Source organism: bacterium (assembly GCA_026708015.1).
In the GTDB taxonomy this organism is placed as follows: Bacteria; Actinomycetota; Acidimicrobiia; order Acidimicrobiales; family Bin134; genus Poriferisocius.
Map to the genome: position 1 here is coordinate 115,344 of JAPOVT010000048.1, position 57,671 is coordinate 173,014.

Annotated in this window: 49 protein-coding genes (2 of these 49 cut by a window edge); 28 read left to right on the forward strand and 21 right to left on the reverse strand. The window is 65.8% G+C overall.

The features are described from left to right. Positions 1–1,033 carry the beginning of a site-specific DNA-methyltransferase gene (locus OXG30_11220; protein ID MCY4135464.1) on the reverse strand. 1,637 nt of this gene lie to the left of the window's left edge, so only the first 1,033 of its 2,670 coding nucleotides appear in the window; its start codon is at positions 1,031–1,033; the stop codon falls past the left edge of the window. Between the two features lie 1,443 nt (positions 1,034–2,476). After that, positions 2,477–4,048 (reverse strand): DEAD/DEAH box helicase family protein, encoded by a 1,572-nt coding sequence (locus tag OXG30_11225; GenBank protein ID MCY4135465.1) that lies wholly within the window; start codon positions 4,046–4,048, stop codon positions 2,477–2,479. Between the two features lie 135 nt (positions 4,049–4,183). Here OXG30_11225 and OXG30_11230 point away from each other — a divergent pair, with 135 nt between their 5' ends. Beyond that, positions 4,184–5,545: an LCP family protein gene (locus tag OXG30_11230; protein ID MCY4135466.1), complete on the forward strand. Its 1,362-nt coding sequence runs from the start codon at positions 4,184–4,186 to the stop codon at positions 5,543–5,545. Here the strand turns inward: OXG30_11230 and OXG30_11235 are convergent. Further along, positions 5,503–6,480 (reverse strand): GDP-L-fucose synthase, encoded by a 978-nt coding sequence (locus tag OXG30_11235; protein MCY4135467.1) that lies wholly within the window; start codon positions 6,478–6,480, stop codon positions 5,503–5,505. The two genes, OXG30_11230 and OXG30_11235, sit on opposite strands and share 43 nt — an antisense overlap. Before the next feature lie 124 nt (positions 6,481–6,604). On the opposite strand from OXG30_11235, the gene OXG30_11240 reads away from it, so the two are divergent. The 5 genes from OXG30_11240 to OXG30_11260 all read left to right on the forward strand — a co-directional run bounded on the left by OXG30_11240 (position 6,605) and on the right by OXG30_11260 (position 11,958). Continuing rightward, positions 6,605–7,693 carry a glycosyltransferase family 1 protein gene (locus tag OXG30_11240; GenBank protein MCY4135468.1) on the forward strand — a complete coding sequence of 363 codons (1,089 nt, stop codon included), beginning with the start codon at positions 6,605–6,607 and terminating at the stop codon, positions 7,691–7,693. Further along, entirely contained in the window at positions 7,693–8,835 is a 1,143-nt protein-coding gene (locus OXG30_11245; GenBank protein ID MCY4135469.1) for a glycosyltransferase family 1 protein, read from the forward strand. Before OXG30_11240 ends, OXG30_11245 begins: the two co-directional genes overlap by 1 nt. Positions 8,836–8,872: 37 nt before the next feature. Next, positions 8,873–10,129, forward strand: coding sequence for a glycosyltransferase family 4 protein (locus OXG30_11250; protein MCY4135470.1), 1,257 nt, complete (start codon positions 8,873–8,875; stop codon positions 10,127–10,129). A 62-nt stretch (positions 10,130–10,191) separates the two neighbouring features. After that, positions 10,192–10,956 (forward strand): hypothetical protein, encoded by a 765-nt coding sequence (locus tag OXG30_11255; GenBank protein MCY4135471.1) that lies wholly within the window; start codon positions 10,192–10,194, stop codon positions 10,954–10,956. Positions 10,957–10,974: 18 nt separating this feature from the next. After that, positions 10,975–11,958, forward strand: coding sequence for an NDP-sugar synthase (locus OXG30_11260; protein MCY4135472.1), 984 nt, complete (start codon positions 10,975–10,977; stop codon positions 11,956–11,958). On the opposite strand, the gene cofE is transcribed toward OXG30_11260, so the two are convergent. The 4 genes from cofE to OXG30_11280 all read right to left on the reverse strand — a co-directional run bounded on the left by cofE (position 11,955) and on the right by OXG30_11280 (position 15,639). Then, entirely contained in the window at positions 11,955–12,650 is a 696-nt protein-coding gene (gene cofE / locus OXG30_11265) for a coenzyme F420-0:L-glutamate ligase (protein ID MCY4135473.1), read from the reverse strand. The two genes, OXG30_11260 and cofE, sit on opposite strands and share 4 nt — an antisense overlap. Then, positions 12,647–13,597, reverse strand: a complete 951-nt coding sequence (cofD, locus tag OXG30_11270; protein ID MCY4135474.1) for a 2-phospho-L-lactate transferase — start codon at positions 13,595–13,597, stop codon at positions 12,647–12,649. Before cofD ends, cofE begins: the two co-directional genes overlap by 4 nt. A 72-nt stretch (positions 13,598–13,669) precedes the next feature. After that, the gene (gene gmd / locus OXG30_11275) at positions 13,670–14,653 is read right to left on the reverse strand and encodes a GDP-mannose 4,6-dehydratase (GenBank protein MCY4135475.1); all 984 of its coding nucleotides are present in this window, start codon (positions 14,651–14,653) and stop codon (positions 13,670–13,672) included. Between the two features lie 59 nt (positions 14,654–14,712). Then, the gene (locus tag OXG30_11280) at positions 14,713–15,639 is read right to left on the reverse strand and encodes a GDP-mannose 4,6-dehydratase (protein ID MCY4135476.1); all 927 of its coding nucleotides are present in this window, start codon (positions 15,637–15,639) and stop codon (positions 14,713–14,715) included. A gap of 108 nt (positions 15,640–15,747) precedes the next feature. Between OXG30_11280 and OXG30_11285 the strand changes: the two genes are divergently transcribed. The 4 genes from OXG30_11285 to OXG30_11300 are packed head-to-tail and all read left to right on the forward strand — an operon-like array spanning position 15,748 to position 22,198. Then, the gene (locus OXG30_11285) at positions 15,748–16,101 is read left to right on the forward strand and encodes a hypothetical protein (GenBank protein ID MCY4135477.1); all 354 of its coding nucleotides are present in this window, start codon (positions 15,748–15,750) and stop codon (positions 16,099–16,101) included. Then, positions 16,101–18,968 carry a glycosyltransferase family 2 protein gene (locus OXG30_11290; GenBank protein ID MCY4135478.1) on the forward strand — a complete coding sequence of 956 codons (2,868 nt, stop codon included), beginning with the start codon at positions 16,101–16,103 and terminating at the stop codon, positions 18,966–18,968. The genes OXG30_11285 and OXG30_11290 overlap by 1 nt, the downstream gene beginning before the upstream one ends. Then, on the forward strand, positions 18,965–20,503 hold the full coding sequence (locus tag OXG30_11295; protein ID MCY4135479.1) for a DUF5719 family protein: 1,539 nt from the start codon (positions 18,965–18,967) through the stop codon (positions 20,501–20,503). Before OXG30_11290 ends, OXG30_11295 begins: the two co-directional genes overlap by 4 nt. Before the next feature lie 33 nt (positions 20,504–20,536). After that, entirely contained in the window at positions 20,537–22,198 is a 1,662-nt protein-coding gene (locus OXG30_11300; protein ID MCY4135480.1) for an AMP-binding protein, read from the forward strand. Between the two features lie 16 nt (positions 22,199–22,214). Here the strand turns inward: OXG30_11300 and OXG30_11305 are convergent, their stop codons facing one another. From OXG30_11305 to OXG30_11315, 3 genes are read right to left on the reverse strand one after another with little or no spacing between them, the layout of a single operon-like run. Then, positions 22,215–22,946, reverse strand: a complete 732-nt coding sequence (locus OXG30_11305) for a hypothetical protein (GenBank protein MCY4135481.1) — start codon at positions 22,944–22,946, stop codon at positions 22,215–22,217. Between the two features lie 52 nt (positions 22,947–22,998). After that, positions 22,999–24,204 (reverse strand): CoA transferase, encoded by a 1,206-nt coding sequence (locus OXG30_11310; GenBank protein MCY4135482.1) that lies wholly within the window; start codon positions 24,202–24,204, stop codon positions 22,999–23,001. Further along, positions 24,201–25,208: a D-2-hydroxyacid dehydrogenase gene (locus tag OXG30_11315; GenBank protein ID MCY4135483.1), complete on the reverse strand. Its 1,008-nt coding sequence runs from the start codon at positions 25,206–25,208 to the stop codon at positions 24,201–24,203. Before OXG30_11315 ends, OXG30_11310 begins: the two co-directional genes overlap by 4 nt. 343 nt (positions 25,209–25,551) lie before the next feature. Here OXG30_11315 and ccmA point away from each other — a divergent pair, with 343 nt between their 5' ends. The 9 genes from ccmA to OXG30_11360 are packed head-to-tail and all read left to right on the forward strand — an operon-like array spanning position 25,552 to position 32,702. Then, entirely contained in the window at positions 25,552–26,259 is a 708-nt protein-coding gene (ccmA, locus tag OXG30_11320) for a heme ABC exporter ATP-binding protein CcmA (protein MCY4135484.1), read from the forward strand. Further along, entirely contained in the window at positions 26,249–26,917 is a 669-nt protein-coding gene (locus tag OXG30_11325; GenBank protein MCY4135485.1) for a heme exporter protein CcmB, read from the forward strand. Before ccmA ends, OXG30_11325 begins: the two co-directional genes overlap by 11 nt. Continuing rightward, complete coding sequence (ccsA, locus tag OXG30_11330) at positions 26,914–27,726, forward strand: cytochrome c biogenesis protein CcsA (protein MCY4135486.1); 813 nt, start codon at positions 26,914–26,916, stop codon at positions 27,724–27,726. The genes OXG30_11325 and ccsA (OXG30_11330) overlap by 4 nt, the downstream gene beginning before the upstream one ends. Continuing rightward, complete coding sequence (locus OXG30_11335) at positions 27,723–27,869, forward strand: hypothetical protein (GenBank protein ID MCY4135487.1); 147 nt, start codon at positions 27,723–27,725, stop codon at positions 27,867–27,869. Before ccsA (OXG30_11330) ends, OXG30_11335 begins: the two co-directional genes overlap by 4 nt. Beyond that, a complete protein-coding gene (locus tag OXG30_11340) occupies positions 27,862–28,416 on the forward strand; it encodes a cytochrome c maturation protein CcmE (GenBank protein ID MCY4135488.1) in 555 nt (184 codons plus the stop codon). Before OXG30_11335 ends, OXG30_11340 begins: the two co-directional genes overlap by 8 nt. Positions 28,417–28,453: 37 nt before the next feature. Then, on the forward strand, positions 28,454–30,445 hold the full coding sequence (ccsA, locus tag OXG30_11345) for a cytochrome c biogenesis protein CcsA (GenBank protein MCY4135489.1): 1,992 nt from the start codon (positions 28,454–28,456) through the stop codon (positions 30,443–30,445). Continuing rightward, on the forward strand, positions 30,438–31,025 hold the full coding sequence (locus OXG30_11350; protein MCY4135490.1) for a TlpA disulfide reductase family protein: 588 nt from the start codon (positions 30,438–30,440) through the stop codon (positions 31,023–31,025). Before ccsA (OXG30_11345) ends, OXG30_11350 begins: the two co-directional genes overlap by 8 nt. Continuing rightward, positions 31,022–31,603, forward strand: a complete 582-nt coding sequence (locus OXG30_11355; protein ID MCY4135491.1) for a cytochrome c-type biogenesis protein CcmH — start codon at positions 31,022–31,024, stop codon at positions 31,601–31,603. Before OXG30_11350 ends, OXG30_11355 begins: the two co-directional genes overlap by 4 nt. After that, positions 31,596–32,702, forward strand: coding sequence for a tetratricopeptide repeat protein (locus tag OXG30_11360; protein ID MCY4135492.1), 1,107 nt, complete (start codon positions 31,596–31,598; stop codon positions 32,700–32,702). The genes OXG30_11355 and OXG30_11360 overlap by 8 nt, the downstream gene beginning before the upstream one ends. Positions 32,703–32,758: 56 nt before the next feature. Here OXG30_11360 and OXG30_11365 read toward each other — a convergent pair whose 3' ends face one another. The 3 genes from OXG30_11365 to serC form a co-directional block, all read right to left on the reverse strand. Further along, a complete protein-coding gene (locus OXG30_11365) occupies positions 32,759–33,334 on the reverse strand; it encodes a hypothetical protein (protein MCY4135493.1) in 576 nt (191 codons plus the stop codon). A 103-nt stretch (positions 33,335–33,437) separates the two neighbouring features. After that, positions 33,438–33,998 carry a YqgE/AlgH family protein gene (locus OXG30_11370; protein ID MCY4135494.1) on the reverse strand — a complete coding sequence of 187 codons (561 nt, stop codon included), beginning with the start codon at positions 33,996–33,998 and terminating at the stop codon, positions 33,438–33,440. A 2-nt stretch (positions 33,999–34,000) separates the two neighbouring features. Then, complete coding sequence (gene serC, locus OXG30_11375) at positions 34,001–35,125, reverse strand: phosphoserine transaminase (GenBank protein MCY4135495.1); 1,125 nt, start codon at positions 35,123–35,125, stop codon at positions 34,001–34,003. Positions 35,126–35,224: 99 nt separating this feature from the next. On the opposite strand from serC, the gene OXG30_11380 reads away from it, so the two are divergent. The 4 genes from OXG30_11380 (at position 35,225) to leuA (ending at position 41,831) form a co-directional block, all read left to right on the forward strand. Further along, the gene (locus tag OXG30_11380) at positions 35,225–36,406 is read left to right on the forward strand and encodes a pyridoxal phosphate-dependent aminotransferase (protein ID MCY4135496.1); all 1,182 of its coding nucleotides are present in this window, start codon (positions 35,225–35,227) and stop codon (positions 36,404–36,406) included. Further along, positions 36,403–38,301 carry a prolyl oligopeptidase family serine peptidase gene (locus OXG30_11385; protein ID MCY4135497.1) on the forward strand — a complete coding sequence of 633 codons (1,899 nt, stop codon included), beginning with the start codon at positions 36,403–36,405 and terminating at the stop codon, positions 38,299–38,301. Before OXG30_11380 ends, OXG30_11385 begins: the two co-directional genes overlap by 4 nt. Before the next feature lie 71 nt (positions 38,302–38,372). Beyond that, complete coding sequence (serA, locus tag OXG30_11390) at positions 38,373–39,950, forward strand: phosphoglycerate dehydrogenase (protein MCY4135498.1); 1,578 nt, start codon at positions 38,373–38,375, stop codon at positions 39,948–39,950. 177 nt (positions 39,951–40,127) lie between these two features. Then, positions 40,128–41,831, forward strand: coding sequence for a 2-isopropylmalate synthase (leuA, locus tag OXG30_11395; protein ID MCY4135499.1), 1,704 nt, complete (start codon positions 40,128–40,130; stop codon positions 41,829–41,831). Between the two features lie 4 nt (positions 41,832–41,835). Here the strand turns inward: leuA and OXG30_11400 are convergent, their stop codons facing one another. From OXG30_11400 to greA, 5 genes are all read right to left on the reverse strand, one after another. Then, complete coding sequence (locus OXG30_11400; GenBank protein MCY4135500.1) at positions 41,836–44,106, reverse strand: beta-propeller domain-containing protein; 2,271 nt, start codon at positions 44,104–44,106, stop codon at positions 41,836–41,838. 108 nt (positions 44,107–44,214) lie between these two features. Then, positions 44,215–44,808, reverse strand: a complete 594-nt coding sequence (gene leuD / locus OXG30_11405; protein MCY4135501.1) for a 3-isopropylmalate dehydratase small subunit — start codon at positions 44,806–44,808, stop codon at positions 44,215–44,217. After that, positions 44,805–46,205 carry a 3-isopropylmalate dehydratase large subunit gene (gene leuC / locus OXG30_11410; GenBank protein MCY4135502.1) on the reverse strand — a complete coding sequence of 467 codons (1,401 nt, stop codon included), beginning with the start codon at positions 46,203–46,205 and terminating at the stop codon, positions 44,805–44,807. The genes leuD and leuC overlap by 4 nt, the downstream gene beginning before the upstream one ends. 41 nt (positions 46,206–46,246) lie before the next feature. Beyond that, positions 46,247–47,155 (reverse strand): alpha/beta hydrolase, encoded by a 909-nt coding sequence (locus OXG30_11415; protein ID MCY4135503.1) that lies wholly within the window; start codon positions 47,153–47,155, stop codon positions 46,247–46,249. 54 nt (positions 47,156–47,209) lie between these two features. Then, on the reverse strand, positions 47,210–47,683 hold the full coding sequence (gene greA, locus OXG30_11420) for a transcription elongation factor GreA (protein ID MCY4135504.1): 474 nt from the start codon (positions 47,681–47,683) through the stop codon (positions 47,210–47,212). Between the two features lie 56 nt (positions 47,684–47,739). Here greA and OXG30_11425 point away from each other — a divergent pair, with 56 nt between their 5' ends. Genes OXG30_11425 through OXG30_11445 form a run of 5 tightly spaced genes read left to right on the forward strand, consistent with a single transcriptional unit; the run spans position 47,740 to position 53,264 of the window. Further along, complete coding sequence (locus OXG30_11425) at positions 47,740–48,720, forward strand: 3-isopropylmalate dehydrogenase (protein ID MCY4135505.1); 981 nt, start codon at positions 47,740–47,742, stop codon at positions 48,718–48,720. Between the two features lie 45 nt (positions 48,721–48,765). Continuing rightward, the gene (locus OXG30_11430; protein ID MCY4135506.1) at positions 48,766–49,686 is read left to right on the forward strand and encodes a branched-chain amino acid transaminase; all 921 of its coding nucleotides are present in this window, start codon (positions 48,766–48,768) and stop codon (positions 49,684–49,686) included. Next, entirely contained in the window at positions 49,673–51,325 is a 1,653-nt protein-coding gene (gene cimA, locus OXG30_11435; GenBank protein ID MCY4135507.1) for a citramalate synthase, read from the forward strand. Before OXG30_11430 ends, cimA begins: the two co-directional genes overlap by 14 nt. 2 nt (positions 51,326–51,327) lie before the next feature. Then, entirely contained in the window at positions 51,328–51,861 is a 534-nt protein-coding gene (locus OXG30_11440; GenBank protein MCY4135508.1) for a hypothetical protein, read from the forward strand. Positions 51,862–51,914: 53 nt separating this feature from the next. Continuing rightward, complete coding sequence (locus tag OXG30_11445) at positions 51,915–53,264, forward strand: glutamate--tRNA ligase family protein (GenBank protein MCY4135509.1); 1,350 nt, start codon at positions 51,915–51,917, stop codon at positions 53,262–53,264. Between the two features lie 73 nt (positions 53,265–53,337). Here the strand turns inward: OXG30_11445 and OXG30_11450 are convergent, their stop codons facing one another. From OXG30_11450 to OXG30_11460, 3 genes are all read right to left on the reverse strand, one after another. Further along, positions 53,338–54,615, reverse strand: a complete 1,278-nt coding sequence (locus OXG30_11450; GenBank protein MCY4135510.1) for a DUF222 domain-containing protein — start codon at positions 54,613–54,615, stop codon at positions 53,338–53,340. Positions 54,616–54,724: 109 nt separating this feature from the next. Then, a complete protein-coding gene (locus OXG30_11455; GenBank protein MCY4135511.1) occupies positions 54,725–55,417 on the reverse strand; it encodes a hypothetical protein in 693 nt (230 codons plus the stop codon). Positions 55,418–55,891: 474 nt separating this feature from the next. Continuing rightward, a protein-coding gene (locus OXG30_11460; GenBank protein MCY4135512.1) for a DEAD/DEAH box helicase family protein crosses the window boundary here: on the reverse strand, positions 55,892–57,671 show its 3' end. It continues 2,498 nt past the right edge of the window; the window shows 1,780 of its 4,278 coding nt (coding positions 2,499–4,278); its start codon lies beyond the right edge, outside the window — the gene reads right to left on this strand; the stop codon is at positions 55,892–55,894.

Here is a 57,671-nt window from a genome sequence, read left to right on the forward strand (position 1 = left end):
CAGGTTCTGCTCTTTCATTTTGTGACAGACTTCTCACTGACCCATCGCTGCATTCGAATAGAGCTGCCCAAGAGAACAGATCTAAGACTTCTTTGCGAGTTAAACGTTCATAGATTTGTCTATATTTTAGAACCTCGCGATCTTTTGCATACCACAGTAAGTAACTTGCTGTCTCCGGAAGTGTTCTTGCTGATGAACCACCTGTTGGCTTCCATGTAATTGTTGCCACCCGATTCTCTTCTCCAAACACTTCATCACACAGCACGGCAAGCCTGTGTACGTTGTCATCTCCGATTTGCAAGAACAAGGAACCTGACTCCGCCAAGAGTTCGCGGAATAGCACTAGTCTCTCGTGGATTTCGTCGAGGTAGGAGTGGATGCCGTTGCGGTAGGTGTCCCGGAATGCCTTGATGGGCAGAGTGTCGCCCACCGGGATGCCGGTGTCGTCGTTCTTGGTTTCGAGTTTGTCGGTGGCGGTCATGAAGTTGGAGTTGTATTTGATGCCGTAGGGTGGGTCGAAGTAGATCATCTGCACTTGTCCGGCTAGGGCGTCGCGGGCGATGAGCGATTGCATCACCTCAGCAGAGTCGCCGTGGATGAGGCGGTTCTGCCAGTGGCCGGAGTGCTGGTAGAACTCCCACTTCTGAGCATCGGCGGGCAGGCCGTTGAAGTCGTCGAGCAGGTTAAGCGGCACCCCGGCGTCGGGGCGGCGAAGCTGGTCGATCATGGTTAGCGGGTTGATCTTTTCCCTCGTGTACAGCGGTGTTCCCGCGAAGCGGTGGGGGCCGTCATCGGCTGAGGTGTGGCCTTGGCGGTCCCAGGCCAGCCGGGGCGTCGGCTGGGCGGCGCGGTCGGTGGTCGCCTGGTCCGCAGGCAGTCCGGTATCGACACGGGTCACGGTGAACTCCTTGGGTTGGCGTTGGTAGTCGTCCATGAGCGGTGCCGTCTCGGCTGTGGGCTGGTACACCCGCGACGCCTGCTCGTGGCGGTACGCCCCCGGTGGGCGGGGCGGACCAGAGGATCGTCGAGCCACTACGTCGCTCCTTCCTTGAGGGCTGCCTTGATGGCCAAATCGAGTTGGTAGCGCACCGAGCCAGCATCGTCGACCACCCCGTAGTGCCAGCTCCGAAGCTCATCGGGAAGCTCAGTGGTGCCGGCCACGCACGGAATCCAGTGATTCTCGGTCCAGTGTTTGGCGGCGATGGCCTTGTCGTCCCACGCGCCCTTGCACTCCAAAATGAGGTTCGCGCCCCCCTCGAGCCGGGCCACGAAATCGGGTTCATAGCGCCGCCACACGGTTTCGTCCCAATAGGGGATGCTCCAGCCCAGTTGGAAGTTGCGGGCCCAGGCCGTGACCCGGCGGTCGGCGTCGAGCGCCTCGGCGCAAAGCAGTTCCAGGTTGGAATGGCACGCGGCGTGGGACAACTCGGAGTGGCGGGTTTCGTGGATGTGGGCCAAGGTGGTTTCGAAATCCACCCTGGCGGTGTCGAAGATGGCGGGCTGGGCCAGTCGGGCCCGCCGGGGGGATTCCTGCTCGGCACCGAAGTCGCAGGCATCCAGGATGGCCTCGGCGGCCTCGAGCCGGTTGGCGGGATCGGCCACCACCGGTCGTAAGTCGTAGACCTCTGTGGCGGGATCGCCGACCACGTTGGGGTGGGCCGCCCATTGGCCTACCGCGGCCAGCGCGGAGCGGAACAACGAGGCTCGACCCTGCTGGCGTTCCTCGGCCGGGTTGCCAGCGGAGTCGCGATTGTGGTTGCCGATGGTCAGATGACTGGCGATTTCAGAGGCCAACCACATTTGGGCAGTTCGCTGTCGCTCACCATCGGCCAGTGAGCTGAGGATCGTCTCCTCGCCCACCGTTCCCTGCAACGCGGTGGTGGTGGGCGTCGTCTGCGGCTTGGGCCTCCACGGCTTCACCCGGTTGAGTTCTAGGGCGAACCGGCCTTGGGGAGCGGTCCGCACATACTCGGTGACCTGGGGCCAGGCAACGCGGTGATCACGGCGGCCTTCCAGAGTGTGGACTCGGGTGCGGGGTTTGGGCGGCTTGGGGGCGACGTTAGGCTGGCCCGCGCCGGGCATGAACTCGAAGGGGATGCCCACCACATCGGCGTACTCGGCCTCGAGGAGTTGGCGGCCGTCGTCGGTGTCGCGCAGCGCGTCGTAGGAGGTACGGCGCAGCGCTCGCCCAGTGACCTGCTCGCACAGGAGCTGGGTGCTGAAGGCCCGAAAACCCACGATGTGGGTCACAGTGCGGGCGTCCCATCCTTCAGTGAGCATGGCAACCGACACCACGCAACGAACGTCGGCGCCGGGCTGGCCTGGCTTGCCCACGGTGTTGAGCATCTCCCGCACCGCGGCCTCGGCGTCCTTTTTGCTGTCGAGCCCCGCGGTCCGCACCAGCAGGGTCTTCAGCGAGTCGGGGATCGTGTCGCCCTCGGCTACCTTGCTGTGGACGACGAGGGTTCGGGGTGAGCTATGCCAGTTGCCGTGCTCGTCGACATTGGACAGCTCCGCGTACGCGCCGGGTCGGGCGGTACCGTCGGCATCGATCTTCCCGGCGAGGTGCTCGTAGAGCGCAGTGGCGTTGCGGATGTTGTCCACCACGAAGATGACGACTGGAGGTGTGGGCTGATTCCTCTCTCTCTCTCTCTCTCTCTCTCTCTCTCTCCGTATCGCCCTGCCAGACCTTCAATGTGCGCTTCCAGTCTTCGATCACCGCGGCCACGGCCCCGCCAAGGGCTTCGGGAAGGCGTCCGGCGTTGTCGGGGGCTGCAAACCATTCGGGCAGCTTCTTGGGCTGGGTGTTCTGGTGCAGCCGGCGCCATACGGTTTCATCTCGGGTGCTGTCGTCGTCGATGGGCACTCGGGGCACCTTCACCAAACCCGATTCGATGGCATCCATCAGGCCGAAGTCGGAGGCCACCCACTGGAACTGCTCGGGTTCGGACTTGCTGGCGGTGTCGATCCACAATGGCGTGGCTGAGAAGTCCAGCACCGGATGGGCCTGGCCGAGTCCAGCGTCTACCCGGCCCAGCACTCCCATATCTCGTAGCGCCCGGATGGCGTTGAACCACACCGCGGCCCGCCGGTCCTCGTCTTGATCGGCCTTGGCCCGCTTTCGCTCTGGGGGCAGATAGCAGTGGTGGGCCTCGTCGTTTATCACGCACACTCCACTGCGCTCCGCACCGGCAATGAGATCGCCCAGCACCCGCCCCACCGCCGCTTCCCACGACTCCACATCGTCGCCCCGGCCCTTGCCCAGCAACTTACGGGCTGGCCCGTCGTTTATCAGGTCTTTCTGGGTGAAGGCCTGGAAGTTCACCACCCGCACTTTGGCCCGGTTCAGGTCTTGGCGCATGTCGTGGGGGACAATGCCCATGTCGTCGTACACGTTGTTTGGGTCCGAGGGTAGGAGCACCCCGAGCCGTTCCCGCACAGTGTGACCGGGGGCGAACACGACGAACCGGTCGGTATGCATGATGTTGCGGGTGCGGGTTGATCGGGCCGCGTTCAGGGTCTGCCAGGCGATCACCATGCCCATCACCGCCGTCTTGCCCGTGCCGGTGGCCATCTTGGCGCACAGCCGCACTATCCCGTCGTTGTGCTTGCGGGCCTCGGCCTCCAACTCCCGCCGGATCGGATTCTGGCGGGTGGCTACTTCCCTCAGCCAGATGAGCGTTTCCGCCGCCTCTACTTGGGCGAAGAACAGACGGTGAATCATGGCCTGAGGATCGGTCCAGTGGTGTAAGAGCCGCCGGGTGGCGGCGGTAGTGCCCGGGTAGCCGTCGTCACGCCACCGGTCCACTTCGTCTCGCACCATCTCCACTGTCTGATTAACCTTGCGGTCTTCCAGATGGAGTGTCTGCTGTTGACCTGACTTCTGGTCTTCGGGGACGCTTATGCGTATCGGCAGGCGGCGGCCCATTACTGGCGGCTGGCCCCGCTCGGCCCGTCCGGTGTCGTCGAGCGACCAGTGCAGATCAGGCCGGTGATACGGCGAGCACAGCACCGGGTCAATCGCCGGATCCCAAACGGCCTCACTCACCGACACCAACTCCCCCCATCCGTCATACAGGCGTGCAGGCTATCAAGTCGGCGAAATTTGCCGTGGCGAATCGGATTCTCTAAACGCGGCGGGCCGCGTCTTTGAAGGGGGCGCACGCTCTTACACTGGCGGGTGATGATGCGCAGGCGAAGAGCACGCAAGCGAACCTGGAGGCAGCTGCTGGTGGTATTGGCCGGTCTGCTGGTGTTTGTGGCCGCGGTGGGTGGGGCAGCCGGATTGGGCATAGTGAAATCCCAGGTCAGCCAGATACCCCGGGTGTCGGTGGGGTTGTCTTTGGACTTGGTGGGAACGTCGGTTGACCCCGAAGCAGTCGGCCCTTCTGAGGCCCTGAACTTTCTCTTGGTGGGGATCGACAACGCGGCGGGAATCGACCCCGACAGTCCCATCCACATCGATCGGGACGTGAACACCCTGCTGACCGACTCGGTGATCCTGGTGCGCATTGACCCCGAGGCCGACCGGGTGGCCATGCTGTCGATTCCCCGCGACCTCTGGGTGCCCATAGCCGGCAGGGGATGGAGCGAGCGGGTGAACACCGCTCGGGGCATCGGCGGACCCGGAACCTTGATCGAGACGGTGTCGGAGTTCCTGGGAGTGCCCGTCCACCACTACGTGGAGATCAACTTCGCGGGGTTTCTGCGAATTGTGAATGCCGTCGACGGGGTGCCGGTGGAGATTGCCCAACCCATTCGGGATGACTCGCTGGGGCTGCGAATCGAGCAGTCCGGCGTGATCACCCTCGATCCCGACACCGCACTGGCCTATGTGCGAACCCGTCGGCCGCTGACGCTGAAAGAGGGGGGCAATCCGGCGAACGACGACGATTGGGTGCGGCTCGGCGTGTGGAATGACCTGGAGCGCAATCAGCGCCAACAGGAGTTCATGGTGGCCACGCTCAAGCGGGCGGTGGAGAAGGGCATCCGCAACCCCCTCAACCTGCGCAGGGTGGCCAACGAACTGCTGGACGACGACAATCCCAGCATCACGTTGGACGACCGCATCACCGTGGGACAGCTCGTGGACCTGGGCGACGAGTTCCGATCATTCCAAGTGGACCAGATCGAGCGCTACCGGCTTCCGGTTGTGGACGCCACAATCGACGGCAAGCAGGTGCTGTTGTTGCTGGAGGAGGAAGCCCAGCCATTGCTGGAGTTCTTCCAGGCCGGGAGCCTGGCCGGCGTGCGGGTGCGGTTGTTGAACGGCACAAGCTCGGGCACCGTCGCCGGGGTGGAAGCGGCTTTGGAGCGGGCCGGTTTCTCCGTGGTCGACCGAGGCAATGCCGACCGGTTTGATGTGGCCAGAACCGCCGTGCGCTATACCGAGGCGGCAGAAAATGAGGCAGAGACGCTGGCCCGATACCTTGAGCCCCCGCCGCTGCTCGAATTGGTGGCCGAGATCGAAGGGGCTGATGTGGAGTTGGTGGTGGGCGCTGACTATTCCGGAGTGGCGGAAAGCCCTCGAGATTCGGCTTCCTGACGGTTGGCCAAGTACCACTGGTAGGTGCGGAGCAGTCCTTCGGCGAACGGGGTGGAGGCTGTGAACCCGAACAGCTCCTTGGCTCGGCTGGGATCGACGCAGCGGCGGGGTTGACCGTCGGGCCGGGACGAATCCCACTCGATCCGGCCGGCGAATCCGGTGACCTCGGCTATGTCCTCAACCAGTTCCTTGACCGCGATCTCCTGGTTGGCCCCCAGGTTTACCGGCTCTGCCCCTAGATAGTGCTCGGCAGCCAGCAGGATGCCCTGGGCCGCGTCGTCCACGTAAAGGAACTCCCGGCTGGCCGTGCCGGTTCCCCAAACCTGGATGCTGTCGTCCCCCGCATCCACCGCGTCAACGCACTTCTTCATGAGGGCGGGAATGACATGGGAGACCGACGGGTGGAACTTGTCTCCGGGACCGTACAGGTTGGTGGGCATCAGGTAGATGCCCTGCTGGCCGTGCTGTTCCCGATTGGCCTGAAGCTGTACGAGTTGGGCCAGCTTGGCGATCCCGTAGGGAGCGTTGGTCTCCTCGGGGTACCCATTCCAGAGGGAGTCCTCCGCAAATGGTACCTTCGTGAATTTGGGATAGGAGCAGATGGTGCCGACGACAACCAGCCGGTCGGTACCCGCAAGTCGGCACTGCTCGATGATGTTGGTGCCCATGAGCAGGTTGTCAAGGTAGAGGTCGGCAGGACGCTCCTGGTTGGCCCCGATGCCTCCCACCCGGGCGGCCAGATGGATGACCACGTCGGGCTGGGTGTCGGCCAAGAGCCTCCGAGCATCGTCGGCGCCGCACAGGTTGTAGTCGGCGCTGGAGGGGGCGGCCATCAGTGCAGGTTCTGCCTGGTTGAGCAGTCGGCATACTGCTTGGCCCAAGAATCCGGTGCCTCCGGTGATCAGAACCCGCTTTCCCTCCCAGAAGCTGCTCATCGGTTTACACACTAGGAGACGCGGGGCCTCCTGTGGTGGTCGCGAGCCAATAGATCTGCTTGGTCGGCGGCAGCGTTTCCCGGTGGACTGAATTTGTTGGCGCGGCGCTGACAGAATCGGTGTAGTGAGAGTGGCAATCACCCTGGAGCAGTGCTGGCATACAGTGCCGGGGGGGACGGCAACCGCAGCACTGGGATGTGTGGAAGCCCTCGGGCGCCTGGCCGCGCCGCCCGAGACGGTGGGCGTCTCGGCCTGGCACCGGAATCCTCCTGAAGAGCCGTTCATTCCCAGCGTGCCCGTGGCCCAGCTTCGATTGCCCCGGGCCGCCCTGTATCGCTGCTGGCACAAGATGCGGCGGCCCCCAATACAGCGGGCAACCGGACCAGTAGACGCAATCCACGCCACCGGAATGGCGGTGCCCCCCCGGACCGCCCCGCTGGTGGTGACGGTCAACGACCTGGCATTTCTGCGCCATCCCGATCACTTCACGGCGCGAGGCGTGAGGTTTTTCGAGCAGTCGCTGGAACTGGCCCGAAACGACGCCGACATCGTGGTGTGCCCGTCGCAACACACCGCGGATGACTGCCTGAAAGCGGGAATAGGCTCGGACAGGGTGCGCATAGTCCCGTACTGGGTCGACGACTGTCTCGCGCCGCCTCAGGAAGCCGAGGGGGCGCGACAGCGGTTTGGCCTGGCCGAGAGGTTCGTGCTTTGGGTGGGAACCGCGGAGCCCCGCAAGAACCTCAGCGGATTGCTGGAGGCGTGGCAGACGCTGGACCGTTCCGCCGAACAGTTGGTATTAGCCGGCCCGGCGGGGTGGAAGTCGAACTTGAACGATGATCTGCCGACTTCGATCCGGCGACTGGGGTTTGTGTCCGAGGCTGACAAGCGGGCGCTGATGCGGGCCGCCGCGGTGGTGTGCTATCCGAGCCTGACCGAGGGCTTCGGCTTGCCGGTGCTGGAGGCGATGGTGCAAGAGACGCCGGTGATCACCTCGGCGACGGGGGCCACCGCGGAAGTGGCCGGTGCGGCCGGGGTGCTGGTGGACCCCCTTCGACCGCAGGCAATCGCCGATGCGCTGGCCGGGTTGCTCGACAGCCCCGAAGAGGCCTTCCGTTTGGGACAGCGGGGCCGGGAGCGGGCCAGGGCCGAGTTCACCTGGCAGCGCACCGCTCGGGGGCTCCTCGACGTCTACCAAGAGGTCGTGGATTGATGGACTCGACGGGGCTTGAGAACCACACCGTCTCCGTTGGCGTGAACCTGCTGTGGTTGCGACCGGGCCGAGTGGGAGGTTCTGAGGACTATGCGGTGAGGCTGCTATCGGCCATTCCGCCGGATGCGCCGGTGCGGCTGACCTTGTTCGCGCCTCGGGGGTTTGCCAGGGCCCATCGGGGGCTGGCCGAGCGCCACGAGGTGGTGACGCCGCGGGTGGGAAGTCTGCGACCGCTTCGGATTCTCATCGAGAACACCTGGCTGGCCGCCCAATGCCGTCGGCGCAATCTGGATGTGGTCCACCACTTCGGGGGCACTGTTCCCTTTGTGGGCGTGAAGCCCGCGGTGGTGACCATTCACGACTTGCAGCCCTTGGACCATCCCAAGCGCTTCGGCTTGGTCAAGCGGCTGTACCTTCGAGTGATGCTGCCGTGGTCGGCACGCCGAGCCGAGACGATCGTCACCGTGAGCGAGTTCTGCCGCCGCCGCCTGGTGGAGCGCTTGAAGGTGGATCCCCAGCGAGTCGCCGTCGTTCCCGCTCCTGTCGACACCTCCTCGGCTGACTCGGACATGCCCCTGGCCGCGGCGGCGCCCGACTTGGCCAGCCCGTTCGTGCTGTATCCGGCGTTGACCTACCCCCACAAGAACCACGAGGTGCTGCTGCGGGCCCTGGCCCGTTTGGCCGCCGACGGGGTGGACGTGGCCTTGGTTATTTCTGGAGGGCCCGGACCGCTGGATGCCAAGCTCGACCATCTTGCCGACAAGCTCGGAGTGGGAGGCCGGTGGCACCGGTTGGGTCGCATTCCTCGAGCCGTCTTGGACGGCTTGTATCGACAGGCCGTGGCCGTGGTGTTCCCCTCAAAGTACGAGGGATATGGCCTTCCGGTGGTGGAGGCCATGGCCCGGGGCTGTCCGGTGGTGGCGGCCGATGCCGGAGCTCTGCCCGAGGTGGTGGGTTCGGGGGGGCGCTTGCTGGACCCCGACGACGCTGAATCGTGGGCTGAGGCGATCGGCGAGCTTATGGGCGATTCCGGCGCCCGCCAGACTTTGAGCGAGGCGGGGGCGTTCCGGGTTGGCGAGTTGGCCGAGTTCGATCCGGGAACGGAGCTGTGCGATTTGTACGGCCAGATGGCGGCACAGTGAGTCGGCGCAGCCAGTATCTGGGCGGGGCGCTGAGTAGATGAGCGAGCAACCGCTGTCCATCCTGGTGCTTTGTCCGCACTATGAGCCCGACACTGCCCCCACGGGGGAGGTGATGACCTCCATTTGCGAACAGTGGACGGCCCGCGGCCACCGGGTGGAGATCATCACCAGCCTTCCGTGGTATCGGGACCACGCGGTGGCCGAGGGTTGGAAGGGGCGGCTGGTCCGCTCCCAGGAGGAGCCGTGGGGGCGAATCCGGCGTTGGCACCCGTTTCCCTCCAACAAGGGGCGGCTGATGGCCCGAGGGGCCGGGTTTGCCGGGTTCACCGCGCTGGCCGGCATTGATGCTGCGATTGCGGCCGGCCGCTGCGATGTGGTGTTCGCCATGTCGCCCCCCATCACCCTGGGCGTTGCGGGGCGGGCGGCCGCCTGGCGGGGGAGGGCGCCTTTGGTGTTCAACGTGCAGGATGTTTTTCCCGACGCCGCGGTGGAGACCGGCGTGCTGCGCCGCGCCCGAGTGGCGGCTGCGGCCTCTCGACTGGAGCGCTGGGTGTACCGGCGGGCCGCGGCGGTCACTGTTCTGTCGGAGGGCATGGCTGAGAACGTGAGGGCCAAGCTGGGCTCCGGCGTCGACCCGGACAAGGTGGTGGTAATCCCCAACACAGCCGACGCAGGGCGCATCAGGCCGGCGGATCGCCTCAATTCGTATCGGGCCGATCTCGGGCTGAAGGACGCCGACAGCACCGTGGTGATGTACGCCGGCAACCTAGGCCATTCCCAGCCCCTGGAGATGGTGGTGGCTGCGGCCCAGCGTTTTGCCGACCAGGGTCGGGCCGACGTGCAGTTCGTGGTCAACGGCGACGGCGTGGCCCGTGCCACGGTGGCTGCCGCGGCCGAGCGGCTGGACAACCTGCACCTGGTGGGCTGGCAGCCGCCGGAGCGTCTCGGAGAGGTGTTGGCAGCCGCCGATCTGCACTTGGTGCTCCTGCGAGCCGGGCTAGGCACCACCAGCGTGCCCTCCAAGGTGTACTCGGTGCTGGCCGCAGGCCGCCCCGTGCTGGCCAGCGTGGACCGGGGAAGCGAGGTGGAGAGGTTGCTGGCCGACTCCGGTGCCGGCCACACGGTGGACCCCGACGACTCCGACGCCTTCTGCGCCGCATTGGCCGAAATGGTCGCTGACCGCGATGGCCTCGCCGAGATGGGACGCCGGGGGAGATCATTCGCAGCCCAAGCCGAGGGGCCCCAGGAGATCGCCGATCGATACCTGGATCTGTTCGGCAAGCTGGTGGACTAGCGACACTCCGGCCCTGGCTACAGGTGTGGGTTGGGGGTCCGGGCCGGGTAGCGTGGTAAATCGTGGCAAGAGCCTCTGGTTCACGAAAGGTGGCGCGGGCCGCGTCGATGGGCGGCTTGGGACAGCAGCGCCGGATCATCGGCTTTCCCGCCGTGGTGGTGCTCATCATCCTGATCGGCGTCGCCGTGGTGGCCATCGCCCGCACCCAGCGCGACGCCGAGTCGCGCCCCGGCCTCAGCGACCACTGGCACTCGGCCTACACCGTGTGGGATTGCACCGACGGCGAAGGCGGTGCGCATCAGCCCGTATTCGAGGGCCGGAGGAACAACCAGGGATATCCCTACGACCCTGAGGGCATCCACTCCCACTCCGACGGGCTGATCCACATCCACCCGTTTACCGCCAACGCCGCTGGCGAGGATGCCGTCATGGCCAAGTTCTTTGAGGCGATGTTCGTCACCATGGACCAGAACGGGATCACCGCGGCCGAATTCGGCGTGATCAGCGCGGTTGACGCGGTGTGTGACGGGCAGCCGGCGGTTATGCAAATCGTGCGCTGGTCCAACGCCCTCACCGCAGTGGCCGCGGAGCCCGATGAGCGCATCTACGACGACTTCGGCGATGTCCGCTTCAAGAAGGACGGCGAGGCCTTCACCATCGCGCTGGCACCCCGCGACGCGGTATTGCCTCTGCCCCCCACGGTCAACGACCTTCTCGCGGTGTCGCCGTCTCTGGTGGCCGACCTCTCCCAGCCCGAAGGGCCGGTGGAGTTCGACGAGAACTTCGATGAGAACGTGCCGGGCGTCAGGGTGGAAGACGGCGGCTGAGCCGGGCGAACCACTTGCATGGACGCGGTTGTTCTGGTCGGCGGATTCGGTACCAGACTTCGGCCTCTGACGCTGACCCGCCCCAAGCAGATGCTTCCAGTTGTCGACCGGCCCATGATCGAGCATGTGGTGGGGCGTCTGGGTGAGCAGGGGATCACTCGAGCGGTTCTGTCTCTTGGATATCGGCCGGACGCATTCGAGGCCGCCTATCCCCAGCATCGCTGCGCCGGGGTGGAGCTGTTCTACGCAGTGGAGCCCGAACCGTTGGACACCGCCGGGGCCATCGCCTTCGCGGCTCGGATGGCCGAGGTAGGTGACACATTCATCGCCGTGAACGGCGATGTGATCCACCAGTTTCCCCTTGCTGATCTGTTGTCACTGCACCGCCGGTGCAATGCGCTGGCCACCATCGCGCTGGCGCCGGTGGCCGACCCTTCCCGCTTCGGTGTGGTGGTGTGCGAGCCTGACGGCCGGGTGCGTGAATTCGTGGAGAAGCCCCCGTTCGGCCAGGCCCCCAGCAACCAGATCAACGTTGGGATATACGCCTTGGAGCCCACCGCGCTGGACTCGGTGGCCGAGGGGGCCCGGGCGTCCATCGAACGGGAAGTGTTTCCGCAACTGGTGGATAGGGGGGGAATGTATGCCTTGGCATGGGACGGTTTCTGGGTGGATACCGGGACACCGGAGGCCTATCTGGAAGTACAGAAGGCTTTGTCTGATGGCGGCTGGGTCGACGCGACGGCTGAGATTGCATCCGATGCTGCGGTTGAAGGCTCGATCGTGATGGAGGGTGCAGTCGTTGCTTCGGGGGCATCGGTCATCGACTCTGCGTTGCTTCCCGGTGCCCGCGTAGGCCAGGGAGCGGTGGTCGAGCGCTCCATCGTGGGCTATGGGGCGGAGATCGGCGCCCGAGCCCGTCTCAGTGATCTGTCGGTGGTGGGAGATGACGTTGTCGTGCCCTCATCTGCGGTCTTGAACGGCGAGCGGGTGCCAGCGGACTAGCGAAAAAGGTCTTCGCCTGGAGGGCGTACCAAGTCCGCTTGGATGCTCCCAGGGCCGAGCCAGGCCGGGTCAATCCCCCGGATAACGGCCACTGGGACGTTCTCGGTCTTGCCCATGACCAGCTCGGCCGCCGCAGCCAGCTCGTCCACGACGGCCACCTCGGTCATCTGGAGCTCCCTTCCCATTGCGTCGGGAGTGCCCCTCAGGTCGAGAATGGGCCGGACCCCGGCCACGCCAATAGCCACATCGGCCACCCCCCGCCGCCAGGGCCGCCCGAAGGTGTCGGACACGATCACCCCCACCTCCACTTCGGAACGGGCCCTGATCCCGTCGCGAATCCTTCGGGCCGAGCGGTCGGGATCGTCGGGCAGAAGGGCGGCCTGGTTGGAGTCCACGTTGGACCGGTCGACCCCGGCGTTGGCGCAGACAAATCCGTGCTTTGTCTCGCTGATGACGAGATCGCCCCGCCGCCGAAGCACCCGCACCGACTCCTGCTCCACCACCGGCTTGTGCGACAAGGGGTCGTCGGGGTCCACCGCGACCATGGCGTTCTCGGCCTTGGAGACGATCTTCTGGGTGACCACCACCACGTCACCGTCGGCCAGGTCGGCCGCTTCGGCAATCATCCCAGCCAAGTCGTCTCCCGCCTCGATCTCCGGCAAACCCTCCACACCGAAAATCTCGAGCCTCATGTTTGGGCTCCCTCCGCCGAGCATCCCAGGACAACTCGGGCCAGGTCAGTCGCCGCTTCTATGTCGTCCATGATGGTCGGGGCCACCACGCAGGCCACGCCCACCGTCTCGACGTCGTCGGCCAAGTGGGCGTCGGCCTCGTCTATCACCAGCGTGGCCGCCACATCCCGGTACAGCCGGGCCACTCCCACCACCGAGCATTCATGGCCGAGCTCTCGCATGAGCCGGTCGGCGGGGCCCTTGAGGGCGGCCCCGCCCACGATGGGCGAAACCGCCACCACCGCGTCCCGGCGGTCGGCTACCGCTTGGCGCACGCCGGGTACTTCCAGCACCGGTCCGATGGACACGATGGGATTGGAGGGGGCGATGACAATGAGCCGGGCCGCAGCCAAGGCCTCGAGGAGCCCCGGAGCAGGCCGGGCCCGCTCCGACCCGGCCACCCGAACCGCAGATACGGCCACGTTGTGGCGGCGGCGCACGAAGTAGTCCTGAAAGCCGATCTCGCCTTCGTCGGCGGTGGTGACCCTGGTCTCAATCCGATCGTTGGTCACCGGCAACACGGTCAGCTCCAAATCCCAGGCGGCGGCGATCTCGGCGGTGACCGTGGCCAGATCAGCCCCTTGGCCCATTCGGTGGGTCCGGTACAGGTGGGTGGCCAGGTCGCGGTCGCCGAGGCGGAACCAGGTGATCCCGCCGTAGCGGTCCAAGGCGTCCATGGCCTGCCAGGTCTCGCCAGCCAAACCCCAGCCGGTGTCGGGGTTGACCGCTCCGGCCAGCGTGTACACCACTGTGTCCAAGTCGGGGCTCACATGGAGGCCGTGCAGCACGATGTCGTCGGCGGTGTTGACCACCGCCAGCAGGTCGTGGGGCGGGTGAGCTCGGATCAATCCGGTGAGCAGCTTGGCCGCCCCCACCCCTCCAGCAAGCGTGACCACACTTGGGGTCAAGAAATCCCCTCGGACAAGCATCTGACAGGTTTGGTCAAGAAATCCCCTTGGGCAAGCAGCTGACAGGATTGATCAAGAAATCCCCTTCAGCTTCCCCTGGAGCAGGTCCAAGTCGGCGTCCACCATCATGGCCACGAGATCTTGGAATCCGACTTCCCGGTGCCAGCCCAGCACCGAGGTGGCCCGGCTGGGATTGCCCACCAGCATGTCGACCTCGGCCGGGCGGAAGAAGGCCTCGTCGATCACTACGAATTCTTGATAGTCCATGCCCAAGTGGGCGAAGGCCAGCTCGCAGAACTCCCGCACCGAGTGGGTTTCCCCCGAGCACACCACGTAATCGCCGGGCTCGTCCTGCTGGAGCATCAGCCACATGGCCTTCACGTAGTCGCCGGCGTATCCCCAGTCGCGCTTGGCCTCGAGGTTGCCCAGGCGCAGCTCGCTCTGGCGGCCCAGAAAGATCGAGGCCACCGTGTGGGTGATCTTCCTGGTGACGAACTCCAGGCCCCGTCGGGGGGATTCGTGGTTGAACAATATGCCCGAGCTGGCGTGCAGCCCGTAGCTCTCCCGGTAGTTGACCGTGATCCAGTGGCCGTACACCTTGGCCACCCCGTATGGGCTGCGGGGATAGAAGGGGGTTTCCTCGGTTTGGGGAACCTCCCGAACTTTGCCGAACATCTCGCTGCTGGACGCCTGGTAGAAGCGAATGGAGGGGTCGACGATGCGGATGGCGTCTAGCAGCCGGGTGACTCCCAGTGCAGTGGTCTCCCCGGTGAGGACGGCCTGGCCGAACGAGGTTTGCACGAACGACTGGGCCGCCAAGTTGTACACCTCGGTGGGGCGGTGGTGCTTCAGCGCCTCGATGAGGGAGGCCTCGTCCAGTAGGTCACCGCTGGCAATGGTGATCTGGTTCTGGAGATGGGCGATGCGCTCGAAGCTGACCATGCTCGACCGCCGGACCAGCCCCACAACCTCGTAGCCCTTTTCGAGCAAGAACTCAGCCAGATACGAGCCGTCTTGGCCCGTGATCCCGGTGATAAGCGCTCGTCGCTCAGCCATGGGAATTCACGCTCCGCCCGTAGATCCTGATCGCCGGTGCAATTCCTCGGGGCTGTCGTCTAGCCATGGGAGTCACCAGTTTGGCCGGTTTGAGCGTTGCGGGCATCTTCAAGGGTGTCGGTCAGGGTGTCGGTGAGGTCTATTTCTGGGGCCCAGCCGGTGGTCGCCCGGAGTTTTGCGTTGTCTCCCCGTTGCACCGGCAAGTCGACCGGCCGGAAAAGGCGGTCGTCTTGTTCGAGGCTCATTGGGAACTCGGCCAGGTCCAGCAAGATCTTGGCGATCTCGGAAACGGCCACATCGCGGCCCGAGCACACGTTGTAGGCCTCTCCGGGCTCGCCGTCGATCACCAGCAAGCGGTAGGCCCGGACCACGTCGCGCACGTCGGTGAAGTCTCGTCGGGCCGAGAGATTCCCAACTGGGACCACGGAGATGCCGGAGTGCTCGTTGCGGGCGATGCGGGTCGCCAGTGCCGGGGCCAGAAAGCGCTCGCTCTGGCCGGGGCCCAGGTGGTTGAAGGCTCGGGCTCGGATCACACCGAGGCCGTGGCCCAGGAATCCCTGAATGCACACCATTTCGGCAGCGGCTTTGCTGGCGGCATAGGGATTGACCGGGCGAAGGGGGGCGTGTTCGGTAATGGGCAGCTCGTCGGGGCCGACCATCCCATAGATGTCGCTGCTGGTCACGGCCAGCAGTCGCTCAACTCCGGCGTCGATGCAGGCCCGCACGACATGGAGCGTGCCGTCGGCGTTGACGAGGAATGTGCCCATTGGATCGCTCCAAGAGGCGGCCACGTCGCTCTGGCCGGCCAGGTGGTACACCGCATCGGGCTTGGTTTCGGCGATCAGTTCGGCGATGGCCCCGGCGTCTTCGATGGGAGGGCTGCCGATCACCCGATCCACCTCGATTACGTCGTCGGCGCAGGCATTCAGATGAGCAACTAGGTGTGTCCCAACAAAACCCCGCGACCCGGTGACCAGGGCTCGCATCGCAACGAGTGTGCCACTTCTCGCGTGCATTTGCTGTGCCCGATGGCGGATGCCAAGTGCTCTGCGGCATGCCTCTTTTGTTGCAGGACGGGCCGGTACGGTGTTGAGGTGGGCGATCCGCAGCCAGTTGACGAACCGGTCGAGGAGCCGGTGTCGGAGGAAGACCCGCTGGTTGAGTGCATTCGCAACGGCATCTATACCGCGGTGGGGCTCGGGCTGTTGGTCATCAACCGCGTTCAGGCCGCCCGAATGGACCTAGTAGGGCAGCTGCCCGAAGAGCTGCGAGACGCCTTCTCCGATTTGGCCGATCAAGTGCCTGACGATGCGCGCAAAGCGGTCGGTGACCTGGCGGGCCAGGTTCCCGAGTCGGTGCTGAAGGTGCTCTCGGACGCAGTTGAGCAGGCCCCGGCCCTCGCTGAGGCGCTGCGGGAGTTCGTCAGCCGCAACTCCGACAAATCCTGATGGAGGCCAAGGCCGACTTCAGGATTCACGTGGTAATCGTGAGCCACGATCCTGGTTTGTGGTTCGACGAGACGCTGGAGTCGATTGCCGCGCAAGACCTTCCCCTAGTGGATGTGACTGTGGTGGACGCTGGCAGCGAGTCGGACTCCACGGCACGGGTTCAGCGCTTCTTGCCCCAGGCCATGGTCCACCGGTTGGACTCCAACCCCGGATTCGGACCGGCGGCCAATCAAGTGCTGCCGGACGCCGACCCTGCTCCCGACTTCTACGTGTTCTGCCACGATGACGTGGCGTTGGCCCCGAACACCCTGCGGTTGCTGGCCCATGAGGCGGTGCGATCCAACGCAGGAATTGTCGGTCCCAAGTACGTGGACTGGGACGACCCCAGCCGCATTCTCCAAGTCGGCCTCATGGTGGACAAGACCGGGGTTTCGACTTCCTCGGTTGGGGTGGGCGAACTCGATCAGGAGCAGCATGACGTCGTCCAGGAGATGTTCGCGGTGCCGGGAGGATGCGTGCTGGTGCGCGGCGACCTCTTTCGGGCCGTCGGCGGCTTCGACCCGGAGATGTCGTTCTGCTACGAGCATGTCGACTTGTGCTGGAGGGCTCGCACGGTGGGGGCGCGTGTCATGGTTGCCCCAACCGCGGTGGTCCGCCATCGCCAGCGGCTGGCCGATCGCATTTCCCGGACCCAAACCGAATGGCTGGTTCGCCGCCATCGGATTCGCACCTTGTTGTCGGTCTACGGAGCCTGGCATTCGGTCCGGGTGATTCCCCAGGCGATGGCGCTGTCGGCTGTCGAACTGCTGGCCGCACTGGCAACCGGTCATCTGCGCCAAGCTCGCCAGATCGGGGCATCGTGGGGACACAACCTGGTTCGACCGGGTTCGATACGGCGACGACGGCAGGCCGTGGGGCAATCCCGCCACGTTGGGGATTCCCACATCCGCCTCTCGCAGGCCCGGGGCCTTGCCCCTCTGGCCACTCTCTTGGCGAACTGGAGGAGCAGCGGGGAAGACGGGACCTCGACGGGAAGCACCCTGGTGGCCCGGCTGAGCCGGTCTCGAGTCTCGGTGCTCGTGAGGATCGCCACTCTGATCTTGGTTTTGCTCGGGGCTCGGGATTTGGTCGCCGGGAGCATTCCCGCGGTGGGCGATATGGCCCAACTGGGGTCGAGTTCTGATCTCTTGAGCGACTGGTGGAGCGACTCCAGGCCCATGGGATTGGGGCAGGAGGGCTTTGCTCCCACCGGCTTGGGAGTTCTGACCTTGTTGAGCTGGTTGTTCTTGGGGCAGACCGATCTGCTGCGCACAGTGTTGATCGTCGGCATGGTTCCACTGGGAGCGCTGGGGCTGTGGCGGCTCATGCGCCCCTTCGACTCCTTGTGGATCCAAGGCGTGGCGCTGGCGGTGTACCTCGCCAATCCGGTCCCCTACAACGCACTGGCCAACGGGGCTTGGAGCGCCTTGCTCATGTACGGGGCGGTGCCCTGGCTTATGCGCGCCGTGCTGGCCGGATCGTGCCTGGCCCCCTATGGGACCGTGGGGGGAAGCCCGGGGCCGGGCTTGCGCCCCCCATCTTTCTTGCGGGAGGCCTTGGCGGTTGGGCTGCTGTTCGGCTTGGCCGGTGCGCTGGCCTCAGAGGCCCTCATCGTCATGGGCCTCTTGCTGGCCGGTCTGATTCTGGGGTCGCTCATTGCCGGGACCGTCAAGGGCATGGCTCGCATGGTGGCGGTGGCGGTGGCCGGAGCGGCGGTGGCCGCGGTTTTGAACCTTCCTTGGCTGGCCGACAGCCTGCCCACGCTGCTGGGCGACCGGCCGGGGGGAAACGGGGGGAATTCTTGGGCCGAGATCCTGCGCTTCGACACCGGGCCATTCGGCGACAATCGCCTTGGTTGGGCCCTGCCGATGGCCGCGGCGCTCCCTCTCGCTTTGGCCCATGACTCCCGGCTGGCATGGGCGGTACGAGGGTGGACGCTGTACCTGGGCACCGCCGCGGTAGCCCTGGTGGCCGAGCAGGACTGGTTGCCGGTGCCCTTGCCCCGGCCCGAGGTGATACAGGTTCCCGGCGCAGTGGGCTTGGCCATCGCGGTGTCGATGGGGGTGGCCGCCTTCCTGGTGGACATTCGCCGTCATCGCTTCGGGTGGCGTCAGGTTGTGCCCTTCACCGCCGTCGCCGCGTTGGTGGCCGGAATGCTGCCAGCCCTGGCTGTCGTTTCGGGTGGCGACTGGAACGCAACCCGCGACGACTACTCCGACGTTGCTCCGTTCTCCGACGATGACGAGGCCGCTGAGCATCGGGTTCTTTGGCTGGGCCATCCCGACGTGATGCCGCTGGCCAGTTGGAATCTGGACGGACACCTGTCGTTCGCGATCTCCGATGGAGTGGAGTTTCCCTCGGTGGCCCAGCGGTGGGTCGTCCGATTGGACAACCGCACCAGCCAAGTGGCCGATGCCGTGCTGCAAGCACCCGAGTCGGGTACTAGCCGACTAGGGGCCGAGCTGTCCCGGTGGGGGATCGGAACCATATTGGTGCCCGAGCGCTTGGCCCCCCCGCCCTACGGTGAGCTGTCACAAAGCGCTCCCGATTGGTTATTCGACATGCTCGACAGCCAGCTCGACTTGGTGCCGGGGGGACTCACTGCGGGCATAGCCACCTATCACAACACGGCGGCAAGTCCCGAGGATATCCGCGCCGCCATCGGCGCCCCGCCCGATGCCGGGAACTCGGATCTGAACCGGTTGCTGCTGTCGGTGCAGATCGCGCTGTGGGTAGTGGGCCTGGTGGGGATAGCCCGGCTCAGCACCGGCGACAAGCGTCGCCGACTGGATATCACCGATTTGGCTGATGAGAGGTCTGTTCGGTGAGCGGCCGAGTGATGCGCTGGCCCTTGGTGGTGATTGCTCTGGCGACGGTGATTGGGCTGGCGGTGGCCGACCGTGGCGATGACGACTCTGACGGGGGATTGGTCCAGCCCACCCGGGATGCAATCAGCGCGGCGCCCGGCCCGGACGCTGAAGGGAGTGTCTGGTACTGCTCCGAGGGAACCTCGCTTCCGGGCGAGTTCGCCGACCACACAGTAGTCGTGGCCAATCCGACCGGGGCTGCGGTCGCCGCGGAGATATCGGTCTTTCCGACGACGCCGATCGGAGCGGTATCGCCGCGGGCAAATCCCGAAAAGGTGCTGTTGAACGTGCCAGCACAGTCACGGTCCTCCCTCCGGCTCGCCGAGATTGTGGAGTCGCAATACACCGCCGCACTGGTGGAGGTGGACTCCGGCTCGGTTGTGGTGGAACAACGGGTGCAGGGGCCAACCGGCATGGACGTCGTACCTTGCGCCTCCCGCTCCTCAAAGACCTGGTACTTCGCAGCCGGATCGACTCGGCGGGATGCCCGCCTGGTCTTCACCCTCTTCAACCCCTTCCCAGAGAGGGCAGTGGTGAAGTTCACCTTCTCCACCGATGAGGGGCTCCGGGAACCGCATGCCCTCCGCGGCGTACTGGTTCCGGCCCGGTCGCTGGTAGTTGTGAATGCCACCGACTTGGTGCCTCGTTTCTCGTCAGTCTCCACCACCGTGGAGACGCAGGTTGGGCGGATTGTCGCCGGGAGGCTCCAGCTATTCGATGGCAGCGAGGGGCTGGAAGGGCTGACCGCCGGGCCGGGGGTGCCGGCAACCCGGACACAATGGGTCTTTCCCACTGGGCCCGCCGACGAGGGGGCGGCCGAGCACATTGTCTTGTACAACCCGACCGATCGGGAGGCGGCCGCCGACGTCAGGATTCGATTGGATCCCTCCGAAATCGGCGACGCATTGCCACCGTTTGAGCTGAGGGTGCCAGCCCAGCAGAGAGTGGCCCTCGTATTCGGGAGCCAGGGGTCCTACCCCCTGCCTTCCGCGCCCTTTGCCTATGGCGCAGGGGAATCTCTGGCCGAGGGTGTTGGGTTCTGGGCTGCTGTGCAGGTGTACAACGGGGTTCCGATTGTGGCCGAGCGGGTAGTGGCCGGGTCGGCCGCATCGTCTCCTGCGGGGGTGGCGGCGACCGTCGGGACTCCGGTGCATTCTAGGAGCCACCTGATTGCGTGGAACGGGGCCGGGGACGCTGACGTGGCGTTGGTGGTGGTCAACGCCTCGCCCGATTCCATTGCCCAGGTAACCGTGTCGAAGGTTGCCGACGGGAGACTTACTCCCATCGCCCAGCTCAATCCCCGAGAGGTGTCCCCGCATAGCCGCCTGGTCGTCCCGGTTGACCGATTGACCGAAGGTGGCTCTTTCGCGCTGCTGGTGGAGGCCAGCCAGCCGGTGGTTGTCTCCCGTTCGCTGCTGGCTCGGACCGGGACTGGGATTGCCTCTGGCTTGTCGATCCCCTTGGATCCTCTCCACCTCGACCCGTCTGCGTTTTAGAAGGCACTCTCGGCCTGTCTACGATCCCCGGTTGTGGACGCCCCTGCTGAAGCCCTCCCCACCGTTAGAGACTTGGTGCTGAGGCGGGCTGACGACGACAGCCTGGCCGTGTTGTTTGAGGAAAAGCAGCACACCTACCGCGAGTTCACCGCCGGATGCGTCGCCCGCGCCCATCTTCTGCTGGGCGGCCGGTCGGAAGGGCCGTTCCATGTCGGTGCGCTTCTGGACAACGGTCCTGAGTACTCCATGCTGCTTGGCGGTGCGGCGGCGGCCGGGGCGGCGGTGGTTGGAATCAACCCCACCCGGCAGGGGGCGGAGTTGGCCCGCGACATCACCCATGCCGACTGCGGCATCATCATCACCGAGAGCCGCCATCGTGGGCTGCTGGACGGGCTGGATCTGGGCGCAGCCACCGGCCGGGTGCTGGATGTGGATTCCCCGGAGTGGGCCGCGGCCTTGGCCCCCTACGCCGGTGTCGAGCCCCCCGATGCCGACATCGACCCGCTGGCCCCCTATCTGTTGCTGTTCACCTCGGGCACCACCGGCGACCCCAAGGCGGCCATTTGTTCTCAGGCCCGTCTGGCTCGGATCGGCGAGGTGATCACCGAGATGCGGAAGCTGACGTCCGAAGACGTGTTCTACCAGGCCATGCCCATGTTCCACTCAAATGCGCTGATGGCGGGTTGGATTCCGTGTCTGACTGCGGGGGGAATTGCTGCCTTCCGACGCCGGTTCTCGGCGTCGGGTTTTCTGCCTGACGTGCGCCGGTTCGGCGTCACCTACTTCAACTACGTGGGCAAGCCCCTCACCTACATCCTGGCCACCCCCGAACAGCCCGACGATGCCGACAACACCTTGCGCATCGTGTTCGGCAACGAGGGCGCGGTGCATGACCTGGAGCGGTTCTCCCGCCGATTCGGGGTGCCGGTGGAGGACTCCTACGGCTCCACCGAGGGGGGCGTATCAGTGAGCCGCACCCCCGACACGCCCCCCAACGCATTGGGCCGGGCCGACGAGACGGTGAAGATCCTCAACCCCGATACCGGGGAGGAGGCGCCATTGGCCGTTTTCGACGAAACCGGCAAGCTGCTCAACCCCGATGAGGCCATCGGCGAACTGGTGTCTATGGTGTCGGCACCGACGTTCGAGGGCTATTGGAACAACTCCGAGGCCGATGAGGAGCGCACCCACGGCGGCATCTACTGGTCGGGCGATCTGGCCTATCGGGATGCCGAAGGGTTCGTGTACTTCGCGGGGCGGAACTTCGACTGGCTGCGGGTGGACGGGGAGAACTTCGCGGCGGCCCCGGTGGAGCGCATTTTGGTACGCCACCTCGATATCGACTTGGCTGCGGTCTACGCCGTGCCCAGCCCTTCGGTGGGCGACGAGGTGATGGCCGCGGTGGTGCGCCGCCCGGGAGCGCTCTTCGACCCGGAGGAGTTCGTCGAATTCTTGGCTGGCCAAGACGATCTGGGCACCAAGTGGACGCCCCGCTATGTGCGCTGGGCCGACTCCTTGCCCCAGACCGAGACCAACAAAATCCTCAAGCGCACCCTGCGCCGGGAGCGCTGGGAGTCAGACGACGAGACCTGGGTGCGCGACGGGGAAGGCTATCGCCGGCTGGCTTCGGACGACGCCGACGCGATCCGAGCCGAGTTCGAGGCCCGGGGCCGTCTGTCGGTTTTGGACGTCTAGCGGTGCTTGATCTCGGTTACCCGAGTGCGATTTCGGCGATGGCCCCGACGGTGGCCGCCACATGGGCCCGTTGGCTGGCGTCAATGGCCTCGTAGACCTCATTCATCCGGGCCGAGGTGATTTCCTCGGCCTGCCGATGTACCGCCTTGAGGGACTCGGGGTCGGGAAACGGCTCGCTCCAGCCAAACATCTGGGCCTGCTGGGGTCCGGCCTGGACTACGACGGCCTCTACCGGGGCCATGCCCACTGCGCTCAGCGCATGTACATGAAACCCGAAGCGCAGTTCCCTCAGAATTTGGAGAGACAAGGCGGTGGCCGCCGCCGGATCACCGGGCACCGGCATGGCCCGCCACCCGGCGTACAGCGCCTGGCTCATCGGCGCCGCGGTGTCGAACACGGTGCGGGTGGCGGCAGCGAATTCATCCAGTCCGTCAAGGTGAGCGAAGGTGTCGGCGGCCCACCGGCCCAGGCCGACTGCGAAGGCCGCGGCGGCATCAGACGGCGACCCCTGTTCTTTGGTCTGGTTCCAACCCATCTCGACAATGGCCGGATTGAACAGGGCAAATGCCGATACCACCACGTCGGAGTCCACATCCCCCAGCACACCGCCTCGGCCTCCCACATATCCGGGCATTCCGGTGAATCCAGACTCGGCCATCGTCTCCCGCACAACATCGGCAAAGAAATAGCTGCGCCCCAGGGCGCCAACGGGGGTAGCGGTGGCCGCGGCCACTTCCTCTGGAGTCATCGTCTACACCTTTCTGCGCCGGGCGCGTTTTGAGGGGGTGGGCGAAGAATAGTCAGACCAGCCCGTCAGCTTGGGCTTGGGCCAGACGGCCGTCGTCCCAGCCGAGCACCTCGGCGTAAACCTCGGCATTGTGGGCGCCGATGGGGGGGCCGGGGTGGTTGATGGTGCCGGGGGTTGAGCTCAGGATGGGTGCGGGCGCGGCCATGGGCACCGACCCCAGCACGTCGTGGTCGACCAGGGTGATGCTGTTGCGGGCCTGCACCTGGGCGTCGGCCAGCAGGCCGGGCAAGTCGTGGACCGGGGCCACCGGGATGCGGGCCTCTACGAAGACGGCCACGGCCTCTTTCAGCGAGCGTTGGGCGATCCAGTCGGCTACCAGGGCGTCGAGTTCGTCGTTGTGGGCCAGCCGGTCGGCCATGCGGGCGAACTTGACTTGGTCCTCGGGTCCGTCCCGCCCGGTCAGGGCCAAGATGCGCTCCACCTGGCGGTCGGTGGTGCCCGACAGGCACAGATAGCGATTGTCAGCGGTGCGGTAGATGTTGCGGGGTACCCCGGTCTCGATGCGGGAGCCGAACCTCATTGGGGGAGGGTCGTCGCCGTCGGGATCCCAGGCCGCCAGGGTGCTGCCCATCAGGGTCAGAATGGGCTCGTACATCGACACGTCCACGTGTTGGCCGCCGAGGCCGTTCACGTCCCGCCCGTAGCAGGCCACCAGGGCGCCGATGAGGCCGAATATCCCGGTGAGGGTGTCGCCTAACGGTATAGAGGTGAGCATGGGCGGGCCGTCGGCCTCCCCGGTCATGTGGGTGAGACCGGCGAAGGCCTCGGCCATGGTGCCCGCGCCTGGCCGATCGGCCATCGGGCCGGTGTGCCCGTAGGGGCTGACCGACACCATTACCAGATCGGAATTGAGAGCCCGAAGCTGCTCCCAGGTGCAGTCCCAGCGCTCTAGCATGGCCGGGGAGTAGTTGTGGACCAGCACATTGGCCTCCGCTACCAACTGGCGGAGGATGTCGCGTCCCTCGGGCCGGTTCAGATCGCAGGTGATGACCCGCTTGTTGCGCGACACCATGGCCCACACCAGCGACTCCCCGTTTCGGCTGGCCCCGATGCGGCGCAGGGCCTCGCCTGATGGCGGTTCGATCTTGATGACGTCGGCGCCGAAATCGCCCAGGAAGGTGGCCACCTGGGGTGCGGCCAAGAAAGACGAGATGTCCAGCACCCGGAGTCCGTTGAGAGCGCCTCTTGGTTGGCTCATTGCTGGCCCAAGGCGAACGGAAGGTCGGTGGTGAGCAGCTCCATCGTGGTCACCTCGTTGACGAGGGGCTCGCCGGCCAGCAGCCGGCGAAGGTTGTCGCAGAACAGATCGGCACCCCGCTCCCACCGCCCGATGCCTCCGCCGGAGGAGTGGGGGGTGAGCACCACCTTGGGGTGAGTCCAATACGGATGGTCTCGCTCCAGAGGCTCGGTGTTGAACACATCCAAGACCACAGCGGCCAGCCGGTCGCCGTCCAAGGCCCGCAGCAGGGCCTCGTCGTCGATCAGCTTGCCCCTGGCAATGTTCACCAGCACCGATTCCGGCTTCATGGCCGACAAGAAGGCGTCGTCAACCAGGTTCTCGGTGTCAGGGGTGGCGGGCACGGCCAGCACCACCACGTCGGCCTCCGGCAGGGCGCTGGGCACATCGGCGGGGGCGATCATGGCGTCAACTGGCTCGTCGCCGGTGGGGTGGCGGCGCACGCCGGTCACGTGGGCCTCAAACGCCCGGGCTCGCCGGGCCGTCTCTGCGCCGATGGCTCCCAGCCCAACAATCAGCCAACGGGATCGCCACACCTCGCGGAAGTTGTGGTGCTTCCAGCGGCCATCGGCTTGGGCCGCTCGCCACCGCCCGGCGTTTTGGAACACATCGAGCACAGCTCGCAGCACGTACTCAGCTATGGGGATTGCGGTGAGGTGGGCATTGCAGATTCGGGCACCCCGGTCCATCAACCGCTGGTACCCGTCCAGGTCCACCCCGGCGGCGGCCGACTGAAGCCAGCGGAAATCGGGGGATTGCTCCGCAATCTCGAAGAACCGCTCGACCAGCCCACCGAAGAACACATCACTCGACAGCCACCCCACCTCGGGATCGGCATCGGGCGGACCATCGACTTGGCCGTCGTCGGCCAGGCGAAGCCACTGGAGGCCGTGGCCCTCTTGGTCGAGGGCATCGAAATGGGACCGGTGCTGCCCGTAGGCCTTCTCGGTCACCAGTGCGAACACATCGTGGATGCTATGGCATCGGTGTGCAGGCGAGCGGATGAGGGGGAGGAGATATGCCCATTTCAGTCAATTTCATTTGCTATTGACTCAGGCGAACCCCGTTGCAATACTGCGAACAGGGCTCGCCCCTGGCTAGGGCGAGCCTTAGGGCGGGGAGCTCCAACCTCCCCGCCCATCAGGGCTAGCCCCGAAAGCTAGCCCGGCACCTGCGTAGGGGCAAGCAATTTTCTTGTCTTTCAAATTGTTTGAATCTCTGGACAGATTTCGGCTCGCTGGGGAGGCCGATGCTGCGAGTTCCTTGGTTTCGGGGATGGAAGAGCACCCCTGTAGCCTGAATGGAGTTGTGGAATCTGCCGTCCGGCTCCGGGCCGCTGTGACGTTATTGGGGCGGTTTCCCGCCTTGGCCGGAGTTGATCTCGACATCTCGCCGGGGGAGATCGTCCTGCTCAAAGGGCCGAACGGGGCGGGCAAGACCACCCTGTTGCGGTTGTGCGCCGGATTGTGCTCGCTGGCCTCGGGTCAAGGTTGGGTGCTGGGCCACGATCTCAGTGAAGAACGCCGCATGGTGCGGCGCCGGGTGGCGCTATTGGGCCATCGCACCGGGCTGTATGACGATCTCACCGTGGCCGAGAACGTGGACTTCTGGGCTCGGGCCGCCGGAGCCAGTCGCCAAGATGTCGACGAGGCCATGGAGCGACTCTCACTCACCGGGCGTCTAGCCGAAACTCGGGTGGGCCGGCTTTCGGCCGGGCAGCGCCGGCGGGCCTCCATCGCCTCGCTGGTGGTGCGCCGGCCCGAGCTGTGGTTGCTGGACGAGCCCCATGCCGGGCTGGACCAGCAGACCCGCGACACCGTGGACTCACTGGTGCGGGGCGCGGCGGCGGCCGGGGCCACCGTGGTGCTGGCCACCCACGAACTGGAGCGCATCGCAGTGCTGGAGCCCAGGGTGGTGAGCGTGGTGGGCGGGATGGTGCGCACCGGGGATGAGCCGGCTGATCCGCAGAGCCCGAACACCCCCTCTGGCTCGGAGGATGACCGCCGTGTTTCGTGACATATGGCTGATCGCGGGCAAAGACCTGCGGATCGAGTTGCGCTCTCGGGTCGGCCTCAACCAAATCGTGCCGTTTGCCGTCACGGTTTTGGTGCTGTTCGCCTTCGCGCTTGACACCGACCAGGAGGCCCTGCGCACCTATGCCCCCGGGCTGTTCTGGTTGACGGTGCTGTTGGCCTCGCTGCTGGCCATTGGCCGCTCGTTCGCAGTGGACTTGGCCGACGGAGCCGCCGACCGTCTGCTCTTGTCAGGCATCGACCCCATCGCGGTGTTCGGGGGCAAGGCCGCAGCTATCGCCGTGCAGCTGGTGGTGCTGGAGGTGCTGTTGGGAGCGGGGGTGGTGCTGCTGTTCGACGTGACCGTGCATAGGTATGGCCTTTTGGTGTGCGCCGGGCTGGCTGCGGCCGCCGGGGTGGCCACCGCCGGCACCCTCTATGGGGCGCTGGTTGCCGGACTTGGAGTGCGCGAGACCCTGCTGCCGGTGCTGTTATTGCCGGTGGTGGCCCCGGTGCTCATCGGTGCCACTCGGGCGTTTCAGGACGCGTTCGGCGTGGCCGGTGCCGAAGGTTGGGCCTGGTTGGGCCTCTTGGCCGGTTTCGCCGCAATCTATGGGGTATTCGGGGCCCTGAGCTACGGGGCTCTCTTGGAGGAAGCGTGAGCACTGCCACCACGTCGTCACCGGCGAACAGAACAGCCGTCCCGGCGACAACGTCGTCGCGGGCGACCAAGGTTCTGGGCTGGCTGACGTTGGCCGGGTTCGCAGTGCTGGTGGCGCTGGCCTTCGCCTGGGTGCCCGAGGACACCCGTATCACCGAACAGGGCGACGTGGTGGGCCAGTTTGACGCGGTGCGCCTCATGTTCGTTCATGTGCCATCGGCCATCTTGGCCTACACCGGGTTCGGGCTGACCTTTCTGGCCAGCCTGGCCTATCTGCGGTGGCGCACCGACTGGTGGGACATGATGGCCCACTCCTCAGCCGAGATCGGGGTGGTGTTCGGGGTGCTCACCCTGGTGACCGGTTCCATCTGGGGCCGCCCCACCTGGCAGACCTGGTGGGAGTGGGGCGATGTCCGGCTGGTGACCACCCTGGTTATGGTGCTGGTGTTCATCGGCTATCTGGCCGTGCGGCGCATTCCCGCCGACGCCGCGGTCAAGGCCCGCCGGTCGGTGGTGATAGCCCTGGTGGGGGCGGTGAACATTGTGATCGTGAACCGGTCGGTGGACTGGTGGGAGAACCGCACCCTGCACCAGCAGTCCACGCTCATTGCCCGCAAGATCCGAGACGAGACGCTGTTCACCCTGTCGTTCTCGTTTGCGGTGGGCATGGTGCTGTTCGCCTGGCTGCTGCTGCATCGCTTCCGCATGGCCTACCTCGAGCAGCAGATCGAGCTGCTGGAGGTGGACGAGGCATTGGCGGAGCGGCGGGCCGAAGCCAGCGGGGCTGCCCACGAAGGAGAGCAGCCATGACCCACATGGGCTACCTCGTAGCCGGCTGGAGCATTTCGGTGGGCGCGGTGCTGGCCTACGCCGGATGGGTGCTATTGCGAGGCCGGTCATTGAGCCGGCGGGTGCCCGAGGACCGTCGTCGCTGGATGATGCCCGATGACTGACACTCCCACTGAGGAAGTGGTCGACCCGGGCGAGCCCATGGACCTCAGTCCCCGTCCGGGCCGACCCGCCCGCCGGGGCATCCGTCGGTGGGGGCCGATTCTGGTGGTGGCATTGGTGGTGGTGGTCATCGGCATCGTGTTGTGGCGAGTGCTGGCCGACGCCACCCTGGTGTTCCGAGAGGTGGACGACGCGGTGGAGCGCCGGGAGGAGCTGGGCGACGACCGATTCAGGATGATCGGCTCGCCGGTGAGCGGGTCGCCGCAGAACATCACATTGGACGACGGCCGCCCGGCGGTGGCCTTCTCGGTGACCCTCGATGGGGTGGTGGCCGACGTGGTCCACACCGGCGCGGTGTCCGACCAGTTCCAGCCCGAGGTGCCGGTGGTGATCGACGGCCATTGGGTGCGAAGCAGCGTTTACGCCGGGGTCGCCGACGACGGCTGGTACTTTGTCAGCGACCGGATGCTGGTCAAGCACGACAACGACTACCGGGTGGATAACCAAGACCGCATCGACGACGCCGAAGAGCGCGGGCAGTACGAGTGACTGGCCACCGCTGCCTCGCAAAAGGTGAGCTGAGGCAGTGAACATAACCCTGGGGGTTCTGGGCATCTCGGTGGCAATGGCCTCCTCGGCCATTGGGGTGGTCATGGTGGCCGCCCGCCAACTTCAGCGGATCCAACTCTGCGCCTGGCTTGTGCTGGGCGGGGCCGCTTTGTCGGTGTTCGCCATGGAGCGAGCCCTCATCACCCGGGACTTCTCGGTGTCGTACGTGGCCGAGAACGGCAGCCACGCCACCCCCGCCCTGTTCAACGTGGCCACCCTGTGGGCCGCGCTGGAGGGCTCTATCCTGCTGTGGGCCCTCATCCTGGCCGGGTACCTGGTGCTGGTGGCGGTGAAGTTTCGCCACCGCCTTCACGACCCGCTGGTGGGGTGGGCCATGGCGGTGCTGTTCATCGTGTGCCTGTTTTTCTTCGTGCTGATGTTCAACTGGCCCAACCTCGATCTGGCCCAGCCCTTCCGGAAGGTAGACGTGCCGCCGGGCTACAACGGCCCCGGCCCCAACCCGCTGTTGCAGAACCACTGGCTGATGGCCGTGCATCCGCCGATGCTGTACCTGGGCTATGTGGGGTTCACCGTGCCCTTCGCCTTCGCCGTCGCCGCATTGGCCACCGGGAGGCTGGGGGAGGGGTGGCTGATCGAGACCCGGCGCTGGACCCTTTTCGCCTGGGCCTTCCTCACCGCGGGGATCATCCTGGGGGCGTGGTGGTCGTGGGACGTTCTGGGCTGGGGCGGCTACTGGGGCTGGGATCCGGTGGAGAACGCCTCGCTGCTGCCGTGGCTCACCGGCACCGCCTACCTGCACTCGGTGATGGTGCAGGAGCGCCGGGGGATGCTGCGGGTGTGGAACCTGTCGCTGGTGTGCGCCACTTTCGCCTTGACCATCCTGGGCACGTTCTTGACCCGCTCGGGACTGGTGGACTCGGTTCACGCCTTCTCGGCCGACGCAGTGGGCCCCGCGTTGCTGGTGTTCTTCGCCATCGTGGTGGTGGCGACCGTGGGGCTGATCGCCTGGCGGGGTGACCGGTTGCGCTCGCCGGGGCAGATCGACTCGGCAATGTCGCGGGAGGCCTCGTTTCTGGCCAACAACCTGTTGTTCGGGGTGTTCGCCTTCGTGGTGCTGCTGGGCACGGTGTTCCCGCTGATCGTGGAGGCCGTCAACGGCGATCGGATCAGCGTGGGCACCCCGTTCTTCGACCGGATGACCATGCCCGTCGGGTTGCTGCTGCTGTTCCTGATGGCGGTGGCCCCGGTGCTGCCGTGGCGCAAGACCACCGCCGAGCGGCTGTCGGAGCGCTTGATGTGGCCGGGATGGGCCGCAGCGGTCGGGTTGTTGATCGCCCTGTTGGTGGGGGCGAGGGGGCTGGTCCCGCTGTTGGCCTTCGGCCTGGCCGGGTTCGCAGGGGGAGCGGCGGTGCGCCAGCTGGCGCTGGCTGCTCGGCGCCAGGGATGGCGAGGTCTGGTGGGCCGGGCCAACGGCGGGATGGTGGTACACATCGGCGTGGTGGTGGTGGCGGTGGCGCTGGCCGCCAGCAACAGCTACCTGCACCAGAGCGAGCTGACTGTCGCACCGGGGGAGGCGGCCTTCGTCAGCGGCCATGAGATCGTCTTTGTGGGCACCCAGGAGAAGGTGTTCGACAACAAGACCAAAGTGGAGGCGGTGGTGCTGGTGGACGGCTCGGTGGTTCGGCCGGGGGTGAGCCGGTTTGCCAACGGCGGCATTGTGCGCACGCCCGGAACCAAGTCGTCCCCGGTTCGCGATATCCAAGTGGCGGTGCTGGATCTGCCCGACGGTCCCGGCGGTCCGGCCGGGTTGCGGGTGACCGTGCAGCCCCTGACCCTTTGGCTGTGGATCGGCGGCGGGATCATGCTGTTGGGCGCAGTGTTCTCGGCCTTCCCTGGCCGCCGCCGCTCACCCACCCAGCCGGTGTCAGCGCCGGTGCCGGGAGTGCCCCTGCGAGGCGAATCCCTTCGAGAAGGCTCCCTTCGAGACGACGGAGTGCCGGTTGGTTGAGCAGACGCCGCCCGCTGATCAGCCGGTCGATCCCGACCAGCCGGACCAGCCGCCGCGGCTGCGAACGGTTCGATGGGTGGTGCTGGTCGTTGGCGTGTTGGCAGTGGCCCTCGTTGTGGTGTTCGCGGTGTCTGAGCGCGACCGGAGAGGGCCGCCGGTGCCCGACTTCGCTCCCGAGTTCGCCGGAGAGACCCTGGATGGGGGCAGCTTCGACATGGCCGCACAGCGAGGCCGATGGGTGGTCGTCAACTTCTTTTCCACTTGGTGCGTGCAGTGCGTGGTGGAGCATCCCGAGTTGGTGGCCTTCCAAAACCGCTACCGCGGCGATCCCAACATCCGGCTGGTGAGCGTGGTCTTCCAAGACGAGGTGGAGGTCATCGCCCAGTTCTTTGCCGAGCGGGGTGGCGACTGGCCGGTGGTGATCACCAACACCGGTCGAATTTCCATTGATTTCGGGGTGACCGCGGTGCCCGAGACTTATCTGGTGGATCCCTTTGGACGGGTGGTGGCCAAGTTCACCGGCGGCGTCACCCTGGCCGGACTCGAGAACCAGTTGGTGCGGGCTGGAGCGGTCACATGATCTCCCGGCGGCGAAAAGTGCTCTTGTCGTGGCTGCTGGTGGGGGTGTCGCTGGCCACCATGCTGGCGTTCGGGGTGGTGGACGGGCGGGACGACCGCACCAACGCCGAACGAGCCCACGACATCGGCGCCACCATCGCCTGCCCCCAATGCGTGGGGCAGTCGGTGGTGGAGTCCGACGTGGCCATAGCCCGGGAGATCAGGGCCGAGATCGGCCGGCTTGTCGTGGCTGGCTACAGCGACGACGACATCCGAACCCGGTTCGCCGAGCGCTACGGGGATTGGGTGGTCTTGACGCCGTCGACGTCGGGGGTGAGCGGGCTGATCTGGGTGATTCCGGTGGTGGGGCTGTTGGTCGGCGTCGGGCTGCTGGCGCTGACGCTGAGCCGATGGCGCCGGGCCAGCACGGCTGGTGAAGAGGTTTCGGAAGAAGACCAGGTGTTAGTAGAAGAGGCGCGCGACCGGGTATTGGGCAAGCGCGCCATTCGCTTTCGACCAAGTGCGGGAGGGGTTGAGTCGGAGCGCATCCGGCAGCTAGCTCAGCGGTCCAAACCTGAGTTGGATGAGATTGATGAGTGATCCCCGTGACGATGAGCAGCGATTCTGGTTGGAGTCGCTGATTGATCTGGATGAGGAGTTGGCCGTCGGCGACCTGGAGCCTGAGGACCATCAGGTTCTGAGCCGTAGCTATACCCGCCAGGCGGCTCAGGCGATTCGGGGCGATCAGGAGAAAGCCGAGCAGGCAGATCGCGGGGGGCGGGGGAAGCTGATTGCAGTGATTGTTGGTCTGGTAGTGGTAGGGGCTGTGGCCGGGATCTTTCTGGCCCGGGCGGTGGGGTCGCGGCATTCGGGGGACACCATCACCGGCAACGACGCGGTGGCCAGCGTTCCCAGCCTCTTGAGGAACGCCGAGGAGTCGGCCGCGGCCGGAGAACTGAGTGAGGCCATCGCCATCTACGACCGGGTGTTGGAGCGCTCGCCGTCCAATCCCACCGCGCTGGCCTACAAGGGCTGGTTCTTGGCTCTACAAGGCCAGGAGGCTGAGGCTGCTGATGTTCTGGCCGATGCGGTGGTGGTGGCACCCGACTATCCCGATGCCCGGGCGTTTCGGGCCATCCTGCTGTATCGCACCGGTGACTGCTTTGGTGCGGCAGCCGAGCTTGTCGCCTTCGACGCATCCAATCCCCCCGAGTTCATCAGCCAGCTAGTGGAAACCCAGGGCCTGCGCACCGACATCGCTCTCTGCCAGATTGTCTTGCAGGACCAAGAACAATTCCGATCCCTGTCTGACCTCGGTGTTTCTGCCGACGACGCGGTGGCCGCGGCCCGTGCCTTGTGGAATCCGACCACACCCGCTCAGGGCGACCCGGCGCTGGCGCTGCGGGTGTATGAGGCTGTGCTGGCCGATGATCCCGACCACCCCGGAGCTCTGACCTACAGCGGGGTGATGCTCACGCAGACCGGCCTCGACGATCAGTTTGCCGAAGGCGCCCGCCGCATCAACCAGGCAGTAGAAGCCGCCCCCAACCACCCCGAAGCCCGACTGTGGCGAGCCTGGCTGTTCGCCGGCCTCGGCCAAACCGACCAAGCCCGCGCCGACCTCGACCACCTCGACACCCTCAACCCCTCCACCGAGATCGCCCGCCTCGCCGCCGACCTTTGGTCCCGACTTGAGTAGTTGCCACAACAAGTCTCTTGTGACGCACCACTAGCGCGCTTGGACCCACTCGCTCATCACCCATCGGTTTGCAGTGTCGCAGTGCCCGCGGCCTGTTCGGCGACCTCTGTTGGCATGCCCACGCCGAGAAACCCTTCAATCCTGGCCAGCCGCTGGCCGTTGGCGACGATTTCGTCGTGGAGCCTGCCGTAGGACTGGGTGGATTCGGAGCGGAGTCTGTTGTTGGCCTGGGTGAAATCGTCGCGGAGTCTGTTGTTGGCTTGGGTGAAATCGTCGCGGAGTCTGTCGTGGGCTTGGGTGGATTCGGAGCGGAGGCTGTCGTGGGCTCGGGTGAAATCGTCGCGGAGTCTGTTGTTGGCTTGGGTGAAATCGTCGCGGAGTCTGTCGTGGGCTTGGGTGGATTCGGAGCGGAGGCTGTCGTGGGCTCGGGTGAAATCGTCGCGGAGTCTGTTGTTGGCTTGGGTGAAATCGTCGCGGAGTCTGTCGTGGGCTTGGGTGGATTCGGAGCGGAGGCTGTCGTGGGCTCGGGTGAAATCGTCGCGGAGCTTTTCGCTGGTTCGCTGCTGATGCCAGATGATGGCTAGTACAGCCAATACCAGTGTGACAGCTTGAACAGCCACCTCAACGCTCACACTCCAACCCTATCATCATTCAAGCGCCGTGCAACCCAATAACCTAAAAATTATGGAAATATACGAAAAAGATCAACTTTCGGACTGGTTGGAGCTGAGTTGGTCAGTTATGGCTGGGGTGGGTGGGGTAGTTGGCGAACCAGGAGAGGGGGGAGGGCTGGCGGGCGAGGACGGTGGGCCAGAGGTCGCTGGGGCTGTCGGTGAGGAGGTCGGCGGTGTCGGCGTCGACCACGAACCAGGCGGCTGATTCGATCTCGTCTTCGAGCTGGCCCGGGGACCAGCCGGCGTAGCCGGCGAACAGGCGGACGGCGTCGACTGCGCTAGCCACCCCTTCGGGGTCGGCTTCCAGGTCGAGGGTGCCCACCGGGCCGAGCACGGGGGTCCACCACCCCTGGTCGGGGTCTTGTCGTACTCGGGCCAGGGCCACTACCGACTCGTTGGACACCGGGCCGCCGATGAACATGGTGGGTGGCGGGGCCAGATGCGGGGCCCATTGGGGGAGGGCATCGCTCACCAGCAGTCCCGAGGGGCGATTCAACACCACACCGGCGGCGCCCTCCTCCTGATGGGCCAGCATCAGCACCACAGTCCGCTCGAAGTTCCCGTCGCCGATGAGCGGGGTGGCCACCAACAGCTTCCCGGTGGTGTCGCCCCCCGCGTCCACCGCTACAGATTCTCCACCACGTAGTCGATGCAGCCGCACAGGGCGGCGATATCCGAGGGGGGAATAGCCGGGAACAGGGCCACCCGGAGTTGATTGCGGCCCAGCGCCCGGTACGACTCAACGTCGACCACACCGTTGGCCCTCAGCACAGCGGCAACCTCGTCGGCCGAGACTCCGTCGAAGTCGATGGTGGCCACAACGTGGCTGCGAATGGCGGTGTTAGACACAAACGGGGTGGTGAAGCCGCGGTTCTCGGCCCAGGTGTAGATGATGTCGGCCGACTGGTCGCAGCGGGTGGCCGCCCACTCCAGCCCGCCGTTGTCGTTGATCCATTCCACCTGGTGTACGGCCAAAAACACGGTGGCCAGCGCCGGGGTGTTGTAGGTCTCGTCTTTGCGGGAGCTACCGAGCGCAATGGCCAGGTTCAAGAACGGGGGGATCCAGCGGTCGCTCGCCGCAATCCGCTCGATGCGCTCCACGGCGGCGGGTGAGCAGCAGGCCAGCCACAGACCGCCGTCGGCAGCCAGGCACTTCTGGGGGGCGAAGTAATAGACGTCGGTCTCGGCGGGGTCGAATCGCAGCCCGCCGGCGCCCGAGGTGGCGTCCACCAGCACGAGGCCATCCTCGCTGGGACGGCGTAGCTCCATCGACACCCCGGTGGAGGTCTCATTGTGGGTCAGGGCATAGGCGTCCACCGTGGGGTCGGCCACCGCCTCAGGATGGGTGCCCACCTCGGAGCTGATGATCACCGGCTCTTGCAGATGGGGGGCGGCGGCCACTCCGGCGGCGAACTTCGCCGAGAACGCCCCGAAGCTCAGATGCTGGCTGCGGGATTCGATCAGATTGAAGATGGCGGCGTCCCAGAACCCGGTGGTGCCCCCGTTGCCCAGCACCACCTCGTAGCCGTCGGGCAGCGAGAACAGCTCGGCCACCCCGGCCCGGAGCCGGTGGACCACATCTTTCACAGTGGCCTTGCGGTGGCTGGTGCCGAGGAAATCGTCGGCTACCTCGGCCAGGGCGATGGCGGCCTCCGGCCGCACCCGCGACGGCCCGCTGCCGAAGCGGCCGTCTTCGGGCAGCAGGTCGGGAGGGATGGTGATTGCGGGGGTTTGGGCAACACTGCTCACAAGGCCCCACGATACCGACGCCAAGGGCTCAATCGGCGTTGATCGGCCCACAGGAAATTGAACGCCAACTTCCCAGCGGCGGTGTGAAAAGCTGCGCTCATGGCTCGCATATCCCAGCGCATTTCCGCCATCGCCCCTTCGGCCACCCTGGCGGTGGACGCCAAGGCCAAGGCCCTGAAGGCCCAAGGGGCGCCGGTGATCAGCTTTGGCGCAGGCGAGCCCGATTTCCCCACCCCGGCGGCCATCTTGGACGCAGCCCGAGCGGCGGTGGACGACCCTCGTAATCACCGCTATTCCCCGGCCGGGGGCCTGCCCGAGCTGAAGGAGGCCATCGCGGCCAAGACCCGGCGCGATTCGGGCTTGGAGGTGGAGCCGTCGCAGGTGGTGGTGACCAACGGGGGCAAGCACGCGGTGTACAACGGCTTCGCCGTGCTGCTCGATCCCGGCGACGAGGTGCTTTTGCCCGCGCCCTACTGGACCACCTATCCCGAGGCCATCGCCTTGGCCGGCGGGGTGAGCGTGGAGGTGTCCACTTCCGCCATTGACGGGTTCATGGTGACCGTGGAGCAGCTCGAGGCGGCCCGCACCGACCGCACCAAAGCGCTGGTGTTCGTGTCGCCGTCCAACCCCACCGGTGCCGTGTACCCCAGAGACCGTGTGGATGCCATCGGCCGCTGGGCCGCCGACAACGATGTGTGGGTGATCACCGACGAGATCTACGAGCACCTGACTTACGACGACAACGAGTTCAGCTCCATGCCGGTGGTGGTGCCCGAGCTAGCCGATCGCTGCCTGGTACTCAACGGCGTGGCCAAGACCTACGCCATGACCGGCTGGCGGGTGGGCTGGCTGATCGGCCCTCCCGACGCAGCCTCCGCGGCGGTGAGCCTGCAATCGCACCAGACCTCGAATGTGTCCAACGTGGCCCAGCGGGCCGCACTGGCCGCGGTGAGCGGGCCCCTGGACGCGGTGGCCGAGATGAGGGCCGCCTTCGACCGACGGCGGCGGGCCATGCACAAGATGCTGAACGGGATCGACGGGGTGACCTGTTTAGAGCCCCAGGGTGCGTTCTACGCCTTCCCATCATTCGAGGGCGTGCTGGGCCGCGCGGGCATCCCCGGCACCACCGCCGAGCTGGCCGGGTGGATCCTGGACGAAGCCCAGGTGGCCATCGTGCCCGGTGAGGCGTTCGCCGGCCCCGGCTATGCCCGGCTGTCGTTTGCCCTCGGCGACGACGACTTGGGCGAGGGCATCGGCCGCATCGCTGATCTGTTGCAGTGACGGACTCCGGAGCCTCGCCCTACGGTAGCTGGCCGTCGCCGATCACCGCGCGGTCGATGGTGGCCGACGCCGCGCTGCCGGTCAGCTTGTGGCACCAGCAGGGACGGATGTGGTGGACCGAGTCGCGACCGGCGGAATCGGGCCGCAATGCGCTGGTGTGCGACGGCACCGATCTGTGGGGCTCGGTCTCGGTGCGGACCCGGGTACACAGCTACGGCGGGGGTGCGTGGTGGCCCGACGGTTACGACGGGGTGTACGCCAGCGACGACTCCGACGGCCGCCTCTGGCACATACCGGCGGAGGGCGAGCCTCGGCCGGTGTCGGCTGAGCCCGCCTTTGCCCATGGCCTGCGCTACGCCGACGGCCGGCCCGACGGGGACGGCACCGTATGCGTGCGGGAGAACCACCTGGTTGCCCGCGAGAGCGGCGGCGAAGAGGCCAACGAGATAGTCCGGCTGAGCCGCAACGGAACTGGCGAGCCCGAGATTGTGGCCACCGGGGCCGACTTCTACGGCTGGCCCCGGCCCAGCCCCGATGGCCAGCGGCTGGCCTGGGTCCAGTGGAACCACCCCAACATGCCCTGGGACCAAACCGAGCTGTGGGTGGACGGCCAGTGCGCGGTGTCGGGCATCGGCTCGGTGGTGGAGCCCCAATGGGGGCACGATGGCCGCCTCTATGTGGTGAGCGACCACAAGGGCTGGTGGAACCTGTATCGGCTCGACGGCACTGATCTGGTTCCCGTGTTCGAGCTCGACGCCGAGACGCACCGCCCAGCCTGGGTGTTCGACGACCCCAGCTACGCGGTGTGCGACGACAACACCGTGGCGGTGGCGGCCATGCGGGGGTCGCTGGCCGAGCTGTGGGCGATTCCCCCCGACGGCTCGGAGCCTCGGCTGCTCGATCTGCCCTGGACGTCGTATGCCAGCGTCCGGGCCGCCGGACCCCACGCCATCTGCGCTATCGTCGCCTCGCCCACGCAGCAGCCCACCGCAGTGCTCATCGACGTGGCCGACGGATCGCACGAAGTCATCCGCCCACCCGCCCGGGCGGCGGTGCATCCCGGGTATCTGTCCAATCCCCGCCCCATCAGCTTTCCCACCACCGGGGGAGCGGAGGCCCACGGGCTGTACTACCCGCCGGCCCACCCCACCGCGAATGCCCCAGCCGGCGAGAAGCCGCCGCTGCTGGTGCTGGGCCACGGCGGGCCCACTGGTTCAGCCCGCAGCCAGCTCCAGCTCGGCATCCAGTACTGGACCAGCCGGGGTATTGCGGTGGTGGACGTGAACTACCGCGGCAGCACCGGCTACGGCACCGCCTACCGGGAGGCCCTCCAGGGGCTTTGGGGCGTCAGCGACGTGGACGACTGCGTGGCCGCAGCCCGCCACCTGGTGCAAACCGGAGAGGTGGACGGCGACCGGCTCATCATCCGGGGCTCCAGCGCCGGCGGCTACACCACCCTGTGCGCGTTGGCCTTCCACAAGGTGTTCGCGGCGGGGGCCAGCCGCTACGGCATCGCCGATCTGGCTGCGCTGGCCACCGACACCCACAAGTTCGAGGCCCGCTACATGGACAGCCTGGTGGGGCTGTACCCCGAGGAAGCCGACATATATGAGGCTCGTTCGCCTATCCACTTCGTGGACGACTTCGACGCCCCCATGATCGTGCTCCAAGGCTCCGAAGACGTGGTGGTGCCCCCCAATCAGGCCGAGATGATCGTGGCCGCCCTGGAGCAGCGGTCGATCCCGGTGGCCTACCTCCTGTTCGAGGGTGAGCAGCACGGTTTCCGCCAGGCCGACAACATCGTGGCCGCCCTGGAAGCCGAGCTTTCCTTCTTCGCCCAGATCCTGGGATTCAACCTTGCCGATAACATCCCCCCGGTGGAGATACACCGGTAGGGCGGGAATTAGCACTGTCGCTGCCAATTGGTCCCCGGTGGGTCACTGAGCGCGGTTTATTCTGAGGGCCGATGGCCAAGGTTCTGGTAGCTGAGAAGATCGCTGACATCGGGGTGGCCAAGCTCCGCCACGCCGGGCATGAGGTTGACGTCCGCACTGGGATGTCTCCCGACGAGCTGCTGGAAGCGGTGGCCGGAGTGCATGCGCTGATCATCCGGTCGGCCACCCAGGTGACTGCCGAAGTGTTCGACGCGGGCAGCGACTTAGTGATCGTGGGCCGGGCCGGAGTGGGTTTGGACAACGTGGACGTGGACGCCGCCACCGACCACGGCGTGCTGGTGGTGAACGACACCTTGTCCAACATCATCTCGGCCGCCGAGCACACTATGGCGCTGGTCTTGGCCCAAGCCCGCAACATCCCCCAGGCCCACGCTGCGCTCACCGACGGCCGCTGGGAGCGCGGGCGCTGGGAGGGCATCGAGCTGAGCGACAAGACGCTGGGCATCATCGGGCTGGGCCGCATCGGCCGGCTGGTAGCCGAGCGGGCCATCGGGTTCGCCATGCGGGTCATCGCCAGCGACCCCTACGTGTCCGAAGAGATGGCTCTTCACAGCGTGATGGCGCTGGTGTCGCTGGAGGAGCTAGTGGCCCAGTCGGATTTCATCACCATCCACGTGGCCCGCACGCCAGAGACCATCGGGCTTATCAACTCTGAGCTCTTGAAGCTGGCCAAGCCAAACCTGCGGGTCGTGAACGTGTCGCGCGGCGGCATTGTGGACGAGGCCGACTTGGCCGAAGCGGTGGCTTCGGGGCGCATCGCCGGGGCGGCCCTGGATGTGTTCGACGGCGAGCCCATCACTGAATCACCGCTGTTCGACCTTGACTCGGTGGTGGTCACCCCCCATCTGGGGGCCAGCACCGAAGAGGCCCAGAGCAAAGCGGGCGACGCCATTGCCGAGCAGGTGATGTTGGCACTGACCGGAGAATTCGTGCCCGCGGCGGTCAATGTCCCGGCCAAGAACGTTCCCGACGTGCTGCGACCCTATCTGCCGCTGGCGGAGCAGCTGGGTCGTTTGTTCGGAAACCTGTGCGATCGCCTGCCCGAGGTGCTGGAGGTGGAGCTCATCGGGGAGATCGGCAAGCCCGACAACACGGTGGCGGTGATGTCGGTGGTGAAGGGGTTGCTGAGCGCGGTGTCGGATATGCAGGTCAGCTATGTGAACGCGATGGACATGGCCAAGGAGAAGGGCATGGAGGTGCGGGCAACAAGCACGCCCACCTCCAAAGAACACGTGAACCTGCTCACTCTGCGAGGCGCGGGCCACAGCCTGGGCGGGCGGCTGACCGGCGCTCGCCAAGAGCCGGTGTTGGTGCTCGCCGACGACCACGCCATCCACATGCCGCCCGCCGATCACATGATCTTGCTGTCCAACGACGACTATCCCGGAGTGATCGGCGCGGTGGGCACACTGCTGGGGGACGCGGGGATCAATATCAACGACATGAACGTGGGTAGGGCACCAACCGGGGAAGGGGCTTCTATGGTGATCGCTACCTCCCAGCCGGTGCCCAAGGCAGTGGCCGAGGCGCTGGTGGCCATCGACGGAGTGCAGTCGGCCCGCTACTTGGGCCTGGCTCCAGCCGATTAGCAGCCTCGGCATGTTTGGTAAACCCCCGTGCTTCAGCGTAGAGTTGTCCCGATGAGCCGCATCCACACCCACCTGCTGCTCTTGTAGGGCGAGCACCCAGAGGTGCTCGCCCCGACCCCCCTGATCCCGCAAGGGCAGGGGGTTTTTTCGTGAGTCAACTCCAATAGAGGCCATGTGATGAAAACCGGATTACACCCCCAACAGCCGTCGGGAATGCCGATCCACAAGTACCAGGCGTTCGATCCGGTCAAGCTGATCGACCGGATCTGGCCCGACGCGGTGCTCACCGGCGCGCCCCGGTGGTGCTCGGTGGACTTGCGCGACGGCAATCAGGCCCTCATCGAGCCCATGAACCCCGAGCGGAAGTGGAAGATGTTCACCGCCCTGGTGGAGGCCGGGTTCAAGGAGATCGAGGTGGGCTTCCCCTCCGCGTCGGAGACCGACTTCCGGTTCGTGAGAGAGATCATCGAGCAGAAGGCCATCCCCTCCGACGTGCGCATCCAAGTGCTCACCCAGGCCCGCCAAGAGCTGATCGAGCGCACCTATGAGGCCATCGACGGCGCCGCCGATGCCATCGTCCACCTGTACAACTCCACCTCCACCGTCCAGCGCCGGGTGGTGTTCGGGTTGGACATGGACGGCATCACCAAAATCGCCACCCAGGCGGCGGAGTGGTGCCGTTCGCTGGAGCCGCAGGTGCCCAACACCGACGTGTTCTACGAGTACTCGCCCGAGTCGTTCACCGGCACCGAGCTGCCCTTCGCCAAGCGGGTGTGCGATGAGGTGGTGGAGATTCTGGCCGACGGCCATGGCAAGCCGGTGATTATCAACCTGCCGGCCACCGTGGAGATGTCCACCGCCAACATCTACGGCGACATGATCGAGTGGATGCACCGCAACCTGGCCCGCCGTGACCGCATCGTGCTGAGCCTGCACCCCCACAACGACCGGGGCACCGCGGTGGCCGCGGCCGAGTTCGGGCTCATGGCCGGCGCCGACCGGGTGGAGGGCACCCTGTTCGGCAACGGCGAGCGCACCGGCAACGTGGATGTGGTGAACCTGGCCATGAACCTGTTCAGCCAGGGGGTGGACCCCGAGCTGGACATCTCCGACATCAACGGGCTGCGCCGGGTGGCCGAGGATTGCAACCAACTCCCCATCCATCCTCGCCACCCCTATGTGGGCGATCTGGTGTACACCGCCTTCTCGGGATCGCACCAAGACGCCATCAAGAAGGGGTTCGAGGCCATGGAGGAGACCGGCCAGACCCTGTTCGAGGTGCCCTACATCCCTATTGACCCCAAAGACGTGGGCCGCACCTACCAAGACGTGGTGCGAGTGAACAGCCAGTCGGGCAAGGGCGGGGTGTCGTACCTGCTCCAGGCCGAAGTGCAGCTTGACCTGCCCCGGCGGATGCAGATCGAGTTCAGCCGGGTCATCCAGCAGATCGCCGAGGACACCGGCGAGGAGATCACCGCCGACCAGATCCACAGCGAGTTCGCCACCGAGTACCTCGGTTTGGACGAGCCCTACCGGCTGAACGGCTATGAGTCGGCCCAGAATGCCCGGGGGGCCGACCGCACCGTGGTCACCGCCCGACTGACCGCCGGGGAAGACCAGGTGGTGGTCCACGGCGAGGGAGCCGGATCGTTAGACGCGTTCGTGACCGGGCTGAACGAGATCATCGACACGCCGATCAAGGTGGTGGACTACCACGAGCACGCCCGGGGCGGCGGGACCGACGCCGAAGCGGTGGCCTACATCGAGCTTTTAGTGGAGGGCCGCGAGCTGTGGGGCTGCGGCATCCACACCGACATCACCACGGCCTCCATGCGGGCCATTGTGAGTGCGTTGAATCGGGCTTGTGCCGGGTTGGGATAGCCCCTCAGTTTGACTTCAGCTCGAACTGATCCTGGTAGGCGAATGAGTTGAGGTCGTTGGCTTGAAGGGCGTACTCGGACATGGTCCAGAGGGTGTCGCCGATCACTAACAGTCGCTGGATGGGCGGGGTCCAGATCCAGCAGATGATCAGCTTCTCGTCGTCGGCGATGTCGATCGAGGGGAAATCTTCCCGGGCCCATTCAGGCTTGACGGGCTCGCAGTCCGTGTTGCCGTAGCGGTCGGGGGCGTCGAGGGGGCAGATTCGGGCGATGCTCTCGCCCCCGTAGTAACGCCCAACGTCCTCGTTGTTCACCGGATGGCAGCCTTCGAACACGATCTGCTGCTCCTGGTGTGACACTCGGCCGAGTTCGGCCACGCCATCGCGGTTCACCCGCAGGGCCACTGCGCCGAAGAAATCGTCGTCGCCTTCGTAGTCGTATCGGGTGAGGGGGATGGCCACCATTTCCTCGGGGTCCCAGTACAAGAAGGCCCGGTGGTCCCACTCGGCCTCGCTGTGGGCGTCGGGGAACACGATCACGTCCAACTCCGACGGGGCGACCGGGTTGCTCACGTCGAACAGCGAAACCTTGGTGCCGCGGGTGCGACCGGTGTCGTCGGCGTCTTGGCCCACGCCGATGAGGAGGCCATCGCCGATGGGGTGCAAGTAAGTGGAGAAGCCGGGGATCTTCAGTTCGCCAGCCACCGAAGGGGCAGTGGGATCAGCCAGGTCGATCACATAGAGCGGATCGACCTGGCGGAAGGTGACCACGTAGCCGATATCGCCCGCGAAGCGAACCGAGAAGATGCGCTCGCCCCGGCCCAGGTTGTCGACGCGGCCCATCTCGATGAGCCGTCGGCCTTGCTGTTCGAGCACCACAACTTGGCTCTCAGAGGTCTCAGTATCCCACGGTTCGCCGATGGTGGTGGCCACCCGGAAGTAGTCGTTGTGCTCGTCCATGGAGAACTGGTTGAGCAGATGGCCCTCCACCGTGCCCGACGCCTCGTAGCGGGCCGGGCCGTCGGTCGACACCGAGAACTTGTGTACGACAGTGGTCCACTCCGTCGGCGCCGAGATGCTGACTGTGTCTCCGTCATTCACTGGCTCGGCCCACACCGGCGTACTGGAGGCCAGATAGAGCGACTGGCCCGAGCCGTACAGCGTGTGGCCGTCGGCCAGCACCGAGGCGGCATCGCCGGTGCCCAGCGGTTCGTCCAGATTGAAGCTCAGCACCGACAGCACGGTGAACCCGGAGAACTCAGCGGGGGTGTAGAGCTGTTCGCACGCGGGCAGCAGACCGGCCCGGGTGCCGCCGGGCCCGTCGAATCGATAGGCCGGAAGCCATGCCCCCAGCCCGGCAGTGGCGGCGATCTCCTTGTTGGCCCGCTCAGCGGCCTCTTCAGCGTCCGGGCCGCTGGGGTACACGAACTGGAACTGCGCCGGGTAGCTCGACATCGACATCCACACCACGTCGCCCACCGAGCGGGCGCTCAGGTAACTGCCCTCCACTCGGAGTTCGGACACCACCTCCATGGATCCCGGGTTGGACAGGTCGATCTCTTGGATGAGCGCCACCGGGTTGCCGCGGAAGATCACATCCTCAGCCATGACGTGATCGCCCTCGATGTCGTGGGCCGCAACCGGCTCCAGCCCCTCGGAGTGGCTGGTGGAGAACACCATGGCCCGGTCGCCCCGGATGAAGATCTCCTGGCCCCAGCCCCAGGATGATTCCGATGTCAGGTTTACGCTGCCCAGGTACCGGGGCTGGTCGCTGGAGACGTCCACATAGTGCAGCCGGCCCTGGGTCACGGCCAGAATGCGGTTGCCGTCGGTCTTGATGATGTCGGGCTCGTCCACCCCGGCCACCTGCACGTTGGTGGAGGAGAAGTCGCCGTCGCTGCTGCTGGCTGGCGCCGACTCGGCCGACTCGGCCGCCGGGGCGGCGGAGTCGTCGGCCATCATATCGGCTTCCTGGATAGCGAATGGCTCGGGAATCCCGAAACGGGGGCCGTCGTCGAGGCCGTAGGGACCTACCCGGGCGATGGTCTCGGTCCGCAGGTAATCGAGCAGCGTGGAGCAGTCGCCGAAGCTCCGCAGCGCCGACAGCAGCTCGATGTCGTCCAGTACCACCGTCGGCACCGGCGTCCCGTCAGTCTCGCCCGTCACCTCTCCAGGGGTTTCGTCCGCGGCGGTGCCGCTGACTCCACCGGTGATCCCCGGCGTGTCAGCAGAATCAGACGAACAGGCCGCGGCCAGCAAAGCCAGGGACACGACCATTGCAGACAGAACAAGTGCGGTTTTACGGATCTTCAGCATGCAACTAAGACGGCCTGATCCGACAGGTTGGTTCCCAGCAATTCGAAAAAATTTTTCGATGGGATCAATCTAGGCCAGCGACGGCATCCAGGTGGGGCGGGCGGCCTCGAAGGCGTCGATGGCGTCGGTGTGGGCCAGGGTTAGTCCGATGTCGTCGAGGCCCTCCAGCAGGCGGTGCTGAACGGCGCCGTCGAGGGGGAAGTCGGCGCTCACACCGGCGGCTGGGGCTGACACGGTGAGCTGTTCGACGTCAACAGTGATCTCGATAGAGGGGTTGTCGGCTACCGCGTCGAGCAGCGTGCGGGCCATGTCTTCGCTCGCCTGCACGGGGACCAGGCCGTTCTTGGTGGAGTTGTTGCGGAAGATGTCGCCGAATCGGGGGGAGATGACCGCCTCGAAGCCGTACTGCTGGATGGCCCACACCGCGTGCTCCCGAGAGGAGCCGGTGCCGAAGTTGGGGCCGGCCACCAGGATGCGGGCATCGGCGAAGCGGGGATCGTTGAGCACGAAATCAGGGTCTTCGCGCCACTCCGAGAACAGCCCTTGCTCGAAGCCGGTGCGCTCCACCCGCTTGAGCCAGTCGCTGGGGATGATCTGGTCGGTGTCCACGTCGCTGCGGTCCAGCGGCAGCGCAGTGGCGGTGATCACTCGCACTGGCTTCATGACAGATCTCCTGGGGTGGCGAAGGTGCCGGCCACCGCGCTGGCGGCGGCAACCGCGGGCGACACCAGATGAGTGCGCCCGCCTTTGCCCTGGCGGCCCTCGAAGTTGCGGTTGGATGTGCTGGCGCACCGCTCGCCGGGGGCCAGCTTGTCGGGGTTCATGGCCAAACACATGGAGCAACCCGGCTCCCGCCAGTCGAACCCGGCGGCTTTGAACACCTCGTGCAGGCCCTCGGCCTCGGCTTGGGCCTTGACCGCACCCGAGCCGGGAACCACGAAGGTGCGCACGCCGGAACGCACCCGGCGGCCCTCCACCACCGAGGCGGCGATGCGCAGGTCTTCGATGCGGCTGTTGGTACACGAGCCGATGAACACGGTGTCCACCGGGATCTCCTTCAGCAGGGTTCCGGGCTCGAGGCCCATGTAGTCGAGCGCCCGGGCGGCCGCATCCCGCCCGCTGGCCTCGGCAAAGCTGTCGGGGTGGGGCACGGTGCTGTTGATGGGGGCCACTTGGCCAGGATTGGTTCCCCACGACACATGGGGGACCAATTCCGATCCGTTGATATGGACTTCCTTGTCGAAAGCGGCGTCATCGTCGGTCGCCAGGCTGCGCCAATCGGCCAAAGCGGCCTCCCACGCTGGTCCCGCGGGTGCTCCCGGCCGCCCCTGGAGATATTCAAACGTGGTGTCGTCGGGGGCGATCAGCCCCGCTCGGGCGCCGGCCTCGATAGACATGTTGCACACCGTCATGCGCCCTTCCATCGACAGCGAGCGGATGACCGACCCCCGGTATTCGATCACCGAGCCGATACCCCCGCCGGTGCCGATGCGCCCGATGATGGCCAAGATCACGTCCTTGGCCGTGCAGGTCATCGGCAGGGTGCCGTCCACCGTCACCGACATGGTGCCGGGGCGCTGCTGGGGGAGGGTCTGGGTGGCCAGCACGTGCTCCACCTCGCTGGTTCCGATGCCGAAGGCCAGCGCCCCGAACGCTCCGTGGGTGGAGGTGTGGCTGTCGCCGCACACGATGGTCATGCCCGGCTGGGTGAGGCCCATTTCCGGCCCGATCACATGCACGATTCCCTGGCCGGGGCTTCCCATCGGGTACAGGGTGATGCCGAATTCCTCACAGTTGGTCCGCAGCGTCTCCACTTGCTGGCGGGAGATGGGATCGGCAATGGGCCAGGCGATGTTGTCGGTGGGCACGTTGTGGTCTTCGGTGGCCACCGTGAGGTCGGGCCGCCGCACCGTCCGGCCGTTCATGCGGAGGCCGTCGAATGCCTGCGGCGAGGTCACCTCGTGGATGAGGTGCAGGTCGATGAACAGCAGGTCGGGCTCGCCCTCGGCTTGGTGAACGACGTGTCGGTCCCAGACTTTTTCACTGAGGGTTCGGCCCATGTGCGCTCCGGTTTCTCGCGGCTAGCGGGGTTGATCTGAGGCTATCGGCTGGTCTCAGAAGACGATGGATCGAGGGCAACAGAGCTCCCAGTTTCTGAGCTGGCCGACACGCCCACAGAGTCCAGCGCCTTGCTCAGGCAGTCCCAGAAGCTGTCGAAGTCGGTGACCACCGACGCGTGGCCACCCCGATAGGAGAAGACGCTGATGTCGGCGATGGCGTCGCCCAGCTCTTGTTGGAGATAGTCGGGCACCACGTTGTCGCCCAGGGTGCGGACTTGGGCGATGGGCATGGGCAGCTCGGCGATCCAGTCCGAGGAATCGAAGTTGAACAGCTCGGTGCCGGCATCGAGCATCGCTTGGGGGTCGCCCTTGAGCACCTCGGTCTGGGCCCATCGGCTGATGTTGCTGCCGATGACGTTGAACACGGTCTGCTCCCAGCCCCAGTACCGCAGCTTCACGGGAGCCAGACGGGAGGCGGCGGCCACCACCGGAAGCAGCGAGAAGCGGATGGCCCGCAATCCCCGGCCTCGGAAGCTGGTGGAGGTGGCGCCCAGCACCAGCCCGGTGATCCGGTCGGGAGCAGATCGAGCGGCCAGTTGCGCGATGGCGCCGCCCATGGAGTAGCCCACGCACACGAAGCGGTCGATGCCCACAGCATCGGCCACGGCCAAAACGTCGGAGGCGCAGTCGGCGAACCTGAAGCGCCGGGTGGAGAGGCCGTCGCCGTGGCCCCGGTGGTCATAAGCCACCACGGAGGCCCGCTGTGAAATGGGCTGGAAGGCCGGGTACCAGTTCAGGTCGGCGGTCACTGTCCAGCCGTGCAGCAGCATGACGGTGGGAGAGCCCGGCGGACCCTCGGCCCGTCGAACGAACACCTGCCCCCGACCGGGCAGGTCGATTGACTCGCCCGGCGGCAAGCTGGGGCCGATCGGCGCGCCGCTACTGCTCATGGCAAATCCCCGACCAACTCGTCGGGGTAGGGCGATGGCACTGCCGTTGCGCCGCTACTGCTCAAGGGACACGATTTGAACCGACAGAGTCCCGCCGGCGGGACTCTCAAACGACACGGTGTCGCCGACGTCCGCCCCGATAATGGCCGCTCCCATCGGAGAGGCCGGGGAGATCACGTCGAGTCCGTCGTGGCGCTCCTCGATCGATCCCACCAGATAGGTCTCCACGTCATCGGGATCGCCGTCGTAGGCCACGGTGACCACCGAGCCCACCGCCACCGTTGTTCCGTCGCCCGCTTCGACGATCTGGCAGTTGTTCAACAGCGCGCTGAGCTGGGCGATGCGGGTTTCCATCTTGCCCTGTTCGTCTTTGGCCGCGTGGTAGTCGCCGTTCTCGCTCAGGTCTCCCAACTCGCGGGCCGCTTCGATCTTCCGGGCGATGTCAACCCGTCCGACCGTGGTGAGCTGTTCGAACTCAGCCCGCAGGCGGTCGTATGCCGTCTGGGACAGCTCATGGGTTTCCGGCATAGCGGACCAGTTTAGTGTTCGCTTTGGGGGAGGCTGTATTCGTATTCTGATGGGCCATGGCCCACGTGATCGGAGTACTAGGCGGCGACGGCATCGGCCCCGAGGTTGTAGCCGAGGGCCTGAAGGTGCTGGACGCGGCTGGCGTGGAACTCGACACGGTGCCCTACGACCTCGGCGGCGCCCGCTACTTGCGGGACGGCACTGTGCTGACCGACGAGATTATGGACGAGTGGCGGGGGTTGGACGCCCTGTATGTGGGGGCGGTGGGCACCCCCGACGTGCCCCCCGGGGTGATCGAGCGGGGGCTGCTGCTGCGGATGCGCTTCGAACTCGACCTCTACGTGAACCGCCGCCCGTTTCGGGCGCCCGACGGCTCCTTCGAGTTCGAGGTGATCCGGGAGAACACCGAGGGCACCTACGCCGGCGAGGGCGGGTTCCTGCGCCGCCACACCCCCCAGGAGGTGGCCACGCAGGGTTCGGTGAACACCCGGTTCGGTGTTGAGCGCTGTGTTCGCTACGCCTTCGAGCTGGCCCGCAGCCGCCCGGGGCGCCACCTCACCTTGGTACACAAGACCAACGTTTTGACCTTTGCCGGAGACCTCTGGGAGCGGGCGTTCAACGAGGTGGCCGAGGAGTATCCCGACGTGGCCACCGCCTACAACCATGTGGACGCGGCCTGCATCTACTTCGTGGAAGACCCCAAGAGCTACGACGTGATCGTGACCGACAACCTGTTCGGCGACATCCTCACCGACTTGGGCGGCGCGGTCTCCGGGGGTATCGGGCTGGCCGCCTCGGCCAACCTGAACCCCGATCGCACCGGGCCGTCGATGTTTGAGCCGGTGCATGGCTCAGCACCCGATATTGTGGGGACCGGCCGGGCCAACCCCACCGCCGCGATTTTGTCGGCCGCAATGATGGTTGAGTTCTTGGGCGAGACCGACGCAGCCAACCGGATTCGGGCCGCCTGTGCCGACCCCACAACTCAATACGGGACCACCACCGAGATCGGCGACGCCATTGCAGAGAGGGTGTGAGCCCCGAATGATCGAGGCTATGCCCGCAGAAAGGAACTGAGCACGATGCCAATCGAGACCACGGAGAAGGTGTGGATGGACGGCGAGCTGGTGGACTGGGCCGACGCCACTGTGCATGTGCTCACCCACACGCTCCACTACGGCAACGGCGTCTTCGAGGGCATCCGGGCCTATGAGACCGACGAGGGCGCGGCGGTGTTCCGGCTCACCCCCCACATCCGTCGCCTGTTCGCCAGTGCCAAGATCCTCCAAATCGACATCCCCTACACCGTGGACGAGCTGGTGGCCGCCACCAAAGAGACCGTGCGGGTCAACAACATGATGAGCTGCTACATCCGCCCTCTGGCCTATCTGGGATATGGCGAGATGGGGCTCAATCCGCTGCCCTGCCAGGTGAACGTGGCCATCGCCGTGTGGCCGTGGGGCGCATATCTCGGGGACGAGGGAATTCGCAACGGGGTGCGGCTCATGGTCAGCTCCTGGCAGCGCCACGACCCCAACTCCATGCCCACCGCGGCCAAGGGCTGCGGGCACTACATCAACAGCCAGCTCGCCAAGGTGCAGGCGGTGAAGGCCGGCTACGACGAGGCGGTTCTGCTGTCGCCCCAGGGCTTTGTGAGCGAGTGTACCGGGGAGAATCTGTTCGTGGTACGCGATGGCACCATCGTCACCCCGCCCACCTCGGTGGGGGCGTTGGAGGGCATCACCCAAGACGCCATCCGCACCATGGCCTCCGACCTGGGCATTCCCTATGTGGCCGACAACCTGCTGCGCAGCGACCTGTATCTGGCCGACGAGGCCTTCTTGTCGGGCACCGCGGCCGAGGTGGTTCCCATCCGGTCGGTCGACGACCGCGAGATCGGTGACCCCGGTCCGATAACCCGCAAGATCCAAGAGGTGTTCCAGGACGCGGTGCGGGGCCGACAAGCCCAGTACCGGCATTGGAACGAGCATGTCGACCGCTGAGGCGGCCGGATCCCGGCCCCTGCCCGCCGCGGTAGAGATTTACGACACCACCCTTCGCGACGGGAGCCAGCTCGAGGGCATCTCCCTCACCGTGGAGGACAAGCTCCGCATTGCCCGCCAGCTCGACTATCTCGGTGTCCACTACATCGAGGGCGGCTGGCCCGGCTCCAATCCCAAAGACGACGAGTTCTTCGCCCGGGCCCTCGACGAGTTGGACCTGAAGACCAGCACCCTGGTGGCCTTCGGCTCTACCCGAAAGGTGAAGGGGCGCACTGACGATGATCTGACCTTGGCCAATCTGGTGGCCTCCGGCACCGAAGTGGCCTGCATTGTGGGAAAGTGCTGGGACTACCACGTACTCGAAGCTCTGCGGACCACCCTCGACGAAGGAGTGGCCATGGTGGCCGACTCGGTGCGGTTCTTGAGGGAGAACGGCATGCGGGTGTTCTTCGACGCCGAGCATTTCTTCGACGGCTACCAGAACAACCAGGAGTACAGCTTGGCGGTGCTAGAGGCGGCCGCGGTGGCCGGCGCCGATCGGCTGGTGCTGTGCGATACCAATGGAGGCTCGCTGCCCGCTCGGGTGGAGGACATCGTGGGCGCAGTGGTCGACTATCTGGACACTCCGGTGGGGGTCCACCTCCACGACGACACCGGGTGCGGGGTGGCCAACGCCCTTGCTGGAGTGCGGGCCGGGGCCACCCAGGTGCAGGGAACCATCAACGGCTATGGCGAGCGCACCGGCAATTGCAACCTGGTGCCCATCATTGCCAACCTCAGCCTCAAGATGGGGGTGGAGACCGTTCCCCCCGATCGGCTGGAGCGGCTCACCGCGGTGTCGCACCACGTTGCTGAGCTGGTGAACTTCCCGCCCGACCCCCAGCAGGCTTATGTGGGGTCGTCGGCGTTCGCCCACAAGGCCGGCCTCCACACCAGTGCCATCGCCCGCCGTCCCGATGCCTATGAGCACATCGAACCGGCCGCGGTGGGCAACGGAACCCGTTTCGTGGTGTCGGAGATGGCCGGACGCTCGACGGTGGAGCTCAAGGCCGAGGAATTGGGACTCGACCTCGACGGCAAGGCCGTCGGCGAGATCGTGGACACCCTCAAGAAGCTGGAGCATGCCGGCTACCACTTCGAGGTGGCCGACGCCTCTTTGGAGCTGTTGATGCGGGCGGCGTCGGGATGGACGCAGCCGTACTTCGAGTTGGAGTCGTTCAGAGTTTCCACCGAGCACCGGTCGGGCACCGGCGCCCGGGCTTGGAACGAAGTGGCAGTGGAGATGGACACCGAGGCCACGGTGAAGCTCCACGTAGGAGGCGAGCGCATCGTGGCCACCGGGGAGGGGAACGGACCGGTCAATGCCTTGCATGCTGGGCTAATGCTGGCCCTGGGCGACCGCTACCCGGCGTTCCGATCAATTGCTCTCATCGACTACAAGGTGAGGGTGCTTGACACCGCGGCGGGGACCGCGGCGGTGACCCGGGTGATCATCGACTCCACCAACGGCGACCGGGTTTGGACCACCATCGGCGTGTCCACCAACATCGTGGAAGCCAGTTGGCAGGCCCTGGTGGACAGCCTGGTGTTCGGGCTCTTGCACAGCGAAGACGGAGCCAACAATCAAAGCAAGGAGTAGCAATGGCCGCGCCTGACTATGTCCCCAACGAGACCGCAGTGGCCGACCGGCACTATGTGTCGCCGCCTCGTCGACCCCAGCCCTGGTTGGCTGATCGGCCCGCTGAGCTGACCGACGGCCAGCCGATGGGCGCCGGATTGGGCGTGCCCGGACCCGATCAGGGCTACGCCCTGCGCCTGGCCCGTCGCTTCGAGAGCGATTTGCTGCTGGGCCCCGGAGAGCACGCCGCCGATGCCATCGCCGGCTGCGTGGGGGTGGCGTTGAAGCGGGCGGCCTGCTTTGGTCGGGCGCCAGTGGCTGCCGATCTGGAGGTTGCCTTTCGGGTGTTCGGTTTCCTGCCCCCCGTCCCCGATGAGGCGCTGGTGGCGTGGCGCAAGGAGCTGTTCGGCGGCATCAGCCATCCCCACCACTACGCCGAGGCCCGGCAGTTAGTGGACCTGGTTTCGGAGGCGGCTCTGCGGATGACGCCCGGCGAGGTGGAGGCCGCCTGCCTCAACAACAGAGACGAACTGCTCGCGGTCGGCATCAGCCGGTGAGCCCGGCTGACCCTTCGACCGGTGGCTCGTCTGGCTCCCGGCCCGAAACCCCAGTGGGCGACAACCTGCCGCGAGTCCGGTTCGCCCCGTCGCCCACCGGATATCTCCATGTCGGCTCGGCTCGGACGGCGCTGTTCAACTGGCTGTACGCCCGCTCTGTCGGCGGGACCATGGTGTTGCGGATAGAGGACACCGACGAGAGCCGCAATCGCCCCGAGTTGACCGACGCCATCTTCGAGTATCTGGAGTGGTTGGGCATCCACTACGACGAGGGGCCGTTCTACCAGTCGGAGCGTCGGGACCGTCACCGGGAGGCAGTGCAGCAACTCCTGGACAACAGCCAGGCCTACCTGTGCGACGCCGACGACAACGAGCTGACTGGCACCGAGATGGCCGAGGGCCGGGCGGTGCGGTTCAGGACCCCCGAAGGCACCACGGTGATCGACGACGTGGTCCGGGGCGAGGTGGCCGTGGACCACGCCCAACTAGGCGATTTCGTGATCTGGCGCTCCGATGGCTCGCCCACGTTCGTGCTGGCCAACGCGGTGGACGATGCTGACATGGCCATCACCCACGCCATCCGGGGCGAGGATCTGCTGTCGAGCACCCCTCGGGCCGTGCTGGTGGCCGAGGCGCTGGGAGCGACTCCGCCGATCTACGCCCACCTGCCCCTTCTGGTGAACGAGCAGCGCAAAAAGCTGTCCAAGCGCCGCGACGACGTGTCGCTGGAGAGCTACCGGCGGCGGGGCTTCTTGGCCTCGGCCATGGCGAACTACCTGGCGCTATTGGGATGGGGGCCGCGCGACGGGGTGGAGATCAGGCCCATGGCCGACATCATCGGGCAGTTCCGGCTGGAGGACGTGAACAAGGCGCCGGCGTTTTTTGACCTGGCCAAGCTGGAGCACTTCAACGGGGTGTACCTCAGAGAGCTTGACCTCGAAGAGTTGCTGGCCGCGCTGGCCCCCTATCTGGAATCCGGCCCGGTGCCGTGGCCCGCCGAGCGTTATCGCCCCGACGTCGTGGTCGCCATGGCCCCGCTAGTACAAGAGAAGCTGCGCACGCTCGACGGAATCGTGCCCCAGGTGGACTGGCTGTTCTGCCCCGACCCACCCATGGACGAGGCGTCATGGGACAAGGCCGTAGTACGGGGCAAGGCCTCAGCCGAGATCCTCGACGGAACCATCGCCGCGCTGGCCGACTGCTCCTGGGATCCCGACACCGTCAAGGACGCGGTGTTCGCAGTAGGGGAGGCCCTTGGCGTCAACCGCTCCAAGTCCCAGGCCCCCGTCAGGGTCGCTGTCACCGGACGCTCAGTAGGCCCCCCGCTCTTCGAGCCCATGGTCCACCACCTCACCCGCGAAGAAGTCCTCCGCCGCCTGCGAGCAGCCCGCACCCGCCTCTAGAGCTGCAATACCCAGTCGGGCGCGCTGCGACCAATCAACAGAGTTCGGTTTGCCATGCTGGGCAACCGCGGGTTCAAGCCGCGCCGAGTAGCAGGGGTTCTCGTGACCCGAGCGTTCCGGGTGGGGGTTTGTTGTGGTATCCGGTTTGGCAGCAGCTATCGGGGTCGGGGCTGAAGGGGTCGGGATCGAGCATGGGTTGGAGTTCGTATTTCCCGGTGTAGGAGCACTTCACGACTGCCCAGTTTCGGTCGTGGATGTCGTGGTGGCAGGCGGTGCAGACCAAAACGAGGTTGTCCAGGTCGGTGGGGCCGCCTTGTTGCCAGGAGACGATGTGGTGGGCTTCGCACCACACGGCGGATTTGCCGCAGCCGACGCAGTGCTTATCGCGGATTATGAGGGCGGCCCGCTGAGCTTCGGTGGCCGAGCGGGCTTTGCGGCCCACATCGAGGGTCTGGAACTTCGTGTCGAACACGCTGGGAAGCAAGTCGGCGTCGCAGGCCAGCCTCAGCGTTTCTGCTTTCGTCAGCGGGGTTCCGTCGAGCAGGCGGGCATCGGCCATCTGCTGGCTGATCTGGTCCCAGCTGGCGGTCAGGATCAGCTTGGTGCCCTGCGGGCGCCGGTTCTCGGCCTCGGCGCAGACTAGGTGTTCGAGGGCATCGGCCATCCGCTGGCCGAATGTGGATTCTGTGGCGCCGTCTTGCTGGGTTCGGATTCTGCGCTCCTGAGCGGCTAGCGCGGCCTCGATCCTGTTGCCTGCCTCGGGGTCGAAACGTCCGTACACGTCGTACATGCCATCTTGCGGCGACTTGCGGATGCCGAAGTTGCGCTTTTGGAGTTGCCGGTCTCTCAATGACCTGCCGCCGTCGGAGGCTTGTTCGGTTTGGTGGTCGCGCACCGTTCGGGTGAACTGCCCGAAGTCTTCGGTCTTGGCCGCCTCGACCAGCGCGGTTTCGTCCACCGGTCCTTCAGAGGCGGCTCGGGCGATCAGCTTGGCATGATCAGCGGGTATTTCACCGGCTTGCAGCGCCTCGGCCGTCTCGGCTGCTTTGGATAGCCGTTCCGCGTCCATTAGCTCTTTGCGGGCTTGGCTGTTGGATGCGCCCAGGGTCTCCACGGCGGCTTGGCGAGCCGCACCTTGGCCCGATCGCTCAGACAGCGCCAACAGCGTCTTGGCTTTCAAGGCCGAAATAGTCGACTCGGCCTGGCCCAAATCTACGAGGCGCTGAGACAAATCAGACTCAGACAGCGCCGCCAAATCCACCGCGGGAACGCACACCGCAGCCCCGCACCCAGCGTTCCCGCCGGCCGCAGCTCTACTGCTGTTGCCCCTGGTAGATGGCCCTAAATCCATGCATGTAATCTTACACCCCACCAGTGACAACTACCCCCTGATTAAGCCCATCCTGCCGCACTTTTCAAAGAAAATTTGGATATTTCCCTTGGAAGGCTGGCCAGCGGAACTAGGTGGATGGGGGCAGTGAGGGTGGGAGGCTGTTGACGATTCGGGCGGTCTCGACGGAGAGGTGGATGAGGCGGCGGAGGTGTCGGATGAGGTTGAAGGGTTCGTCGGCCCAGGCGTGCCATCCGTTGGGATCGTCAGTGATGCCGCTGGGCTTGTCGTGCTTGTGGCGGAGGCTGTCGATGGCCCAGTCGAGCGGTGTGCGGCCCGACACGGTGTATTCGTGAGCCTCCTCAGGAATGTCGATGAGCAGGCAGCGAGGGTTGATCTCCAACGTTGAGCGGTCGGTCTCCTTGCCTTGTTTGGCCCACCGCATCTTCGTCTCGATGCGGTAGGCGGCGGGGTCGGCTTCGCCCTCGTCGGGCTGGCCGTCCACCAGGCAGACCACGGGGTGCTCGTCGACAGTCTCATAGTTGACGTGCAGGTCCATGAGCGCCCGTCCCGCGGCCCTAAACGCCTCGAAGTCGGGGGCGAGGGGCACCCTGGGCAGGTTGCGCTGGAGGTCGTGCTTGTACCGCTCCCGCCAGTCGGGTGCGTGCATCACCCCATAGAGGTACTCCCAGATGTCGTCTTTGGTGATGTGGCTGCCGTAGCGGGCATGGAACTGCTCCAGGCACCAGTCGGTGATGTTGTCAGTGTCGGCGGGTTCCGGGCTGGGCAGGCTGAGGCCAAGGGTGGGGGCGTTGTCGGTCATTTGCGTCGGGGGATGACTCGGTTTGCGGGATCAACAGCGTGCAGGTCGGACAGCAGGCCTGTGGCCAATGCCGCGAACCTGGTGCGGTTCGACGGGCTGCTCAACAGGATCGCCTCTGTTTGGGCATTGCCCGGGTTTGCTGGCCCGGCCCCATCAAGTGCAGGTCGGGCAGCGATCCCGTCGCCAGCACCCCGAAGATCGCCATATTCGACGGCCCCGCTATCAAGACTGCATTCCATCTCTGGTCCGCCTTGGGATGATCCTGCATCCTCCATCGAGTGTGTTGAGGTCGCTGATTGGCTTGGCTGAGAGGACCGAGAATCTTGTCCGGCTGGACGGACTGCTGACCATGATGGGGGGGTCATCGCACTCGGCGGGGGAGTGCCCTTGTCTGCCTCGACCCCGAGATCATGGCCAGATCGGGCAGCGTTGCTGTGGCCAGTGCTTGGAAGGTCATGTTGGAAGTTCCCGAGATCAAGATTGTCTCCGTCGGGGGACGGCTCGGGTGGGTTGGTTGGTTCCGTTGGCGCTGAGATCCATTGGGCAGTTGCTGGCGATTGCCCCGAAAATTGCCCTGTTGTTGGGTGAGGCGATGAGGATGGTGTTCTCTCTCTCTCTCTCTCTCTCTCTCGGGAACATGGCGGAGACGGTCTTGACGGAGGAAAGGATGCGGGGGTCCTCATAGAGCCAGAGTTTGGTGAACGGGCGGTAGAGCACTTCGCGGATGCGGGACTCGTCGAAAACGATCTCCTCGTTCTTGCGGAGCGACTGCTTGAGGGTGTCGGTCCACTTGATCGAGTCGAGTTCAACGTTTTCGGTGACATCAGCCAGGGACTCGCCCAATTCGTAGAGCATTCGAGCCTCTTCGTAGGAGTCGATGAGTTGCTCCACGCGACGGATCAGCTCTTGTCTGCTGAACGAGTAGACGTAGACGTCGCAGTTCGTCGCTAGCCCCAAGGCATGGTCCTTGATTGCGGTGTCTTCTCTTCGGCCTCTGGAACCGATTGCACAAACCGACACCAGTTCGCTGAAGGTTCCGTCGGTGAGGTTTACCCAGTCGTGGCCCTGGTTGATGGGGACGGTCTGGAACTGGTCGCTGGTCACATTGTCGAGGGTGGCGAGCCAGTCGAGCTTCTGAGGGAGCTTGCTGTATTCGGGAACTGTTGCGTAGTGCAGGGTGGCTGGCTCGTTTGGGTCTTTTTCGGGGTTGCGGACGAGCACGGTGATCTGTACGCCGTTGCGGGAGCCAGCGCCAAAGATCTTGTCGCCCTCACGCCTGAACTCATCGCCCGATTTCATGGCGTCGCCCAGCAGGTTGACTACGTAGATGTCGGTGAATTCGTCGCGCAGTGAGGCCCTCATACCGGCGAGCGATGTGCCGTTGGACAGTGAGTTGGGGTGGATGAAGGCCAACACCTTGCCGGAGTCTTGCTGGCTGACTGCATTGGCCAATCGGTCGGAGGCCCATCGGATGGCCTCCACGTAGAGATTGCCAGAGGACTTGCCGGCACCGCGCCCGGTGATCTGCTTGTGCCGCTTTCCGTAGGTGTCGCGTACGCGTTCTTCGATATGGCCGTATTCAAGGTTGGGGTTGTCGTCGCCAGCGGACTTTTGGCCGGCGGACCAAGGAGGATTGCCCACGATCACTTGGATTGGCGCCTTGTTCTGGCGCTTGGCTCGGTCGGAGTTCTCGGCCATGTATTGGTCGAGGCCGAGCTGTTGGTGCATTTTCTCGTCGTCCATGAGAAACGTGTCGGTGAGCACGATGCCTTCGAACGGCGTGTAGCCGTGGACGCCATCGAACGCGCCTCTCTCGTCGGCAGCTTCTTCGATTTTCAGGGCGGCGATGTAGTAGGCGAGCAAGACGATCTCGTTGGCGTGCAGTTCGGTGGTGTATTTGCGGAGCAGATCATCGCTGCGGATCAGGTACTCGCCGTTGGCGCCCTTCAAGGTGAGCAAGCGGTTGATGAAGGTGCCGGTGCCGGTGAAGGGGTCGAGCACGTGAACATCTTCGGCGGTGAGGCCTTTTCCGAATTCTTGGCGGCACACCGCGTCTACAGAGCGCAGCACGAAGTCGACCAATTCCACGGGTGTGTACACGATGCCGAGCCGCTTCACGGTGGCGGCCATGGCCGCTTGGAAAAAGCCGTCGTACACCTCGCGAAGAACGTCGAGTTTCTGGGCGCCGGTAAGCGCGCCCTCGAAGGCATCGGCCATGCGGGCGTAAGCCCGAGTGAGGGGTCGTCGCTCGTGC

Excerpts from the sequence above, each read along its gene's own strand:
- OXG30_11400 (MCY4135500.1), bottom strand. The coding sequence starts at position 44,106 with ATGGTCGTGTCCCTGGCTTTGCTGGCCGCGGCCTGTTCGTCTGATTCT.
- OXG30_11430 (MCY4135506.1), top strand. The coding sequence starts at position 48,766 with ATGCCAATCGAGACCACGGAGAAGGTGTGGATGGACGGCGAGCTGGTG.
- OXG30_11280 (MCY4135476.1), bottom strand. The coding sequence starts at position 15,639 with ATGCGAGCCCTGGTCACCGGGTCGCGGGGTTTTGTTGGGACACACCTA.
- cofE (MCY4135473.1), bottom strand. The coding sequence starts at position 12,650 with ATGAGGCTCGAGATTTTCGGTGTGGAGGGTTTGCCGGAGATCGAGGCG.
- OXG30_11235 (MCY4135467.1), bottom strand. The coding sequence starts at position 6,480 with ATGAGCAGCTTCTGGGAGGGAAAGCGGGTTCTGATCACCGGAGGCACC.
- OXG30_11455 (MCY4135511.1), bottom strand. The coding sequence starts at position 55,417 with ATGACCGACAACGCCCCCACCCTTGGCCTCAGCCTGCCCAGCCCGGAA.
- OXG30_11310 (MCY4135482.1), bottom strand. The coding sequence starts at position 24,204 with ATGAGCCAACCAAGAGGCGCTCTCAACGGACTCCGGGTGCTGGACATC.
- OXG30_11230 (MCY4135466.1), top strand. The coding sequence starts at position 4,184 with ATGATGCGCAGGCGAAGAGCACGCAAGCGAACCTGGAGGCAGCTGCTG.
- OXG30_11450 (MCY4135510.1), bottom strand. The coding sequence starts at position 54,615 with ATGGATTTAGGGCCATCTACCAGGGGCAACAGCAGTAGAGCTGCGGCC.
- OXG30_11260 (MCY4135472.1), top strand. The coding sequence starts at position 10,975 with ATGGACGCGGTTGTTCTGGTCGGCGGATTCGGTACCAGACTTCGGCCT.
- OXG30_11355 (MCY4135491.1), top strand. The coding sequence starts at position 31,022 with ATGATCTCCCGGCGGCGAAAAGTGCTCTTGTCGTGGCTGCTGGTGGGG.
- OXG30_11335 (MCY4135487.1), top strand. The coding sequence starts at position 27,723 with ATGACCCACATGGGCTACCTCGTAGCCGGCTGGAGCATTTCGGTGGGC.
- leuC (MCY4135502.1), bottom strand. The coding sequence starts at position 46,205 with ATGGGCCGAACCCTCAGTGAAAAAGTCTGGGACCGACACGTCGTTCAC.
- OXG30_11245 (MCY4135469.1), top strand. The coding sequence starts at position 7,693 with ATGGACTCGACGGGGCTTGAGAACCACACCGTCTCCGTTGGCGTGAAC.
- OXG30_11340 (MCY4135488.1), top strand. The coding sequence starts at position 27,862 with ATGACTGACACTCCCACTGAGGAAGTGGTCGACCCGGGCGAGCCCATG.
- OXG30_11290 (MCY4135478.1), top strand. The coding sequence starts at position 16,101 with ATGGAGGCCAAGGCCGACTTCAGGATTCACGTGGTAATCGTGAGCCAC.
- OXG30_11360 (MCY4135492.1), top strand. The coding sequence starts at position 31,596 with ATGAGTGATCCCCGTGACGATGAGCAGCGATTCTGGTTGGAGTCGCTG.
- serA (MCY4135498.1), top strand. The coding sequence starts at position 38,373 with ATGGCCAAGGTTCTGGTAGCTGAGAAGATCGCTGACATCGGGGTGGCC.
- greA (MCY4135504.1), bottom strand. The coding sequence starts at position 47,683 with ATGCCGGAAACCCATGAGCTGTCCCAGACGGCATACGACCGCCTGCGG.
- OXG30_11305 (MCY4135481.1), bottom strand. The coding sequence starts at position 22,946 with ATGACTCCAGAGGAAGTGGCCGCGGCCACCGCTACCCCCGTTGGCGCC.
- gmd (MCY4135475.1), bottom strand. The coding sequence starts at position 14,653 with ATGGCTGAGCGACGAGCGCTTATCACCGGGATCACGGGCCAAGACGGC.
- OXG30_11425 (MCY4135505.1), top strand. The coding sequence starts at position 47,740 with ATGGCCCACGTGATCGGAGTACTAGGCGGCGACGGCATCGGCCCCGAG.
- OXG30_11380 (MCY4135496.1), top strand. The coding sequence starts at position 35,225 with ATGGCTCGCATATCCCAGCGCATTTCCGCCATCGCCCCTTCGGCCACC.
- leuA (MCY4135499.1), top strand. The coding sequence starts at position 40,128 with ATGAAAACCGGATTACACCCCCAACAGCCGTCGGGAATGCCGATCCAC.
- leuD (MCY4135501.1), bottom strand. The coding sequence starts at position 44,808 with ATGAAGCCAGTGCGAGTGATCACCGCCACTGCGCTGCCGCTGGACCGC.
- OXG30_11440 (MCY4135508.1), top strand. The coding sequence starts at position 51,328 with ATGGCCGCGCCTGACTATGTCCCCAACGAGACCGCAGTGGCCGACCGG.
- OXG30_11415 (MCY4135503.1), bottom strand. The coding sequence starts at position 47,155 with ATGAGCAGTAGCGGCGCGCCGATCGGCCCCAGCTTGCCGCCGGGCGAG.
- cimA (MCY4135507.1), top strand. The coding sequence starts at position 49,673 with ATGTCGACCGCTGAGGCGGCCGGATCCCGGCCCCTGCCCGCCGCGGTA.
- OXG30_11250 (MCY4135470.1), top strand. The coding sequence starts at position 8,873 with ATGAGCGAGCAACCGCTGTCCATCCTGGTGCTTTGTCCGCACTATGAG.